This window comes from Paenibacillus castaneae, from assembly GCF_002884445.1.
Taxonomy (GTDB): Bacteria; Bacillota; Bacilli; order Paenibacillales; family Paenibacillaceae; genus Pristimantibacillus; species Pristimantibacillus castaneae.
Genome location: NZ_KZ614144.1, coordinates 5,226,883 through 5,284,553, shown reverse-complemented (window position 1 = coordinate 5,284,553; position 57,671 = coordinate 5,226,883). Strand labels below are relative to the sequence as shown.

The 57,671-nt window shown below is 41.4% G+C and carries 42 protein-coding genes and 1 pseudogene (2 of these 43 only partly in view); 37 read left to right on the top strand and 6 right to left on the bottom strand.

Annotated features, from left to right (window positions below):
- From CEF13_RS23750 to CEF13_RS23730, 6 genes are all read left to right on the top strand, one after another.
- Positions 1-869, top strand: partial view of a DUF5054 domain-containing protein gene (locus CEF13_RS23750; protein ID WP_244917116.1) — the 3' portion only. It extends 196 nt beyond the left edge of the window; only the last 869 of its 1,065 coding nucleotides appear in the window; its start codon lies off the left edge, out of view; its stop codon occupies positions 867-869.
- Positions 841-1,299, top strand: a complete 459-nt coding sequence (locus CEF13_RS29385; protein ID WP_243864745.1) for a hypothetical protein — start codon at positions 841-843, stop codon at positions 1,297-1,299. Before CEF13_RS23750 ends, CEF13_RS29385 begins: the two co-directional genes overlap by 29 nt.
- A 15-nt stretch (positions 1,300-1,314) precedes the next feature.
- Entirely contained in the window at positions 1,315-2,589 is a 1,275-nt protein-coding gene (locus CEF13_RS23745) for a Gfo/Idh/MocA family protein (RefSeq protein ID WP_102714594.1), read from the top strand.
- Positions 2,590-2,688: 99 nt separating this feature from the next.
- Positions 2,689-4,461: a glycoside hydrolase family 35 protein gene (locus tag CEF13_RS23740; protein ID WP_102714592.1), complete on the top strand. Its 1,773-nt coding sequence runs from the start codon at positions 2,689-2,691 to the stop codon at positions 4,459-4,461.
- 157 nt (positions 4,462-4,618) lie between these two features.
- Positions 4,619-6,550, top strand: a complete 1,932-nt coding sequence (locus tag CEF13_RS23735) for a DUF8034 domain-containing protein (protein WP_102714590.1) — start codon at positions 4,619-4,621, stop codon at positions 6,548-6,550.
- 35 nt (positions 6,551-6,585) lie between these two features.
- Positions 6,586-7,488, top strand: coding sequence for an aldo/keto reductase (locus tag CEF13_RS23730; RefSeq protein WP_102714588.1), 903 nt, complete (start codon positions 6,586-6,588; stop codon positions 7,486-7,488).
- A 91-nt stretch (positions 7,489-7,579) separates the two neighbouring features.
- On the opposite strand, the gene CEF13_RS23725 is transcribed toward CEF13_RS23730, so the two are convergent.
- Positions 7,580-9,934: an AraC family transcriptional regulator gene (locus CEF13_RS23725; RefSeq protein ID WP_102714586.1), complete on the bottom strand. Its 2,355-nt coding sequence runs from the start codon at positions 9,932-9,934 to the stop codon at positions 7,580-7,582.
- 260 nt (positions 9,935-10,194) lie between these two features.
- Between CEF13_RS23725 and CEF13_RS23720 the strand changes: the two genes are divergently transcribed.
- The 13 genes and pseudogenes from CEF13_RS23720 to CEF13_RS23660 all read left to right on the top strand — a co-directional run bounded on the left by CEF13_RS23720 (position 10,195) and on the right by CEF13_RS23660 (position 27,493).
- Entirely contained in the window at positions 10,195-11,172 is a 978-nt protein-coding gene (locus tag CEF13_RS23720) for an ABC transporter permease (protein ID WP_243864746.1), read from the top strand.
- Positions 11,173-11,190: 18 nt separating this feature from the next.
- A complete protein-coding gene (locus CEF13_RS23715; protein WP_102714584.1) occupies positions 11,191-12,072 on the top strand; it encodes a carbohydrate ABC transporter permease in 882 nt (293 codons plus the stop codon).
- A gap of 86 nt (positions 12,073-12,158) precedes the next feature.
- Positions 12,159-13,715, top strand: coding sequence for an ABC transporter substrate-binding protein (locus CEF13_RS23710; RefSeq protein WP_102714582.1), 1,557 nt, complete (start codon positions 12,159-12,161; stop codon positions 13,713-13,715).
- Positions 13,716-13,817: 102 nt separating this feature from the next.
- Positions 13,818-15,095 carry a Gfo/Idh/MocA family protein gene (locus tag CEF13_RS23705; RefSeq protein WP_102714580.1) on the top strand — a complete coding sequence of 426 codons (1,278 nt, stop codon included), beginning with the start codon at positions 13,818-13,820 and terminating at the stop codon, positions 15,093-15,095.
- Positions 15,096-15,118: 23 nt separating this feature from the next.
- Positions 15,119-15,436 (top strand): L-rhamnose mutarotase, encoded by a 318-nt coding sequence (locus CEF13_RS23700; RefSeq protein WP_166742904.1) that lies wholly within the window; start codon positions 15,119-15,121, stop codon positions 15,434-15,436.
- 5 nt (positions 15,437-15,441) lie between these two features.
- Positions 15,442-17,043: a glycoside hydrolase family 43 protein gene (locus CEF13_RS23695; RefSeq protein WP_166742905.1), complete on the top strand. Its 1,602-nt coding sequence runs from the start codon at positions 15,442-15,444 to the stop codon at positions 17,041-17,043.
- Positions 17,044-17,338: 295 nt separating this feature from the next.
- On the top strand, positions 17,339-22,381 hold the full coding sequence (locus CEF13_RS23690) for an S-layer homology domain-containing protein (RefSeq protein WP_102714574.1): 5,043 nt from the start codon (positions 17,339-17,341) through the stop codon (positions 22,379-22,381).
- Positions 22,382-22,533: 152 nt separating this feature from the next.
- Positions 22,534-22,695, top strand: a pseudogene (locus CEF13_RS29380) (glycoside hydrolase N-terminal domain-containing protein); the annotation flags it as partial.
- Between the two features lie 386 nt (positions 22,696-23,081).
- Positions 23,082-23,822: an IclR family transcriptional regulator gene (locus CEF13_RS23680; protein ID WP_102714570.1), complete on the top strand. Its 741-nt coding sequence runs from the start codon at positions 23,082-23,084 to the stop codon at positions 23,820-23,822.
- A gap of 20 nt (positions 23,823-23,842) precedes the next feature.
- Positions 23,843-24,616, top strand: a complete 774-nt coding sequence (locus CEF13_RS23675) for an SDR family NAD(P)-dependent oxidoreductase (protein ID WP_102714568.1) — start codon at positions 23,843-23,845, stop codon at positions 24,614-24,616.
- A gap of 35 nt (positions 24,617-24,651) precedes the next feature.
- On the top strand, positions 24,652-25,563 hold the full coding sequence (locus tag CEF13_RS23670; RefSeq protein ID WP_102714566.1) for a fumarylacetoacetate hydrolase family protein: 912 nt from the start codon (positions 24,652-24,654) through the stop codon (positions 25,561-25,563).
- A gap of 5 nt (positions 25,564-25,568) precedes the next feature.
- Positions 25,569-26,411 (top strand): amidohydrolase family protein, encoded by an 843-nt coding sequence (locus CEF13_RS23665; protein WP_102714564.1) that lies wholly within the window; start codon positions 25,569-25,571, stop codon positions 26,409-26,411.
- 155 nt (positions 26,412-26,566) lie between these two features.
- Entirely contained in the window at positions 26,567-27,493 is a 927-nt protein-coding gene (locus CEF13_RS23660) for an NHL repeat-containing protein (RefSeq protein WP_102714562.1), read from the top strand.
- Positions 27,494-27,501: 8 nt separating this feature from the next.
- Here the strand turns inward: CEF13_RS23660 and CEF13_RS23655 are convergent, their stop codons facing one another.
- Positions 27,502-28,314 carry an AraC family transcriptional regulator gene (locus CEF13_RS23655; RefSeq protein ID WP_243864747.1) on the bottom strand — a complete coding sequence of 271 codons (813 nt, stop codon included), beginning with the start codon at positions 28,312-28,314 and terminating at the stop codon, positions 27,502-27,504.
- Positions 28,315-28,463: 149 nt separating this feature from the next.
- On the opposite strand from CEF13_RS23655, the gene CEF13_RS23650 reads away from it, so the two are divergent.
- The 3 genes from CEF13_RS23650 to CEF13_RS23640 all read left to right on the top strand — a co-directional run bounded on the left by CEF13_RS23650 (position 28,464) and on the right by CEF13_RS23640 (position 30,475).
- Positions 28,464-29,207, top strand: coding sequence for a phytanoyl-CoA dioxygenase family protein (locus CEF13_RS23650; RefSeq protein WP_102714558.1), 744 nt, complete (start codon positions 28,464-28,466; stop codon positions 29,205-29,207).
- Between the two features lie 540 nt (positions 29,208-29,747).
- Positions 29,748-30,038, top strand: coding sequence for a MazG nucleotide pyrophosphohydrolase domain-containing protein (locus tag CEF13_RS23645; RefSeq protein WP_102714556.1), 291 nt, complete (start codon positions 29,748-29,750; stop codon positions 30,036-30,038).
- A 272-nt stretch (positions 30,039-30,310) separates the two neighbouring features.
- Positions 30,311-30,475 carry a Spo0E family sporulation regulatory protein-aspartic acid phosphatase gene (locus CEF13_RS23640; protein ID WP_102714554.1) on the top strand — a complete coding sequence of 55 codons (165 nt, stop codon included), beginning with the start codon at positions 30,311-30,313 and terminating at the stop codon, positions 30,473-30,475.
- A 10-nt stretch (positions 30,476-30,485) separates the two neighbouring features.
- Here the strand turns inward: CEF13_RS23640 and CEF13_RS23635 are convergent, their stop codons facing one another.
- Complete coding sequence (locus CEF13_RS23635; protein ID WP_102714552.1) at positions 30,486-31,355, bottom strand: helix-turn-helix transcriptional regulator; 870 nt, start codon at positions 31,353-31,355, stop codon at positions 30,486-30,488.
- A 248-nt stretch (positions 31,356-31,603) separates the two neighbouring features.
- On the opposite strand from CEF13_RS23635, the gene CEF13_RS23630 reads away from it, so the two are divergent.
- The 7 genes from CEF13_RS23630 (at position 31,604) to CEF13_RS23600 (ending at position 40,608) form a co-directional block, all read left to right on the top strand.
- Positions 31,604-33,151, top strand: coding sequence for a hypothetical protein (locus CEF13_RS23630; RefSeq protein ID WP_102714550.1), 1,548 nt, complete (start codon positions 31,604-31,606; stop codon positions 33,149-33,151).
- A gap of 590 nt (positions 33,152-33,741) precedes the next feature.
- Complete coding sequence (locus CEF13_RS23625) at positions 33,742-34,788, top strand: LacI family DNA-binding transcriptional regulator (protein WP_102716528.1); 1,047 nt, start codon at positions 33,742-33,744, stop codon at positions 34,786-34,788.
- Between the two features lie 2 nt (positions 34,789-34,790).
- The gene (locus CEF13_RS23620; protein ID WP_102716527.1) at positions 34,791-36,221 is read left to right on the top strand and encodes an extracellular solute-binding protein; all 1,431 of its coding nucleotides are present in this window, start codon (positions 34,791-34,793) and stop codon (positions 36,219-36,221) included.
- Between the two features lie 91 nt (positions 36,222-36,312).
- Positions 36,313-37,188, top strand: a complete 876-nt coding sequence (locus CEF13_RS23615; protein WP_102714548.1) for an ABC transporter permease subunit — start codon at positions 36,313-36,315, stop codon at positions 37,186-37,188.
- A gap of 3 nt (positions 37,189-37,191) precedes the next feature.
- Positions 37,192-38,064, top strand: coding sequence for a carbohydrate ABC transporter permease (locus tag CEF13_RS23610; protein WP_243864748.1), 873 nt, complete (start codon positions 37,192-37,194; stop codon positions 38,062-38,064).
- Positions 38,045-39,370, top strand: a complete 1,326-nt coding sequence (locus tag CEF13_RS23605; protein WP_102714546.1) for a CehA/McbA family metallohydrolase — start codon at positions 38,045-38,047, stop codon at positions 39,368-39,370. Before CEF13_RS23610 ends, CEF13_RS23605 begins: the two co-directional genes overlap by 20 nt.
- Positions 39,367-40,608 (top strand): MFS transporter, encoded by a 1,242-nt coding sequence (locus tag CEF13_RS23600; RefSeq protein WP_102714544.1) that lies wholly within the window; start codon positions 39,367-39,369, stop codon positions 40,606-40,608. The genes CEF13_RS23605 and CEF13_RS23600 overlap by 4 nt, the downstream gene beginning before the upstream one ends.
- A gap of 91 nt (positions 40,609-40,699) precedes the next feature.
- Here the strand turns inward: CEF13_RS23600 and CEF13_RS23595 are convergent, their stop codons facing one another.
- Positions 40,700-42,292 carry a glucose PTS transporter subunit IIA gene (locus CEF13_RS23595; RefSeq protein ID WP_102714542.1) on the bottom strand — a complete coding sequence of 531 codons (1,593 nt, stop codon included), beginning with the start codon at positions 42,290-42,292 and terminating at the stop codon, positions 40,700-40,702.
- Between the two features lie 249 nt (positions 42,293-42,541).
- Positions 42,542-43,453: an AraC family transcriptional regulator gene (locus CEF13_RS23590; protein WP_102714540.1), complete on the bottom strand. Its 912-nt coding sequence runs from the start codon at positions 43,451-43,453 to the stop codon at positions 42,542-42,544.
- 143 nt (positions 43,454-43,596) lie between these two features.
- Here CEF13_RS23590 and CEF13_RS23585 point away from each other — a divergent pair, with 143 nt between their 5' ends.
- A complete protein-coding gene (locus CEF13_RS23585) occupies positions 43,597-45,720 on the top strand; it encodes a glycoside hydrolase family 3 protein (protein WP_102714538.1) in 2,124 nt (707 codons plus the stop codon).
- 278 nt (positions 45,721-45,998) lie between these two features.
- Here CEF13_RS23585 and CEF13_RS28955 read toward each other — a convergent pair whose 3' ends face one another.
- Positions 45,999-46,142: a hypothetical protein gene (locus CEF13_RS28955; RefSeq protein ID WP_166742906.1), complete on the bottom strand. Its 144-nt coding sequence runs from the start codon at positions 46,140-46,142 to the stop codon at positions 45,999-46,001.
- A gap of 302 nt (positions 46,143-46,444) precedes the next feature.
- Between CEF13_RS28955 and CEF13_RS23580 the strand changes: the two genes are divergently transcribed.
- The 7 genes from CEF13_RS23580 to CEF13_RS23550 form a co-directional block, all read left to right on the top strand.
- Positions 46,445-48,631, top strand: coding sequence for a family 2 glycosyl transferase (locus tag CEF13_RS23580; protein WP_102714536.1), 2,187 nt, complete (start codon positions 46,445-46,447; stop codon positions 48,629-48,631).
- 37 nt (positions 48,632-48,668) lie between these two features.
- Positions 48,669-51,824 carry a hypothetical protein gene (locus tag CEF13_RS23575; protein ID WP_102714534.1) on the top strand — a complete coding sequence of 1,052 codons (3,156 nt, stop codon included), beginning with the start codon at positions 48,669-48,671 and terminating at the stop codon, positions 51,822-51,824.
- Between the two features lie 11 nt (positions 51,825-51,835).
- On the top strand, positions 51,836-52,885 hold the full coding sequence (locus CEF13_RS23570) for a HEAT repeat domain-containing protein (RefSeq protein WP_102714532.1): 1,050 nt from the start codon (positions 51,836-51,838) through the stop codon (positions 52,883-52,885).
- 35 nt (positions 52,886-52,920) lie between these two features.
- Positions 52,921-54,339, top strand: coding sequence for a glycosyltransferase family 2 protein (locus tag CEF13_RS23565; protein ID WP_208414684.1), 1,419 nt, complete (start codon positions 52,921-52,923; stop codon positions 54,337-54,339).
- Positions 54,340-54,503: 164 nt separating this feature from the next.
- A complete protein-coding gene (locus tag CEF13_RS23560; protein ID WP_166742907.1) occupies positions 54,504-55,520 on the top strand; it encodes a response regulator transcription factor in 1,017 nt (338 codons plus the stop codon).
- The gene (locus tag CEF13_RS23555; protein ID WP_102714526.1) at positions 55,521-57,317 is read left to right on the top strand and encodes a sensor histidine kinase; all 1,797 of its coding nucleotides are present in this window, start codon (positions 55,521-55,523) and stop codon (positions 57,315-57,317) included.
- Positions 57,318-57,407: 90 nt separating this feature from the next.
- Positions 57,408-57,671, top strand: partial view of an ABC transporter permease gene (locus CEF13_RS23550; protein WP_102714524.1) — the 5' end (the start) only. Its footprint extends 696 nt past the window's final position; 264 of the gene's 960 nt are visible here — the first part of the coding sequence; its start codon is at positions 57,408-57,410; its stop codon lies beyond the right edge, outside the window.

Genomic DNA, 57,671 nt, shown 5'->3' with positions numbered 1-57,671 from the left:
TGACATGGCATGGACTGCCTTTCACTACTCATACGGAGCTTATGGATCCAGCTTTATTGGAATATGGGTTGTCGATTAGTAAAAAGCTAAATGCTCAATATGGAAAAAATATTATTACCGCCAAAATGACCGATGTCCCAGGGCATACGATCGCCACGATCCCTCATTTGTCAAAATATGGTATTAAATACTTGCATTTGGGCGTGAATCCATCATCCAAAGTGCCTAATGTGCCCGATATTTTTATTTGGAGAAATAAAGATGGATCAGAAGTTATCGTTAGCTATGCAAAAAATTACGGAAATGTTGTGGAAATTGATGGATTTGAAGAAGCGATGGTGTTTGCTCATACTGGCGATAATTTGGGACCACCTTCAGCCGCCGAAATTGAAGCAGAGTTTACGCGGCTTGCCAATCAATTTCCCGGAGCGACAATAGTGGCTTCCACGATGGATGAATTTGCTGAAAAGTTGATCACTTTGAAAGAAATATTTCCTGTCGTTCATGAAGAGATAGGTGATACTTGGATTCATGGCGCAGCTTCAGATCCCTTGAAAATATCACAATACCGAGAATTATTAAGACTTCGAGATAAGTGGATGGCAGAAGGAAGATTTTACGCAGACAGTATAGAATATGTTGAATTTTGCAGTCAACTTTTATTAATTCCGGAGCATACATGGGGAATGGATGAGAAGAAGTTTTTGGCTGACTTCAAAAACTATTCAATACAGGATTTCCAAGCAGCAAGACGGGAAGATAGCGTTTCACAAGATGCTATTTATGACAATTATCGTTACTTGCGACCGTTCGTAATGAATGGTACTTCTTTGGATTTACTTGAATCATCTGCAACATATTCACATTGACTACAAATTCTATAAAAACGAACAGAAAGTCGATGTTGATATAAGCTGGTTCAATAAACAAGCAAATCGGTTGCCGGAAGCAAGCTGGTTTTCATTTGGCTTAAAAGTCGATAATCCGAACTTATGGAAGATGGATAAGCTAGGGCAGCTGCTGTCTCCACTTGAGGTTGTAAAGAACGGGAATCGTAATTTACATGCTGTCAATTCAGGTGTTTACTATGATGGAAGTGATGGGAAAATTCATATAGAAACATTGGATGCTCCTGTAGTTTCCCCTGGTGAGAAGAGGTTACTGCAATTCGATAATAACTTTGCCCCTTTGAACGGCGGCATGCACTTTAATTTGCACAACAATATTTGGGGTACCAACTTCCCAATGCGGTTTGAAGAAAATGCCAAATTTAGATTTTCTATTAAAATAAATCAATAAAGGGGACAGGATGTTATGAAGAAAATTACTGCAGCATTAATCGGAGCTGGACAAAGAGGCGCGGGCGCATATGCACCTTATGCCCTGCAGCATCCAGAAGACATTCAATTCGTTGCCGTTGCTGATAGCGATCCTAACAGAAGGGAACGATTCCAACAAGCACATGGTGTTCTGACTGAGAACTGTTATTCAAGCTGGGAAGATCTACTTGCTGGGCCAAAGCTAGCCGATGCTATTCTCATTTGTACACAGGATAAGATGCATTATGAGCCTGCGCTGAAAGCATTAGAGAAAGGGTACCATGTGCTAATGGAAAAGCCGATGTCACCCGATCCGCGAGAATGTATCGTTATGGGAGAATACGCTAAGAAGTATAATCGAGTGTTTTCGATTTGTCATGTGCTTAGGTATACGGACTTTTTTGCAACGATCAAAAAGATTATTACGGATGGTAAAATTGGCAAACTTATTTCGATTCAACATACGGAAAATGTCGAGCATCGTCATCAAGCGCATAGCTTTGTACGAGGAAACTGGAGGGATTCAGAAGTTTCAAGTCCAATGATTCTTGCCAAAAGCTGCCACGATATGGATATTTTACAGTGGCTTGTAGATGCAGATTGTACTAAAGTTTCATCCTTTGGTTCATTAACCCATTTCCGTAAGGAAAGTGCGCCAAAAGGTGCCCCTATGTATTGTTTGGACGGCTGTCCCATACAGGACACCTGCCCTTATTATGCACCTAAAATGTATATTGAACGAGATGACTGGGTAGGTGAAGTGCTTCGCTCTGTTGTCAGCAATGACACGAGTGACGATGGTGTGCTTCAATCCCTTGAGAAAGGTCCTTATGGAAGATGCGTGTATCATTGCGATAACAATGTGGTTGATCATCAAGTGGTCAACATAGAATTCGCCAATGAAGTGACTGTTGCGTTCACGATGAGTGCCTTTACTTATGAGGGCGGGCGGTCAGTGAAGCTGATGGGGACTCAAGGTCAAATAAGAGGTGATATGGACAAAAACGTTATTGAAGTAACGAACTTCGTTACTAGAATAACAGAGACAATCAATCTGGATACGGACTTGGCAGGGCATGGCGGCGGAGATACAGGCATAATGCGAGATTTTGTCCGGCTTGTACGGAGCGATGGGAAAGAAGAAGGGCTTACAAGTGCAGATATTTCTGTAAAAAGTCATCTGATTGCTTTCGCTGCCGAAAAATCGCGTCTGGAAAGCCAAGTGATTGTTATGGCTGACTATATCAATGAATTAAAAAACGATAAATAAATAAAAAATACTAATAATTAGAAAGCGAGTTTTTAGGCGCATTAGAATTAGACTCTTGGTGCCGTGAAAGCTCTCTTCCAATTTCAAAGGAACTTAACAATGTCTATATTTAGAATAGATGGAAAACAATTCGTGTATAACGGAAAGCCTATTCGTATTTTATCTGGAGCAATCCATTACTTTCGCGTCGTGCCTGAATATTGGGAGGACCGCTTAGTAAAATTAAAAGCTTGCGGTTTGAATACGGTGGAAATTTACGTTCCATGGAATTTTCATGAACCTGTTGAAGGGGAATTTAACTTCGAGTATATGGCGGATATTATACAATTCATTCAGTTGGCGGATAAGCAAGGCTTGTTCGTAATCGTGCGCCCGAGCCCATATATTTGCGGGGAATGGGAATTCGGAGGATTGCCAGCATGGCTACTGAAAGAAGATCATATGCGATTGCGCTGCAGTCATCCTACCTATTTGGCTAAAATCGATGCGTATTACGATGTATTAATCCCTAAATTTTTACCGTATTTATGTACAAACGGCGGACCAATTATTGCGATGCAAATCGAGAATGAGTACGGAAGCTACGGTAACGATAGATCCTACATGGAGCATTTGAAAAATGCCATGATTAACCGCGGGGTAGACGTTCTCTTATTCACATCAGATGGTTATACAGACAGCAACCTGCAAGGGGGGACACTGCTTCCAGATGTTCTAGCTACCGTTAACTTTGGTTCACGGTCGGATGAAGCGTTCGGAAAGCTGCTGGAGTATCAACCGAATAAGCCGCTTGTTTGTATGGAATTTTGGAATGGTTGGTTTGATCATTGGGCAAAAGAGCATCATGTTCGAGCGCCAGAAGATGCGGCGGACGTTCTGGATCAAATGCTGAAAGCTGGCGCATCCGTTAATTTTTATATGTTCCATGGTGGGACAAATTTCGGATTTTATAATGGAGCGAACGATCTAGAAATATACGGATCAACGGTGACCAGTTATGATTACGATGCTTTGTTGAATGAATCTGGTGACATCACGGAAAAGTACATGGCAGTTCGTGAAGTGATTGCGAAGTATGCCGAAGTAGAGAAAATTACATTACCTACCGCTATTGCTAAGAAGCATTTTGGAGAAGTACGCTTGGGGGAACAAGCATGTTTGTTTGATTCTCTCTCTCAGTTGACTACGCCAATCCAAAGCCCTTATCCGGAGGCGATGGAAAGATTCGGGCAGGATTACGGTTTTATTTTGTACACTACTCGCGTTAAAGGACCTGTATCCCAAGTGAAATTAGCCATTCAAGAAGTAAGAGACCGCGCGCTCGTCTTTCTGGATGGGGTTTTTCAAGGCATCGTTGAACGCAAAACGCATAATATAGGACCGGATATATCAGATGGAGATATCGTGCTGGATATTTCAACTGAAGGTGCGGTATTAAGCATACTCGTGGAAAATCAGGGGCGAATCAATTACGGGTTTAAATTAAAGGATCCCAAAGGAATAACAGAAGGCGTTCGCCTTGGTTTGCAATTCCTCTATGACTGGACTATTCATACGCTCCCGTTAAATGATTTAGCGAAGCTCGTATTTAAGGAACAACTTCTCAACGAATCATTTACGCCTACCTTCTATAAAGGAAAATTTCAGGTAGAAGAAATTGGCGATACATTTTTGAAATTGGAAGGCTGGACAAAAGGAGTCGCCTACGTTAACGGATTCAATCTCGGGCGATATTGGGAGATCGGACCGCAAAAAACATTATATATACCAGCTCCACTATTACACGAGGGAGAAAATGAGCTCATTATCTTCGAACTGCAAGGGACGAAAGATCCGAAAGTGATCCTTCAGGATTTCGCCGAACTAGCATAATACAAGCTTTTATTAAAATTTAGAGAAAAAACAAATAAAAGAAGTCGTTATTGTACTTATTTTAGAGAATCGTTGTTATTCATTGTTCTCAATTACACGGGAACTTGTTAAGGTTTTTATGAGAAGAATTAATGAATGCAAGAGGGGAAGAGACATAATGAATTCGAATCAGCTTGATAGAAAGCCTGTCCAAATAAAATCATCTGAGCAAGTGGCACCCCCGCAATGGGCGTTGCAGCAGCAGCAGTTGTTTCGAACTCTTAATCAAGCGGCGCAAGAATTCATTGCACGTTACACACATGCAGATGGCACTTTAATTTGGCGCAGTGATTGGCCAGGTATGGATGGTTCAGATGATCCCTATGAAGGTTTTATGAATTTGGCACTTCTGTATGTTCTAGGCGGAAGTGCTGAATTACATGAGCAATCACGCAAAATATGGGAAGGTATCACTTGGCAATGGACGGAATATGGGCAAATTCATCGAGAGTTTGATCGTTATTATGATTGGATGCATCATGGCGAAGGCTATCTGTATTTGTATTTCCTCGGTTTAGCGGGGCCTGCAACGCCTAAAGATCGCCAGCGTGCTGTGCGTTTTGCCAATATGTACACAGGCGACGATCCAGAAGCTCAAAACTATGATAAAGATAAGAAGCTGATCCGCTCTCCGTTAACGGGTAGTTTAGGTCCGAGGTTTCAGGTAACGGAGGAGGATTGGAGTACGCATCGAGGTATTTTAGACGATTATTTGGCTCCATTCGAAGATATTACAGGTGTAGATTTCGCGAGCGGAAAGTGTCCCTGGTCGGATGATGAAACCTATCAGCAGATTATTCAAAAGATGAACGAGCGCATGAATCGTGGTGATGTTCCACTGAATTTGAATGCGACAAGCCTGCTCGCACACGCGTTTTTACATACGGGAGAGGAACGGTTTCGCGATATTGCGATTACGTATTTAAGTGCTTGGGAGGAAAGAACGCGGGAAAATGGTGGCATCATCCCTGACAATATTGGCTTGTCTGGCGAAATCGGACAATATAATGACGGAAAATGGTGGGGCGGGTATTATGGCTGGCGTTGGCCGCATGGTTTCCTAACGATTATCGAGCCGATAACGAATGCTTGTATGAACGCCGTCTTGCTTACTGGGGATATGAAGAAGTTGCAGCTAGCTAGGGAGCAGTTGGATCGAAATTGGGAGCTGCGTCAATTTCAGGAGGATAAATGGGTCGTTCCGAACAAGCATTTCGATAGCGGCTGGACAGATTATCGTGAAGCCACTCCACATTATCCGGTATTTCTGTGGTTCATGTCGATGGCGGATGAAGATCTTGAACGTGTAGAGCGCATCCCGAAAAATCACGATTGGAACGAGGTCATTGTCCCAAGGATGTCAGGCACCGACAAGAAAACGGGACGGAATACGAAGCATTATATTGGTAATATGCAGCCCTGGTATCAATATATTCGCGGACTTAATCCGGATTATCCGCAGCAAATTTTATCCGCAAACTATGAGCTTATTGGCAATCAGCTTGCCAAAATGCGTTCAGCAGAAGGCGATCCGCATAACTGGTCGCAGCAGTACAGCGAGGGTGACTTCTCTAGCATACATGCATGGCAAGAAATGTGTCCGCTTTATTTCGAAGGACTTGTGCAGTTAACTTTAGGGGCTCCGATGCACAATTCTCACGGTGGATTGCAGCATGGTCGCGTACGGTATTTCGACGTTGGAGCCAAACGACCAGGATTGCCTTCTGGCATCTCCGCTTTGGTGGAGATGCTGACAGCGGATTCGGTAACTCTTCATCTGGTTAATACCAGTTTATTCGATGATCAGGAAATGATCGTTCAAGCAGGAATGTTTGGTGAACATCGATTTCTGCAAGTAGAGATTATGAATCAAAAGGGTGAAGTAATGGACTCTGTAACTGTAGGGGATAGATACCTTCAGATTTTAATGCCAGCGGGAACGGGCATTACTTTGCAAGCTTCGATGGAACGATATGTTCATGCGCCAATCTATGATATGCCTTGGCAAGAGGATCATAAGCCAATGTTGATGCAAGGACGAGTAAAATAAGGCAACTGAAATAAAGATGAAGAGGGGACTATGACATGCAATTTACAACGTTCGGTAATATGGGGCTAAAAGTTTCCAAGCTAGGCTTAGGTGGTGCGCCTCTTGGAGGAGTATATGGTCAAACGGATGAGGCGGAAGTAGAGCGGTTAATTCATGAAGCATTGGATTCGGAAATTAATCTAATCGATACTGCGCCTATTTACGGTGACGGGGAATCAGAGCGAAGAATCGGAAAAGCGTTAGCCGGAGGGCGACGGAACCAAGTCATTCTAGCTTCGAAGGCCGTTCGTTCCGATCGCCAATACGATTATACAAGCACGATTCGGTCTGTAGAAGATAGTTTGCAACGGTTGCAAACGGATTGGATCGATTTACTACAAATTCATGATGTGGAATATCAACCTTGGGAAATGATCATCGAAGAGACGATTCCGGCGCTTCAAAAGCTAAAACAAGACGGGAAAATTCGCTACCTCGGCGTGACGACGCGAAATCTACCGCTTTTGCTGCAGTATATGAAAACTGGATTATTCGATAGTATCCAATTTTATGCCAGGTACATGCTTATTGACCATACGGCCAAAGACGAAGTGTTGCCACTAGCTAAAGAAATGGGTATCGGCGTAATGAACGGTAGCGTACTTGGTATGGGCGTTCTTGCAGATGCACCGGCTCACTTTTTGGAAGAGGAAAGCATGTTAGATGTTGAGCGGAGATTGGAAATGATACGGTTCTTGCGAAAGCCAGAGCCTAAAGGATTGATAGAACCCGCTATGCGTTTTAGCTTAAGCAATCCAGATATTCATGTGACCTTAATGGGGACCTCATCTTTGATCTCTTTGAGGAAAAACCTAGCTTATTGCGATGGGGTTAGTTTTAACGAAGAACATAAACAGGAACTGTACCGTCTATTCGATAAACAAAAGCTTTTCGTTTAATCCATACCATATTTTGGTTTGAAAGCTCTGAGATTTATGAAATACATCAATAACTTAAAGGCAACGAGATCATACTCGTTGCCTTTTTCATTTACTTAATCTTTTCGGATAATCGGTATTCCGTCAGTGACATGCCACAATGTTTTTTAAATATCGTATAGAAATAATTAGTTTCTTCAAATCCGCATTTGTCCAATATATCTTTCGTAGATAAATTACTGCTATCTAGTAAATGTTTAACATGAAACATGCGAACATTCGTAATGTACTCGGAAACGGATTTGTCGGTCATCTCTTTGAATTGTTTCCCCAAGTAGTTACTCGACATTTGCAGTTCATCGGCAATTGATCTTAAGCTTAGGTTTTTGTCTTGGTATTGTTCTTCAATCATTTTGATAACTCGAGCGGAGATGACGTTGTGCTTATTTTGTTTATTATGGTCCATCGTGTTGACGATTTCCGCAAATATATTAGCCATTGATTCCCGAATATCATCCTTCGTTTCAAATAGTTCGATATTCGTCGAGAAACTCTGAATTGCGTTAATCAGTCTAGGATTACTATTATTAATAATGTTTATGAAAGTACTGCGGATCATAAACATGAGGTGCATCATTGAGGAAAGCATATTTTCATAAGTAGCCCCAGAATAGTTCTGGAAAAACTCATCATAGGCTTTCAGCGCTTTATCTTGTTGTCCCAGTTTTAGACAATCAAGCAGTAACTTCACTTTCCCTTCTGGATAAGTGGGGGGTTCCTGTGCGATTGTATTCATGAAAGATGGTGACAAGATGCATCCGTGTCCTACCATCATACGATACAGAGATAGTGAATAGAGTTCCGAATACGACTGGAATAGCAGTTCGTTGGGAGCGATCGGTGAGCTGATCGCGGCAGACAGCGAAAACTTCAAGTATTCAGACACTGCAATTTGAATGGTTTTCGTCAATTTGAAAAAGGCTTCCTCAACGTTTTCTTCTAATGGTTGTTCTTTTAATTCCGCAAGCAACACAATCTTATCCGAATCTAATTCAATGACTTCGTTGTCATATTTCGTCGATGCAATTTGGCTAATGATATTAGCGATTGCAAATTTCAATAAAGCGCGATCTCTTTCATTGTAAGCTTCCAAAAACGATTGATAATGATCCAAACGGAATAAAACAAGCTGGAGAGGTTCGTTCAAATTCACATTTGAGCCATATTCTTTTTGCTTGCTTAGCAAATCTTTGGTGCTTAAAAAAGTAGTACCTTGAAGAATATCCTTTAGCCAACTGTTTTTTAGGGTGTGATGATGATTTCTTTGTTTCTGCTCGAGTTCCTCGGTTTTCATTATCATTTCGCTAAATGCGTCATGCAAAAAATGAATATCCACCGAAGAAGGGTCTTTGCTATAAGGCGCTTTTAACTTCTGGCGCACAGTGTTCATCAACTTGCCAACGGGGGCATAAATAGATCTCGACATAATAAACGAAGAGAGCAACCCCAACAATAAAACGACAATGCAGATGATCAAGGTAGAAAATTTAATAGAATTAACAGGACCCATAAACGAATTGTATGATGTTAGACTAATAAATTTCCAGTTAGGATTTTCGGAAGAAACAAAATTTACATTATAAAGCTCGTTATCTATTTTAGTTTTGAAATTGCCTGTTGGAGTTTGGAAATCTAAAACTTTCTTGATGTATTCCGTGCTCAGCAAATTTTTAGAAAACAAGTTTTTATTGGTGTCACTTACAATTAAACCATCCGAATCGATAACCGTAATTCTATTGCCAGATGTTTCTGATTTGGCATTCAACGAAGTAATAATATTACTTAGATGACTTGCTTTGATGTTGACTACAACAGCTTTATCTGGATGCTTGTCTGAGTCATTCCAATAAGGAACGATGTAAGTATAAACATTCGTATGCTGCGATTCGTCATTCACATTATAACCAATAGGTATTGTTCGAGCTATTGGCATAGAAGAAGGCGAGACCATATCCATATTTTTCATTAGGCTAATAATATTTTGATCGTAGAAATCGCTTGCATTATAAAATCGACTAGTTTCAGTAGAAGTAATCCGATCTAGCGTGAGATTGATCGTGTAAACTGAAAAAACATAATCTTGAAGTAAAGTAAGGTTGTTAAGATTTCGAAACGCATCACCTAGCAAGTACATATCATCTTCTTTTTTGTATAGAAGTATAGACGTATATGGACTAAGGATGAGGGAATCCAAAAACCGTTTAGATATATTCTCCATATAATTAGCGCTATAGCTAATTTGAGATAGCTTTGATGAATCCATACGATTGATAAGTTTCAGGGAAGCTGATGAGTAATTTTGGTATAACAGAAGGCTCAACCCCAATATAAGAACGGTCAACATAATGGTTAATGAAATCAGTAATTTGGCAAACAAACTATTATGAGGCTTAAAGGGGAAAATCATATACACATGTCTCCTGTAATCTCTAGTATATTTCAATCGATCGTACCAATTAATTATAGATATCTAACGTTATTTTTGCTAGAGAAACTCAACATTTTATAGAGAGAGTTATTTTTTTGAGAGCCAGAACGACTAAAATTGGTGGCGAGATTGCATTTTATAGTGTTTATATGGAGGGTACTATTGTACAGTGAAATTGCGTCCAAGAGCAACTAGAATAAGAAAATTGGGGTTTATGAGAGAGGAGAATTAAAACAGAGATGAATAAAGGATCTCGGGTAGAAGTTAGCAGTCATTCTCGTATTGGGAAAAAAATCAAGTCTGTTTTGCCATCGAGGAACGAATGGAAATCCCAACGAGCATTTTATACGATGATGATTCCAGGAATAGTTTTATTGTTTGTTTTTAACTATATTCCAATGTTCGGGGTTATTTTGGCATTCAAAGATTTTAATTTATCAAAAGGCATACTGGGGAGCGATTGGGCAGGGTTTAAAAATTTTGAGTTTTTCTTTAGTTCCCAAGATGCTGTTCGGATTACGTTTAATACGATTTATTACAACGGTATCTTTATTGTAAGCGGATTACTTATTGCTATAATTTTTTCACTTTTACTTAATGATATAAAAAATCGTCATCTATCGGGATTTTATAAAAGCGCTATGTTCCTTCCCTTTCTTATGTCGTGGGTAGTTGCAGGCTATATATCTTATGCATTGTTTAACGTTGATCTTGGAATTATTAATCAATTCTTAAATGCATTAGGTTTTAACTCCGTGAATTGGTACTCGGATGCAGAGAAGTGGAGATACATCCTTCCAATTGCTAACTTATGGAAAACTGTTGGATATCTGAGTGTTATCTTTATCGCTGGATTAGCAGGAATCGATCATTCGTATTACGAAGCGGCTGAAATGGAAGGTGCCGGGAAAATTCGTCAAGCACTGAGTATTTCCATTCCTATGTTAACGCCGATTATCGTGACGTTATTCTTGCTACAGCTTGGCAAAATATTTTATGCTGATTTCGGTCTGTTTTACAATTTGCCCAGAGAAAGTGGCTTATTGTTCAGTACGACCGATGTTATTGATACCTATGTTTTTCGTGCTCTTAGAACAATGGGAGATATCGGAATGTCTTCAGCGATTGGGTTATATCAATCTGTAGTTGGTTTTACTCTTGTCGTTTTATCCAATTGGATCGTTCGCAAGTTCAATAATGAAAACGCATTGTTCTAAAAGGGGAGGAGGTACATCATGATAAAGAAAAGTAGCAACATTTTTTCAGGTCAAATAATAAGTAACATTATTCTAGCCGTTTTCAGTCTCTTTTGTATATTGCCATTGGTGCTCGTGTTTTCGATTTCTTTATCAGATGAGAGATCGATTGCTAGCTCAGGGTATAGCCTCATTCCAGAAAATTTCACTTGGTTCGCCTATGAGTACGTTATGAACTCAGCTGACAGTCTATTTAGAGCTTACGGTGTGACCATATTCGTAACTGTCGTTGGTACAGTGCTTAGTGTAATAGTAACTGCTTTACTCTCTTATCCATTATCACGCAGCGAATTACGTTTTCGTCGACCGGTTCTGTTCTACGTCTTTTTCACGATGTTGTTTAATGGTGGTTTGGTGCCTTGGTACATTCTGATCACACAGTATCTACACATGAAAGACCAGATTTTCGTACTGATCGTGCCGTACTTAGTTTCTGCATGGAATGTGCTCTTAATGCGAAATTTCTTCCGTACTATTCCAGAATCTATTATGGAATCCGCTCGAATTGATGGGGCTGGGGAATGGCGTATTTTTTTCAAAATCGTATCGCCATTATCGTTGCCTTCTTTTGCAACGATTGCATTGCTTAACTCGATAGCTTATTGGAATGATTGGTGGCTTGGTTTGCTGTTTATTGAAAATCGCAATTTGTTCCCGCTTCAGCTCTTACTTCAATCCGTCTTATCTAATCTTGATGCACTTGCAGCATTCTCGGCAGCTCGCAATATTGTCGTAGAACTACCTGGAGAAACAGCAAGAATGGCGTTATGTATATTGGCGATTGGACCGATTATAATTGCTTATCCGTTCCTTCAGCGTTACTTTGTCAAAGGCTTAAGTGTAGGTGCCGTTAAGGAATAAAGTAAACGGTACGTTAGGTTCGGTGATATTGCAGATTATCTGCATTCACATATAGGCTTCATCAATAAAGAGGAGGGTTTTTCAACATGAAAAAAAGAAGATCAATTCGTTCCAAATGGGTATCGCTAGCATTGGTGGGCGCGTTTTCCATCACTGCACTATTATCTGGATGCGGGGCAGATAAACAGAATACGCCATCTCCCACATCCGATCCAAACGCAGCAACATCTGAATCACCTGATTCGCTAGCTCCAGTTGAGCTGAGTTACTATTATGTCGCACCGCCGCAAAAGAACCAACAGGCAATAGAAGATGCGCTGAACGTAATTACAAAGGAAAAAATTAATGCAACTGTCAAATTAAATGCACTTGATTTCGGTAACTATGAACAAAAAATGACAGTTATGATCGCTTCTGGTGAAAAATTCGACCTTGCTTTTACTGCATCTTGGTTTAACAACTATTTTGCTAATGCAGCCAAAGGAGCATTCCTTCCGCTAGACGATCTGATGGATCAGTATGCACCACTTACGAAATCAGGAGTTCCCGCAAAAATATGGGAAGCGGCTAGAGTAAACGGTAATATTTACGGTGTTATTAACTATCAAACAATGGCAGCTGGTCAAGGGATTTCGGTTCAAAAGGAATTAGCGGATAAGTATAACTTCGATTGGAAATCGGTTACTAAGCAATCTGACCTAGAGGTTTATTTGGAAGCAGTGAAAAACGGGGAACCGAATAAGGTACCTCTAGAATACTCAACAGCATCGGATTTATTTAATCTTAACATGCATGGATTCGATGGCATCGGTGATGCCAAATCACCAGGTGTAATATCTTTGGTAGATTCAGATTTGAAAGTTGTGAATCAATATGAGTCCGAGGAATACAAAGGTTTCATTACAATGCTGCATGATTGGTATGAAAAAGGATATTTGCGTAAAGATGCAGCAACGGTTAAGGATGTTTCCTCTGATCGTAAAGTAGCGAAATACGCGGCAGTAATGCCTGCAGGACTAGATTATGATTCGACGAGCCCTTATGATGCTCAAGGTAAATTGAAGTCAATAACTAGTGTGGAGTGGTATGACAAATTAATTACTAAACCGATCGTAACAACTTCATTAGCGTCAGCAACGCTTACTGCAATTTCCAAAACTTCTGAGAATCCGGAACGTGCAATGATGTTTATCGAGCTATTAAATAGTGATCCAGAGGTTTCAAATTTACTAAACTACGGAATTGAAGATGTTAACTATAAGAAGGTTGGCGAAAACAAGATCGAACAAATCAAAGATAGTGGTTATGATCCGGTAGTTCCATGGGTATTCGGTAACAATATGATCGTTTGGCAAAATCAGAACGAGGAACAGAATATGACCACAGTTTGGGATGAATTGAACAAAACAGCTGATGTGTCGCCAATTTTGGGCTTTACTTTCGACGTTGAACCTGTTAAGTCAGAGATTGCTCAAACCCAAGCAGTAATCGACCAATATTTGGCTGCACTTTCTTCAGGTACAGCAGATCCGGAAAAAGTTCTGCCGGAGTTCGTTGCGAAGCTTAAAACAGCTGGATCTGAGAAGATTATTGCTGAAAAACAAAAGCAATTGGATGCTTGGCGTCAAGTAAACGGCAAATAAATATTTGAATAACGTTTTATAGTTGAGGGAGCTTTCCGAATATTACATTCAAAGCCGGAAAGTTCCCTTTTCTATAGACATTTAAGGAGTGGAAAAAAAGAGATGAGGAAAATTACTGCAGTGCTAATTGGGGCCGGACAAAGAGGCGCGGGAGCGTATGCTCCTTTCGCATTGAAATATCCGGAAGAAATGCAATTTGTTGCTGTTGCGGATACCGATCCAAAGCGGAGAGAGTTATTCCAGCAAGAACATCGTATTTCTAAGGAGAATTGTTATGCAAATTGGGAGGAGCTTCTTGCAGGCCCTAAACTAGCGGATGCTATTCTAATTTGTACGCAAGACAAAATGCATTTCGAACCTACGATTAAGGCATTGGAGAAAGGGTACCACGTTCTATTGGAAAAACCGATGTCACCCGATCCGTTAGAATGCATCATTATGGGAGAATATGCCGAGAAATATAATCGTGTATTTTCGATTTGTCACGTGCTTCGCTATACTGATTTTTTCTCGAAAATCAAAGAAATCATTGCGAGTGGTCAAATCGGCAACCTTATTTCGATACAACATACGGAAAACGTGGAGCATCGGCACCAGGCACATAGCTTTGTCCGAGGAAATTGGCGGGATTCGGAAGTATCAAGCCCGATGATTCTAGCGAAAAGCTGTCACGACATGGATATCATTCAATGGCTGGTGGATTCAGATTGTACTAAAGTCTCTTCATTCGGTGCCTTGACTCATTTCAAAAAAGAGAATGCGCCTGAAGGAGCCCCTAAATACTGTTTGGATGGTTGTCCTGTTCAAGATACATGCCCATATTATGCCCCTAAGACGTATCTGGAGCGGGATGACTGGGTAGGAGAAGTGCTCCGTTCCGTTGTTAGCAATGATACAAGCGACGAGGGTGTTCTTCGTCAATTGAAAGATGGGATTTACGGAAGATGTGTGTACCATTGCGATAATAATGTGGTAGATCATCAAGTAGTTAATATGGAATTTGCCAATGAGGTTACCGTGTCCTTTACGATGAGTGCTTTTACTATGGAAGGCGGTCGATCGATGAAGCTGATGGGCTCACTCGGACAGATTCGGGCGAATACGGACAAGAATGTTATCGAAGTAACAAACTTTAGTACTCGCCAGACGGAGACAATCCAATTAGATAATGATTTGGCAGGACATGGTGGCGGAGATAGCGGTATTATGCATGACTTTGTGCGATTGGTGCAAAGCGATGGTAGAGATAAAGCGCTTACTGGGGCAGACGCTTCTATTAAAAGTCATCTTATTGCATTCGCCGCAGAAAAGTCACGCTTGGAAAGCCGTGTCATCCTGATGCCGGATTATATAGAGGAATTGAAAAAAAACGATAAATAAGTCGAAATCGTGAGGTGGTATCCGTGTCTACGACGCGCACAATCGAATGTAAAATAGCTAAGCTATATGCTGATCAAGTTGAACACTATGAGCAGCTACATAATGAAATTCCCGAGCTGAATAAGAAATATATGCAGGAAGCGGGCATTATTTCATTGCGAATTTTTCGGGACGGATTAAGTTTGTTCATGATTGTAGAATCGGATTCCACATTTGAAGTACAAGGTAGATTCGTCGATCCTGTTGTTGAAAGGCGATGGCAACAGCTCACTGGTGCCTGTTTCTCGGAGATGTGGGTAGATGCAAACGAAATATTCACGTTTACGCGAAGGGAGGATTAAGCAGGATGAACATTATTGAAGAAGCTACCTTAAAGAATCCAGTGCTGCCAGGAGACAATCCTGATCCTTCGATTGTGCGCGTCGGCTCGGACTATTATATGGTAACGTCAACGTTTCAGTTTTTCCCTGGTGTGCAAGTTCTTCACTCTCGGGATTTGGTTCATTGGAAAGCGATCGGTCATGTCATCACTCGTAAGAGTCAACTAGATTTGACTGGAATGCCAGATTCATTCGGTGTATTCGCGCCAGACATCTCTTATTATGATGGGAAATTTTGGGTCGTCGTGCCGTATTATCACGGGCAACCAAGATGTACGAATCTATTATTTACCGCGGACCGTCCAGAAGGACCGTATAGCGAAGCGATAGAGTTGAACCATCATTTTATCGATCCGTCTATCTTCAACGACGATAACGGAAAACGCTACTTGGCATTCGGTGGCGGTTGGGTGCATGAAATGGCGCGGGATGGTTCGCGACTGATCGGAGAAGCGAAGCAAGTATGGCCAGGAACGGGCGGTTCCGCCCCAGAAGCACCTCATCTAGTAAAAAGAAATGGTTGGTACTATCTCATGCTAGCGGAAGGAGGCACTTTCTTCGAGCATAAGGAAACGCTAGCGCGAAGTCGATCGATTTGGGGACCTTACGTACCATGTCCGCACAATCCAGTACTTACTCAGAAGGATCCAGAGAAACGCATTCAAAAAGCGGGTCATGGAAAATTGGTACAGGATGAATCAGGAAATTGGTGGATGTATCATCTCGGCGGTCGTCCTCTTACGCCGGGTGGTTTCTGTCCACTCGGCCGAGAAACGTTCCTACAGCCAGTTCATTGGACAGAAGATGATTGGTTCGTTGTCGGAGACGAGGGAGTTCCGATGGATGAGATTACTATTCCGTACATGGAGAACATGGACGTACCGAACTTCGAATCGGTAGATACATTTTCTGGGCCGGAATTATTACCAGAATGGGAATGGGTACGTCATCCAGTAGATGATGGATTCCGATTGACGCCAGAAGGACTTCAGATTTCCTGTAAACCGTTCATCCCCTATGGTCTTCAATCTACGCTTATCTTAACCCGGCGCTGGAATCATTTCGGCTTCGAAGTGACGACGAAGCTAGTATTTGATTCGAAGAGCCGGGGAGAAGAAGCGGGATTAACTTTGTACCGTGATTCCGACGCATTTCTATTTTTCTCCATACGGAACGGAATCGGGCAAACTGCAGGGCAGACCTTCGATGTGAGTCGCTTACACGAAAACCAGGAGAGCGACGGACTTTACCTGGAGGTTGATTATTACGTTGCTGTCGGCAAAAAAAATCTCGCGCGGGTATTGCTCCCTGCGGAAGCAGCCTCGGCGGTCTGGCTCAAAGCGCAATTACACTCAAAAATGGAAATCTTTACCTTCTCGTATTCTCTAGATGGGGCAACTTATACGGATATCGGAATTGAATTATCTGCGGAATATCTATATCCCGAACGCCATACGCGATTTTTATGCTTTACGGCTCCTCGTGTTGGTGTGTATGCGAAGGGCGTTAGAGGACACGAGGAAGGGTATGCGACATTTGAAACGTTTGATTATAAGGGGTTAACTTAGTACATGTTTACCACATAAAATCAACAAATCAGAGAAAAAGCAACTATTTAGATAAGATCTCTGAGAAATACAGAGATCTTGTTACTTTTTGGACTATTAATTATTTCAGTGCACAGTAGTCTAGAATGGTAGTCGAATTTACAGATTTCAAATGTAAATGAGGGGGGATCTCAATATTTATTATTTTGTAAGCGGTTTTATTAATCCTGTAGCTGCTTGATCAGCTAAGACTTATGCAGAGGCCAAAAACCAGATTTGTAAATGTTTATTTGATGAACGACTGGAGGAAGATGAAATGGTTAAAAAGCATTTAAGCGTTTTGATTGTTCTGAGTATGTTAATTACGACATTTTTAGGCTCGGGAATAAATGTACAGGCTTCAAGCATGACGGAAGGCAAAATACAAGCACAATTTTTTGTTGCACCAACAGGTAGCGACACGAATGATGGGTCATACGACCATCCATTCGCTACGATGCAAGCGGCTAGGGATGCTGTTCGCTTAATTAATAGCGATATGACAGGAGATATTTATGTATTTATAGCTGCTGGTAGCTATTATGTTGACGAGACGATCGCATTCAATGAAAGCGATTCGGGAACAAATGGCTTTGACATTATCTATAGAAATTTAGATGAATTAGGAAGCGTGCAATTTATCGGCGGCAATAAAGTGACATCGGCATGGGAGCCAGTAACCCGTACAGACGCGGATGAAGATTTACCTGCTGTAGCAGCGGGAAGTGTATACAAAACGAATGTGGGAACAGAAGTAAACTTCAATACTCTATATGTGAATGATGCTCGTGCAACGATGGCACGCACGAAAAACAAAAAGGCTGATCCTAGATTTCCAGCTTCGTCCACAGAATATATGAGATCAGCTGGCGGTGGAATATCTTCATTAGTGTATCATGCGGGTGATTTGGATGCGGAATCATTAGCTGGCTTAGAAAATGCACAGACGCGCGGCGACTTAGACGCACAAGTATATATGTGGGACGGGGGATACTGGGATTGGATGACAGATACGATTCCGGTAGCTAGCATTGATGCTTCATCACGTACATTGACCTACAAAACAGTACCGGGAGAACCACATAAATATCGTCCAAAATATGCAACAGGCAATAACGCGAGATACTTTTTACAAGGGAATTTAGGGTTTTTGGATCAACCGGGCGAATATTATTATAACAAAAAAACGGGATATCTTTATTACTATCCGCTAGCTGACTCGGGAAATATAGAAGATCAAAATATCGTCATCCCAGCTGTGGAAAAAATTATAGATATCAAGGGTGCATCTCGTACAAGCATGGTATCACATATTACATTCAGTGGTTTGACATTTAAAGATACGAATTTCCCTGACTATTATGCCTACGGTTGGAACTGGGGAGATGCTGGCGTTGGCTTAGGGTACTACCCACCAGAAGCAGCAGGCAGCACACAACCGTCATATGCCGAACAATCTGAACGAGTAGAGTTTCAGGTTGGCGTCATTACGTTGTCCAACACGAATAACATCACGATATCCAAAACACATATAAAAAATGCGGGCATGTTTGGGATCGAACTTTATTTAGCTAACCAGTATACGACAATTAAAGACAGCCTTATCGAACATACTGGACATGGCGGTGTTAATATTGAAGGAGGTTATCCCGGCACCGGCGGAGATGCAAGCGGAGATGGCTATAGCAGAGATAATACGGTTACCAATTCGATTATTCATGATATCGGTCAGTTAGTCGGTCAAACTGCTGGTGTTACAATCAATAATGCAGGTTATAACACGCTCTCACATCTGGAAATTTACAACACGCCAAGAAGAGGCATATTTATTACAGGCGGTTATAGTCGTAATCCTAACGTTGCCTTTCCGAATGGGGATAAAAATTATAATATTATGACTGATTTATATGCCCATCATAACAATTTCTCATATATCTACTTGCACAATAGTCAACAGGATGGCGGAGATGATGGCGCATTTTTCTCTATGAATTCATATAGAGGTTCAGGTCAATCCAAACCTAACTATATCAATCAGATGGTTATCGACACTGTAGGAGCTAATCCTAGTATGACGGACTTCGCACCAAACGGTATCAATTTGGATGTAGGAGCTTCTGGGTTTGAACTCAGTAATCTGAAAGTCATCAATCCACAAAACTTTAATGTGGAATTGAATACGATCTATCAGTATGGAGACAACATAAAGCTAACGAACACCAATATTGATTATGGTTCTCTTGTAAGCCAAATTGGCAGTTTTGATGATTCTTTAATGGAGTATGATCGAATTGGCGTTACGAAGGATTTCCCAAGCGCCTATTTGCCAGCGGGCCATATTATGAGTGAACCAGATAATATTTATTTCAAAGAAGATTTTGAACATGACATTGATTTTTCGAAATGGTCATATACGGGTACTGCACCAGTGCTGACAACTGAATGGATGTCAGAGGGTGTTCTTGATGGTAAGCAAGGCTTGAAAGTTGATAGCAACAAAGCAGCAGGTGCGAAACCAGTGCTGTACAGAAGCTTTGCGGATGCTCTTAATAAAATCGTTACCGTAAAAATGTTTGACAGACAAAATAAAAATCTAGCTTCTTACGATTCTGGGGTTCAAAATTCCTCAAATGTTAAATCACTGGTAAGAGCAGATGACGGTACTCATATTCTTGGTCTAGGCATAGATGTGGGTGTGGATAGCAACTATTACGTAATGTCTAATGATGGCGCTGTAACAGCATCGGCTGTTCCTCGCACATATGGTTGGCATGAATTGAAATGGGATTATACGAGCGGTACGGACGTGAAGCTGTACATTGACGAGGTATTGGTTTCTACTAATACTACTTTGACCAGTTTCAATAAAATTTCAATCGGTTCTGACGATGGTTTCGGCATTAGTTATTACGACCAGCTGTATATTTATGGTGGGGAAGAAGCATCTGATCCTGGCTCAGTATCCACACCTACTGCACCAGATTATAATTCATCTAATGACAACGTGGTACAGTTGGATGAAAGTTTTGAAGATGGTGTAACACCGGACTTCATTTCTAATAATAGATCGACAATGAGCGTTATTGACGATCCAAACGATCCGAATAATAAAATTTTAGAAAGTATTAATGCAGATGGATCGAATTTCTATGAAATGGGTGCGTTATGGAATAACTATATCTTTAATTTAAAGTGGAAGTTTGGCGGATGGGGCACAGAAGATATACTTGGACAAGCATATGATAATTTCACGATCTATGTAATGGCCGCAGCTATCAATGGAACAACAGCAAATAATCCTGCAGCCTATCAAGTGATCTACAGAAGAAATAAAAATGGAACTACTGGGTTTCCAGCAGGAACTTCATATTTTGAAGTGAATAAGCATACTTCTTCAAGTGATATCTCGCTCGGGAGGAGTGCAGTGCCAGTAGGATTCGTTGCAACGGACTGGCATGATTTTCAAATTCAGACGTACGGCGGTAAAGTTGGGTTTGTTGTAGACGGATCCACATTATTGACTGTAAACGATGGAACGTACACCTATGGGGGGGTAGGTTTTGGGGGAATTAATTCAACGGTTTACATGGACGATTTCAAAATTACTTCAAATCCGACCTACGTAAATTATGGAGCTAATTTCAATTTGGGTAATGCAACATTATCCGGTAATTTTAATCCAAATTGGTATTTGTATGAAGCATCTATCGACGATGTTTTACAGCCGGTCACTTTGGTTAGACCTGAGCCGATATTGGCTGGATCAAGTACAAAGGTGGAGCTCAATGGTGATAATATTACGGAGCAATTTACCGATTATACAACACCAATAGAACTGTCTAACTTAATTTATGGAAGAAACACATTAGTATTATCGGAAATTACGTCAGCAGGCACGAAATCTTATACTATTAATATCGAGAAAACGTATACGATTTCGTCGATTGAAACTATCGATTCTCTGACTACTGAACTAGGAACGGCTCCCGTATTACCTACTTCAGCCGATGTTACTTTTGAGGATGGAAGCAGTAAAACGGTAAGTATTAAATGGGATCATGTGAAGTCAGCACAGTATAAACAGTCCGGAACGTTCACAGTAAGTGGACAATTGGTTGGCGTAAATGAAACAGTTAGTGCAACTGTGAACGTTGTAGGACTCGAGTCTATTGGTGAACTTGAAGCTGTTTTCACAACTGCAGGTACAGCACCAACGTTAGCAGAAACGATTAGCACACAATTTACTGATGGATCTCAAGATTTAGCGTTAACGTTTGCTGAATTCAATCCAGCTATGTACGCCAAGGCAGGTACAATCATTGCGGTTGCAACTATTGACCAGTATCAGGTTGATGTTTTGCAAAAAGTTATCGTGCAATCAGATCCTTCAACATCAGACGACTTGATAGCACCAACTTGGCCGGAAAATGCTGCGGTAACAGCTTCGAAAATCACGAAGAATAGCTTAACTTTGAGCTGGACTGCTGCACTTGATGCTGTCGGTGTGACTGCGTATAAAGTCACTTGGGATAGTGGCAAGGTCATAGTTGATGGAGATGTGAATTTCATTGATATCTCGGGATTGAATGCTGGAACGAAATACACGTTCAAAATCGAGGCGAGTGATGCCGCGGGCAATTGGAGCACAGATGGTCCAGTTGTAAGCGTGAATACCGACGGAAGCGGTTCGTCTGGTGGAGATCCGAGTACGGGTACTCCGGGAGATGGAGGTAATGCTCCAGATCCAGGAGATACAAGCGGGAATGGCGGAGAGCCATCTACTGATATCGTATTAAGAGATGTTTCTGGTCACTGGGCGAAAGCGTCTATCGAAGAAGCGATAAAGCTTGGATTCATTACAGGCTATACAGACGGTACGTTCAGACCAAATGCACAAACGACACGCAGCGAATTTGCGACTATGTTGAGCCGTGCGTTGAAGTTGGAAGGGGAAGGTGAGGAATTAACCTTTGCCGATCTTGATCAGATACCAGCATGGGCTAGACCTTACATTGCTCGTACGACAGCTGCTGGGATTTTACAAGGTTATGAAGATCATTCATTCCGATCGGATCGTAACATTACTCGTGCTGAAATGGCGGTAATGATTGTTCGTGCGTTGGGATACAAGGTTGATTCGAATGCGCAGACAACTTTTGCTGATACCGACACCATTCCCGCGTGGGCAAAACCTTATGTAGCTGCTGCCTATGAAGCAGGTCTCATTAAAGGTCGAGGAAATAACCTCTTCGCACCGAATGAGAACGCGACAAGAGCGGAAGCTGTAACGATGATCTTGGCGTTGCTGAAATACGAATAGATCACAACTGAACACTATCAACACAACTAGGTTAATTACGAGTGGGAGGAAGGTATAATGCCTTCCTCTTATCTTTTTATCAAATGGATTTCTAATAACAGATTTGTAACAGTGTATTAATAAGTTAATAAATTTTTTATGCGAGGTGTACAATGACGAACAATAATCGCAACAAGCCTGCCGAACAGCATAATCTATCTTTTCACGAGCCGATTGATCGTTGGGACGAGGCTCTTCCATTGGGGAATGGCTTATTGGGTTGTCTAGTTTGGGGAAATGGTGAGCCAATCCGTCTTAGTATGGATCGTGCCGATCTATGGGATACGAGATTAGCTCCTGAAGCAGGCAGAGGTGCTTGTTGGACTCGACCATGCATGCTTAATGAATATTGCAGGAAATCTCATGTATCGCGGCGAGAAGGTTCGAGTGATGCATTTGGCAGAGCTGTTATATGAAGGAATGATAGCAGGTGTGTCAACTGGCATCGAATGCTAGTACGGTCTAAGGGCGAGGTCAGTATCAGTAAGAAGGATGCTGGCTTTTTTCATATTACTTAAAAAGCGGACAGAGGCTGGAATCCACCCTTGCACGAGGGATACTGCCTTTTTATGAAAATCGGGATTGCTAAATCAACAGTAGAAAGGTAAAATTGATTTGTATACAAAACTAGGTTTTCTATAATGTTCAAAAGGATGATCATATGGACAAAAAATATTGGGTACCTGCATTGGAGAAAGCAGATGGGGTTTTACGACTTATATCAGAAGAGTCCTATAAGCATCGCTTAATTGATCTGTCCAATCAGCTCGGCATTCATAAGAGCTCTTTATACTCCATATTGCATACTATGGAAGCACTTAATTGGGTTAATAGAGATGCTAATGATACATATGCCATCGGCTCCGCTACGGGGAGATGGGGCCATTCTTACTCACAGGGCCAGGATATAATCGCGTCTTTCCATCGTGAAGCAACCATTACTAGAGATCGCCTGCAAGAGACGATTCAGTTGGCCAGACTAGAAGGGAATGAAGTGTTATATCTAGCAAAAGTGGAAGCCCCTACTATGGTCAGGCTGGCTTCTGGTCCTGGCATGAAGTTCCCTGCTCATGTGACTGCGCTCGGGAAAGTACTGTTGTCGTTCGTGGATGATACAGAGCTAGATTCATTGTACCCGATTCAACAGTTAATGAGTGCCACAGAGTATTCCTTGAAAACAAAGGCGGATTTGGTTAGGCAGCTCCGAATCATTCGTGATGAAGGGATTGCTTTCGACGAGCAGGAAGTCATCGTGGGGTTCAGCTGTGTTTCAGCCCCGATCTTATCTCGATCAGGTGAAGCTATCGCAGCAGTGAGTTGCTCCATGCCACAGCATATCTGGGAGAAGAAGAAGGATGTTGCGATGGATGAAATTCGTCAATTGGCGGGTCGTTTATCCTAATTTCAAGGAGGGAATCATCAATGAGATTGGAGAATAAAGTTATCCTCATTACAGGCTCTGGTTCAGGTATTGGGAGAAGCACTGCGTTGTTGTTCGGTCGCGAAGGAGCAACTGTAATCGTGAACGATCTGAATGAAGCTAACGGAATAGAGACATTGAACGATATTCAAGCTGCCGGAGGAAAAGGTCACTTTGTCCGTGCAGACGTGACAGATCCCGAATCTGTAATGCAGATGGTAGATCAAATTATTGAGAAATACGGTCATATTGATGTACTTTTCAATAATGCGGGAATTAGCGGCGTAGGAGCTTTACATGAAGTCGAGCCCGATGCATGGGACCGAGTTATTCGGGTCAATATTCGCGGTGTATACTTAACATCCAAATATGTGCTTCCGCACATGATGAAACGCAGATCTGGCAATATCATTAATATGTCCTCCTGCGTTGCAGAAATTGGACTTGCCAGAAGGGCATCTTATTCAGCAACGAAGGGAGCGGTATTGGCGCTGACGAAGTCCATGCAAGTGGATTACGCGGCATATAATATTCGGGTAAATGCTCTTTTGCCAGGTACGATACTAACTCCATTCGTTGAGAATTACTTAAAAACTTCTTATGATGACCCAGAAACTGCAATTGCGTCTATTAAGAAACGCCAGCTTGGCGAGGAGCTTGGCCTACCTGAGGATGTTGCCCAAGCTGCATTATTCCTTGCTTCAGATGAATCGAAATTTATGATGGGTTCTCCTCTCTATATCGATGGAGGCGCTACTTTTGGAAAAAATGCTTAAAAAATAATAGATCGCAAAGGGAAGGGGATTTTACAATGAAATTATTAACATTTGTTAACAATGGTGAATATCAACTAGGAATCAAAACAGAAAAAGGTATTTTGGATGTTGCAAGCGCCTTAATGGATATGGCTATGCCAAATGGAGAATCCGTACCGATGACCGTTCATGAAGTGATTAACGGTGGTGAGGCAGCAGTTGAAGCACTTGCTCAATTCACATCACAAGCACTAGAGAAATATGGTGACGAGTGTTCATATTTGCTGGATGAAGAGAAGCTGACGCTCGGTCCTTGCGTGACTCACCCGAATAAAATTATTTGTGTCGGACTTAACTATCGTAAGCATGCGGAGGAAACGAATGCAGCTATCCCTCAGTATCCGATTCTGTTCAATAAGTTCAACAATACGTTGACTGGTCATGGCGACGATATTCCACTGCCAAAAGTATCACAGAAAGTCGATTATGAGGCAGAGCTCGTCATCGTTATCGGTAAAACTGCAAAGTATGTTACGAAAGAGGACGCGCTTAGCCATGTGTTTGGTTATTGCAGCGTGAACGATTTGTCTGCACGGGACTTGCAAATGCGGACACAGCAATGGCTGTTAGGTAAGTCATGTGATAAATTCTCTCCACTTGGACCATACCTAGTTTCGGCGGATGAACTTGGAAACCCGAATGATCTGGATATTAAATGCACGGTCAACGGAGAAGTACGCCAGCATTCTAATACATCGGACATGATCTTCCATTGTGACGAGATCGTAAGCTATATATCACAACATATGACACTTGTACCTGGCGACATTATTCTGACTGGAACACCTGAAGGCGTCGTTCTCGGTTATCCAGAAGATAAACAGGTCTACTTAAAGGATGGTGACATCGTTACGATTGAGATTGAGAAGCTGGGCAAGCTGACAAACCGACTTGTAAGCGAGGTTTGAGAAACATGAGAATTGATGCGCATCAGCACTATTGGCAATTAAGTCGCAACGATTATGGATGGCTTACACCGGAATCTCCTACACTGTACCGGGATTATATGCCTAATGATCTTGAACAATTATTGAAAGGCCATGGAATAACAAAAACGATTGTAGTTCAAGCTGCTGCAACTGTTGAGGAAACAGAATTTCTTCTAAGTTTGTGCGAGACGCATCATTCCATTGCTGGTGTAGTAGGTTGGTTGGATTTTGAACAGGACAATTTTGTGGAAACCTTTGAACGGTTACGTGAAAATCGTTATTTTATTGGTGTTCGTATTATGCTTCAAAGTATAGATGCTTCGAATTATTTGCAGCGTCCTCAAGTTATTCATCATTTACGATGGTTGGAGAAATCGGGATTCCCTGTAGATTTATTGTTTCATTCTGTTCAATTCCCTGCTATATTAAAATTGCTCGAGCTTGTGCCAAATTTAAATGCGGTCGTTGACCATATTGGTAAGCCACAAATTTCGCAGCAAGAAGTATCGCCCTGGCAAGAGTGGATTACAGAAGTCGCCGAATATCCGCAGATGTATTGTAAACTATCAGGGATGGTTACCGAAGGGAATATCGCGGACTGGGTAGAATCTGATTTCAGTTTTTATGTCAAACATGTCGTAAAAGCTTTCGGATTGAAGCGAGTTATATTCGGTAGTGATTGGCCAGTTTGTCTCCTAGCAGCAAGCTATGATCAGACGGTTAGCGTTTTGCTTAATAATTTGCCTGATGAGCTTACAAAGCAACAATTAAACGATGTTTTTGGCAATAATGCGATTCACTTTTATCAATTGGAGACTATTTTATAAAACCTTATACAACACAATAGCTATATTTCGAAGCAAGAAATATAGCATCCAATTGTTTATCCTTAGTTCTTTTCGACTCACACGTTCTTTTTGACAATCTAATTTCCATTAATATCATCGTTTTGGTATTGGGGAATGTGGAATGGGGCCAACCAATGTATAATCAATTGAAATTAGGTAATACCGCACGTAGTTATAATCTTGTTCCAGGCTGGGCTAAACTTCCTGCTGACTTGGACTTCGGATATACACATGGAATTATCGTTGATCGTGAGGATAATGTTTATGTGTTTCACACAGGAAAACCTTCGATATTCAAATTTAATCAAAATGGACAATTTCTAAAAGCATGGGGCGAAGAGTTTGAGGGAGGTGCACATGGTTTTTATCTGAATAAAGAGCAAGATGGGGAATATCTCTATGTCACAGATACCACACGATGTAATATTGTGAAAATGGATTTAGACGGCAAGCACTTGCTTACATTGGAAACTCCAGATCGCACAGATATTTATAATGAAGAATTGAAATTTGTACCAACTGATGTAGCTGTTTCTGCAAATGGCGATATTTATGTAGCTGATGGTTACGGTCAAAGCTGGATTCATCAGTATACAGCAACCGGCGAATATATCCGTTCTTGGGGCGGAAAAGGAACAGCATTGGGGCAATTGAACTGCCCACATGGCATTTCCATTGATATACGAAGCGGGGAAGAAGAGATTTACGTAGCGGATCGCGGCAATCATCGGATTCAAGTATTCACTTTGCAAGGTGATTTTAAAAGAGTAATCGTTGACGATTTGGATATGCCTTGCAGTTTTTATTTTCAAGGCGATGAAGTTTACATCCCTGACTTGGACAGCCGTATTACGATCTTGGACAAGAACGATCGATTGATCTGTCATTTGGGTGAAGACCAGCAGGCTTATAAACAAGCGGGCTGGCCTAATTTACCGAAGTCCTATTATCGTGATAATAAATTCAGCTCACCTCATGGTATTTGTGTGGATTCCCAAGGCTCTGTGTATGTAGCAGAATGGATTGTTGATGGTCGTGTAACGAAGCTTCAAATAGAATAGGAGTAAGGTCAATTACGTAAGCCACTCCAGGACAGTTGCCTTATTTCAGTTGCCGTTTTTCCCGTATGTTGCTTAACTAGTCTTGCAAGGTGGTGAGACGTTTTAAAGCCGCAGCGATGGGCGATTTCTGAAATAGTCAATCCAGTACTAGTTATCAGTTCTATGGCTTTATTGACCCGATACTCCCACAAATAGCGAATCGGAGTCGATTGAACATTTGACTTAAATATTCGCAGTAGATGCTCAGGTGAAAGGCAGGCTTGTATGGCCAGCATCTCAAGAGTGATCTCGCCTGAGTAATGTTCATTGATCCACATTAAAGTGGAATATATGGCTGGGTGCTTTTCCTTTTGGAAAAGCACTCTTTTTGATTCAATCGGAAACAAATGAATAGCAGTAAGTCCCAAGCTTAGCATGGCAGAATCGTCATTGGGGACATGGCGCTGAACGTCGAGCATAAGATCGGTTAGGTGGTTCATCTCCTTCGTTAGCGCAATACATTCAGGTAACTGGTATAAGGCTTCACGAGTTTCATCGGTTAGCTCGGTTACATGGACGGATATCCAACGATGCCACGATTGTTCAGTTTTGGAGAAGATGAAGGTCTCTTCGTGTCCAGGCTTTAGGAGGATCAGCTGACCTGGTAGCACATCGATCTGTCGCTGATCGATCGTCATGCTCATTTCTCCAGTATAGAGCATGACGAGCTGCAAATCTTGCTGGATTCGGGGACCAAATCTTCCTCCAGGAGGGTAGACAATAGAACCAGCAGTGGCATATTGTAAGGCATCGAAAGGGATATTTAATTTATCATTAGGCATGAGCAGTTCTCCAGTCGGCATCGTATAAGATAATTTACATAATATCAATTGTAGATACAATAATGAAAGTTACAGACATTGTCAAGTCATCGCCATCGAAGTATTCTTTTAATAGAGAATAAATTGTTATCGCCAAAGGAGAATGCATAATGAATGGAATTTATACGAAGCCACTCACACCTTTAACGGAGTCACAGATTGAATTCTTCAGAGAACAAGGATATATCCTATTCAAGAAGGGGATGACCGAAGACCTTATTGATGCCTTTAATGGACACATCTATGATATCCGAAATCAAGATCCAATGCCAGAGTGGGCGTCTTGCGACATTAATAAAAGATATTCCGTTAGACTATTCAATCCCCACAAGCATGATAGCTTTTCTAGGCAGTTGATGAAGAATGCAATTGTTCGAGGAGCGCTTGCTCAATTGATGGGTAAGGAAGCGGTATGCGTACAAAGCATGTACTTCTATAAGGAACCAGGCTCTCCAGGACAAGCAGCCCATCAGGATTACTACTATATAAAAAATGATCCAATGACCATGATTGCTGCTTGGACAGCTATGGAAGAAGTGATTGATGTCGAGAATGGCTGCCTATGGGTAATGCCTGGTACGCATAAATTGGGACTATTACCACATGGTGCTGTTAAGAATCTAGAGGAGCATGAGTCACACACTGAAGAGACGGAAGGTGTCGATACTTCAAGACAAATTCCAGTTCCAATGGAGAAGGGGGACATTCTGTTATTCAGTGAACTACTGATCCACTCATCTACTAAGAACCGGAGTGTTGACCGTTGGCGACGCTCATACGTTTGCCATTACATTCGCGAAGATTCCAACGTACTCCACCGCGAGGACCTCCGTCAGAAGTTTTGGTTGTATTAATCTTGAAACAAATAGCCTGCGTATGTGTGCTTATGGCTGATTAGGTCGATTATTAAAGAAGCTTCCATGCCGTGTATCCGTATACGTCTGCTAGCTATACAACAGCAGTCTTTAGCAATGATGGAGAGCATAATACTATTTTTCTCCATTAGGCATAGTGGATGAAGTACAAAACAAAATACAATCTTGGCAATAGAAGCTATGATGCTGAAGAATGAATATGGTTTGACTCATAGCTTAATAGTGCTCAAGTAGAATTCAAGAAAGAGAGGCCCATGCAATTGCGCATGGGCCTACTCGATTTAGTTATATGTATTCTCAAACATTCATTTTATATGTCTATACTCACTTGGGGTTATACCCATATTTAAGGACCTTTACAAAGCATTATGATGACACTATACATCTAATTCTGTAAAAGATAAACTAAACGTAATTCAGTATATAAATGAAATTGGTAGTTTGGCAAAAATGTTTGACAAAATTTCTTAGCAATACAAGGGATTGACGCCCTACAAACAAACGCAAGGAGCGGGGAAATTGAATACATCAGAATTTCAACAATATGTGAGCGAATACAGTAAAACCAAAGGGTTCGATACGAGTACGATTGAACAAAGAACGCTATATTTGATGACGGAAGTTGGAGAGTTGGCGAAGGAAGTATTATCTGTATCCTTCCATCCTGATGCAGAGAAGAAAGAAAATTTGGGGCACGAGATGTATGATGTTGTCTGGAATATTTTTGATCTAGCCAATAAGTTGGGCATTGATCTTGATCAGGCATTTAAGCAAAAGATGGAGATTAATGATAAGAGGAGTTGGAAATAGGCGGAGTATGCATGCCTGCCTGTACGATAATGTCGTATGCTCCGATTTATAGACGGTACTTTCGTTGGTTTAAGAGGCAGGGGGTTGGTTACCCCCTCCTTCTCCATTTTGGGCGTACAAGCCCACAATTCACTTCCCTAGTTACCTCAATCTACCTCAATCCAAACCTCCTAAAAAATTTATTTTCATTTCAATTATTGCTGAATCGCAACGTATTACGTTTCGATGCTTTGTTATTCTTTATGTATATTTAACCAATAGGGAGGCAATGTATGGAGCCGTTATCCGATGAACAGCGAATTGTTGAGCTGAGATGGAAATTAATGAACCTATCCCGTAATCCGAACCTTATTAATGATAATGAAGTACTTGAATTGTGTATTCAAATCGACCAGTTAGTTGTAGAAATGAGTAGGAAGAGGCGGAATGAGCAGTGAGACATATGGGTTAATCACCGACATACATTTGGGCCAAGCTTGCGATTTCTGCTTTCATCTTATCCCGTAAGCTTTGAGGAGATAGTACCTCGGCCCATGTTCGCTGCTGAAATAACCAGAATAATAAACTTTCTTCATTAGAGACCGTTACTTTGTAAATTTCCTGCTCTCCGTCTTTTCGTATAAATTCATGAACGGGAAATTTAGATTTCAAATAGTTAGATAGGAAAGGTTTTACTTTAATAGTCGCAGTTATGATGGAATCTCCTGTATGCATCATAAAAGAATAATTCGAATGCTTTCCTGCTTCAAAAAAATGAATGCCATCAAGCGGTTTCGTGAACTTAGACTTTTTAATTTTGTATTTATTAATACGATCTATTCTGTAATTCCGTATTGGGCGTTGTTCAGCATCTATATCCTTATAGGCAACACAATAAAAGAAACCCTCGTCATACGTGATAGACAGAGGCGCGATGGGAAACGATTTTGTCTCCAGTGAAGATCTGGTATAGGTGATCTCAATAATAGTATGGTTTAAGATGCAGCTATACAAATCCCGAATGCATTTTAATACAGATTTCTCAATCATAGGGCGATAATTTAACTCGTAGGAACTAGTTATTTTCTTGACTTGCATTCTCTCGGCCACGTGTAATCTATTAAAAATATATTGTGTCAGATGATCCAAGTCTTGCTTGGGCAAGCTTCGTGATCCGTACAGCATAGTTAGAAGAGTAAAACAGTAAAATACTTGGTCGTTGTCTTGTACCATTTTGTACAACTTGGATGGTTTGTCATATTCAATAAGAGGTCCATTTGGTCCAATAGCCTGAATAATAAAACGAATATCCTTTTTAATCGTTTCAATATGTTTCAATATGTTTCCCGTATTTATGAGCTAATTCTACGGAACTAATTTCACCATCTTTACGGAGCAGTTCATAAATCTCAATAATTCGAGTTAGGGAGTTCACTTCTTGTTTATCCATAATATTCATCCTCATGTAAAATTATAGGCTATACTAGTTTTATACTATCACAAATGGATAACTAGAGATGGGCGGCGTATGGCCTAGGAAATGAATTTATTTTAATCTAATCTTTTCAATTTCAGGAGGATGTTACATGAGACTTAGTCCTAACCAATTAGAAAAAATGAATGCTTATGTGGGATGCGGACCGCACTTGGATGCTGATATATTGATTATGGGAAATGAAGAAGGAACGGGCGGTTATCCGACTCATATTGAAACCAATGCTGTTGCTAGATTTCGGTTGTATGGGAAAGAGGAAACTACCGTATCTGCTTTACTTGATAGCATGGCTCAAGATAAAGAAATTCTTTGTCAGGACGATCTTTATCCCAATGAACAATATGAGTGCAGCGTGAACGGTAATTGGAAAGAAGGCTTTTGGGAGAAGAGCGCGAGAAGCGGCGGCGAGAAAATTAAGCGATACATGAAGAATTATTTCGGGTACGATCCAGAGAAGTCCAAAGAGAAGCCTTCCTTGTTTAACACGTATACAGCCCGTTTATGCTTAACTTTAGAAGGCATTAAGAATGATCCCCATTTTCCAATCGAAACTTTTCTAAGATCTGATGAAACCAAAACGAATGAGATTAATGAATATGCGGACAACCAGCTATATACTTCTAGACCAGGAGGGAGCTTATCGACAGCCTTAATGGATTGGAGACCATTGCCTCGTCCTAATGAGGGAGTTTGGCCGCCAGAATATCATTCATTATTCGAAAGCGAGAGTGAATATCTTCGCGCCTATCGTTTTAATAAATCAGCGACCGATAAAGCGAGGGAATATGTGAATAAAAGGCTGGATTATTTAAAATCAGTTATTGTTCATAGTCGGGCGAATACATTAATTACGATAGGGCAAGTAGATAACAAGATCAATATGCTGAGGCGTATGTTTCCGGAGCAAGAATTGGTGATCGAGCGAATTCCAATTAGCAAAAGATCATATACGACCAAAGTTCTTCTGCCGAATCGAACATTACATATATATATTCTTTCTTTTTTTAAGTTTTTCCCCATTGAAGATCTACTGTACGTGGCCAAACAGCATCTCGTTCCTGATTTTTTTGATCGTGAACGTCCGACTATGGAGACTCAATCCATATGTTCGACTGTTCTTTCTCCTAGTCCCCAAAAGATCAAAAAAAAGCTGAGCTCACGAAAACAAACCAACAGTGAGCAGACTGACGGACTTGAGGAACGTCGATTTCTAGTGGAGCTGGCTAAACAAATGAAAGTTTTGGAACCTGATATTCAGCATACATCTGCATACCGTGACAATAGAGCGGATTACAATTATATGTTTATGTGGTTTGGTGATAAGCAATGGGGTAATCCGAAGTGCAAAGCGGAGATTCATGTTAATTTCAAACCGGAAGTGGAAGTAGAATTGAGTTGGAGAATACGACCGGATCAATATGAGCAGCCTTTAAGAGCGAATCTAATCCATGCTGCGGAAAGCATCGGTAACGAGCTTTCAAAGTTGGGCTTCAAGAGAAACACATCTGCGAAATTGTATATTGAGTTTCACAAGGTTTTGCAGAGAAAACAAGATGAAGAGCTGCTGAACATTAGCGCTGCGGAATTGCGAAGCGCTATGAACTTAGCTAGAGAAATAATGACTGCTACATTCGGATGAACAGAGAAACATGCTGATGGAAAGTGATGGTAGAAACCAGTGGGAAAACAGAGTGCAGCAGGCAAAACGACAATTTTTCAATTATCAATTAGTAGATACTCCTGAAAGAGGTAACTGGTTAATACGCCGAAAGGTATGGATAAGTTTGAAAAGCTGCGAAAAAACGGTGAAATAGATATATAGATTTATATAATATAAAGCTTCGCTTGCTCAAAATTCTGTAACAAACAAACCCTATGCCGTGCAGGCATTGGGTTTGTTTGCGTATATTTGCTAAACCCGTCTATTATCACCTCCAATTAATACTGCCTTGATAGTCCTCTTCACGGTGAACTCCTATTCCCTACAAAAAATACAATTGAAAAACGCAGATTTACAGAAATACTACAATTCGATAATATCCATCTTACAAAACCGGTTTAATATGAAATCAATTGGAATATTCCTTTACATAAAGAGATGGAGAGTGATAAGGAGAAGAAAAATAAGGGGAAAACAAGATAATTAGTTAAACCGGTTTAATGAAATATGAGAGATTAGGGTATGAATATATTTCTGCAGATGCAGGAGATAAGAGAGGCTCTATTCCTATGGCTACTATCGATGATGTCGCGAGAGAGGCGGGCGTTTCAAAAGGCACCGTCTCCAACGTATTCAGCAAAAAAAGACCGATTAGCAAAGAAGTTACCGAGCGGGTATTAGAGGTGGCCAAAGCGCTCAATTACAAGCCTAATTATTGGGCTCGAAGCTTGGCAAACAAGTCGACTCGCATTATCGGGCTCAATATTCAGGGGGAAAAATTCAAGTTCAGCCAGTTCCATTTATCTCTACTAAACGGAGTTCTCAGTGTTTGTTATGAACATGGATATAGGCTGCTCGTTAATACTCTATCGCAATCTTATCTTAATCAAGTGGAGCAAATGGTCACTGACCCCATCGACGGTGAAATCCTGCTAGATCCAGAGATCGATGATCAGCGAATCATAGAACGATTAGCTGATGGATTGCCGGTTGTCTTAATCGGCAGACCATCCCCAGAATATGAGAATCGCATCTCGTACGTGGATAATGACAACGTGGGAATGACGGAGCAGATTACCCAGTACCTATTAGATCTAGGTCACCGGAATTTCTTGTTCCTTAATGCACCGAAGCACAGAACGGTTGCAGTTGACCGGGCGCGTGGGTTTCTAAATGCTGTACAGGAAGCAGAGCTGCCTCAGTCGTCGCATCTTATCGTATTCAAACCAGACATGGACAATTCCTCGCTGGATTTCGGGTATGAAACGACACTTCAAGCGATTAGAGACAATCATGAGATCACGGCAATTATCGCAGATACGGATACAATGGCACTGGGCGCATACAAAGCAGCGGAAACATTAGGAATTGATATTCCCAGTCAACTGTCAGTCTTCGCGTTCAGCGACGATTCGGTATTCTCACCGGAGTTCACACCTCCGCTCACTGGCGTTCGCCTTTATGCTGAACGCTTAGGTAGAGAAGCTGCGTCCATGTTAATCGAACAAATGACAGAAGACGTCAAGAGTATCAAAAGAACAATCGTACCGACCGAAATGATTATCCGCAGCTCATGTGCAAACCATAATACTATTCTTGGAGGGATTATTTCGTGAATATGCAGAAGAACGCAGTTATAGCTATGATTTTAGCCGGAACCACCTTATTGTCCGCTTGTGGCACCAATAACAGTGGTGTTGCGAATAACTCACCAGCCCCTTCGGCAATTACGTCCGGAACAGAGGCAAGTGCTGATGGCGGGAAACTCGAGATTCTGAGCGGTAATGTCGGTGGAAAGACACCAGAGGGCAATGCGGAGTTCGAGAAAGAGCTCAGCAAAAAAACGGGTCTGGACGTAAAGCTGGATAAGCCGGCAAGCGACTTTGACCAGAAGGTGTTAACTGCGCTTAGCTCAGGAGCCAAGTACGACTTGATCGAGGTTAGCGACTTGGCCAAGCTGGATGCATTCATCAAACAAGGCGTCGTGACGGATCTGTCGGATTTCGTACAAAACTCCAAGGTGCTTTCGGACCCTGCAGTCATCCCAACTGGTGAATGGGATCAAGTTAAAGGACCGGATGGAAAAATTTATGGTGTTTTCTCGAAGTTCCAGGGGGCGACGATGCCTATTGTGCGCAAAGACTGGTTAGAAAAGCTGAATCTGCAGGAGCCAAAGACGCTAGATGAGCTGTACACTGTCTTGAAGGCGTTCAAGGAAGGCGATCCGGATGGAGATGGAAAAGCGAATACTTACGGTTTGAGCACTTCGGGACTATACGATATCCAAGGCATTATGAGCGCGGCTGGTCTGAAGTATAGGTACGTCATGCAGGACGGCAAGCGGACGATTCCTTATGCTACCGATGCTGCAATCCCGATGTATGAATGGTTTGCCAAGCTCGTGAAGGAAGGCATTATGGACCCTAACTTCATTACGAACGACACAGCCAAGATGCGTAATCTGTTCCTGACCGATCGCGTTGGTATGGTCACATATTGGGATGCATGGGTAGGAATGTTCAACAATCTTAAGAAAACAGAAGATCCAAACACGACCTTCCAAGCGGAGGGAATGCTCAGCATCCAAGCTGAGGATGGCACGATTCTTATGCGCCGCGGAGATCCGGATTTCTGGATTATTCCGGCGAACGCACCACATCCAGAAGCCGCTAAGAAGTTCCTTGAGTTCTGGAACACGCAAGAAGGGATTACGTTAGGGAGCTTGGGCGTCCAAGATTATGACTATACGTTAGAAAACGGCACATACAGTCTTACAGAAACCGGGAAAATTGCAAACATGGACCATGGCGTTCCTTATTGGTACAACTCGACGGTTAAATCGCCATTCCCTGCGCTGCCTGGCGTTGAAGATGCAATGGCGTTGTCCAAACAACATGCGACACTGGAGCTTTCCTTATCCACTTGGCCGGATGCTGAGAAAATCGTGACAAACTACGCACTCAAAGCTATGTCAGGTCAGATGGCGGCGAAAGACGCAGTCGCCAAAATGCAGAAAGAATTGAAAAGCGCGAACCTAATCGACGAGTAATTCGATAATTGTTTAGTCGGCGGGCGAGGAATCTGTTCCTCGCTTCTTCACCGACTATCGGAATTCAGCTCAAGGAGGAAGCGAAACGAAAATGAGAACAATCAAGAAAAACGCCATGTTCTACATCATGATGGTTCCGATCGTCGTTTATTTCGTAATTTTCGCGTATTACCCGCTCGTGAAAGGGTTGCAGACCAGCTTCCAGGACTACAAACTCATGGGTGACCGGCCATATATCGGCTTCGACAATTATGATCTGGTTATTCATGATCCGAGCTTCTGGGACGCGCTATGGAATACGCTGTATATCGGCGGAGGGATTCTCATCGTCGGTTTTATCGCCCCGTTGCTTATTGCGCTCTCTTTGAATGAAGTTATGAAGAGTTGGTTCAAGAAGACTGCACAAATGTTGCTGTACGTTCCGCATTTGTTATCTTGGGTCGTTATCGGAGGGATTTGCATTTTCCTTCTATCCCCGGATACTGGGCTAGTTAATATGCTGTTGATGAAAATATTCGGAATGAATCCAATCAATTTCATGGCGGATGAGTCCTGGGCGAGAAGCGTTATGATTGGATCGGCCGTGTGGAAAGACATGGGTTACAACTGTATTTTGTTTCTGGCCGGTATTGCAGCGATCAACCCATCGTTATACGAAGCCGCGCGAATGGACGGGGCGACCCGGTGGGAGCAAGTTCGTTACGTAACGCTGCCGCAGTTGATGAACACGATGAAAGTTATTTTCCTGCTCAATACGCTCGGGATTTTCCGGATTTTTGACCAGATTTTCGTCATGCGCAATCCGGCGATCGCTTCCAAGGTCGACGTTCTTATGATGTATACGTTCCAGAAGGGAATTATGGAAATTCGTTTCGGCCCTGCGGCCGCTGCCAGCTTCTTCGTTGTCTTATTCACTCTGCTGCTCACGGTTATGGTTAGAAAAATAACTCGTTTTGACGAGGTGTAATGTATGGGAATTGAACGATTAGAAAGAATGGGTTGGAAAAACAAGATATTTGACTTCTTGAATGCAGTGTTCCTGCTGCTGCTAATGCTAACGATGATTGTTCCTTTTATTAACGTTATTGCGCTCGCTTTCTCATCAGGGATGGCGTCCATGCAGCCTGATATTATTCTTTTTCCGAAAGATTTCAGCACGGAAGGCTTTACGACGGTATGGAAAAGCTTAAACCTTTGGCGACCTTTCATGAACAGCGTAATTGTTACCGTCACTGGTACGTTCTTTCATGTCTTATTGACCAGCCTAGCGGGGTTTGTGCTTATTCAGCCCCACTTGCCAGGCAAGAAGATCATCATCTCTTTCATCTTGCTGACGATGATGATTCCACAAGATGCGATCATGATTCCGCTTTACTTAGTGAATAAAGATTTGCATCTCATTAATACACTAAGCTCTCTTGTTTTATCGGGCATGGTCTCCGGTTTCTCGATCTTGCTTATGCGCAATTATTTTTTAGGTGTCCCTTATGAGATGTCCGAGTCCGCACAGATTGACGGCGCAGGAATGTTTCGCATCTTCGCGACGATGTACATTCGTGTAGCGAAGTCGGGACTTGCTACGATTACTTTATTCGAATTTGTAAGCCGTTGGAACATGTTGACGGCTCCTGTATTGTTCATCAATGATAGTTCCAAAATCACGCTTCAGGTCGCACTTAAGTCGATGATCACGGAAGCGAGTGCCACTTCAAGCAATTTTCTAGTCACTACAAACGTTCGGATGGCCGGAATTCTGATTTCGATTATCCCGTTGATAGCGATCTACCCTTTCGTTCAGAAATATTTCATGAAGGGGCTTATGCTTGGCGCTAACAAAGAATAGAGAGGGCGAAGACATCATGGAGAGTATCTCAACGTTGTCCTTGAATAGATGGATTGCTAAGGAAGAAGAAAAGACTTATATCGAAGTACCTTTCGCCGTTGAAGGCCGGATCGAACGAATAGAGGTGCAGTATACGTACGAACGTTCAGATGGTACAACTGTAATCGATATTGGACTCCGCTCGCCGGACCGAATCGTAGGCTGGAGCGGGGGAGCAAGGAATTCGTTCTTCGTCGGACTGGGGAAAGCGACACCGGGCTACTTGGCCGGTCTTATTCCGGCAGGTGAATGGAATGTCCTGTTAGGTGCATATCGTGTGCCGGAAGGGGGATGCATGGTGCAAATCAACTTGAAGCTTGTCCACAATCATCCTCGATGGATGAAGGGCGATTTGCATATGCACGGTGTTCACAGCGACGGTTCCTACTCGATCGCAGATGCGATTCAGTCTGGAAAGGACAAAGGGCTTGAATTTATGGCCTTTACAGATCACAATAACGCTTCACAGAACTTGTCTACCTTGGCTGCCGACGATCAGCTTGTGCTCATCCCCGGGGTAGAACTAACGAGTTACAAGGGACATGCTAATTTACTCGGGCAGTTGGATGCACTGGACGACTTCCGCATTTTGACACCGGAACAGGCGGCGTCCACTTTACAAAGAGCGGCGGATAAGGGCGCATTCGTCTCGTTGAATCATCCGTTCGACTCGGATTGTCCTTGGGAGCTAGGCTTTGATGTCCCATATGATGCGATTGAAGTGTGGAATGGGCCGTGGCGTCCGCTTAATGAGACAGCTGTCCGTTGGTGGCAAGAGCAGCTAGTATCTGGACGCAAGCTCGTTGCGATCGGAGGGAGCGACACGCACAAGCCTAATCCTTATGTTGCACATGGAACACCAACGACTTATGTTCGCGCTGAAGCGGAATCGAAGGAGGAGATCCTTCGAGCGATCAGGCAAGGGCGCGTGGTGCTTTCGTTTAATACAGACGAGACATTCATCGATCTGTCCATCGAGGAGGCTGGCGTGGGAGATACGATGATCGTGGACGAAGAGAAGGAATATGAAATAGCGGTGAAAATAAGCGGTGCTGCGGGAGATAAAGTGCAGCTATGGTCTGATCGCGGTTTGGAGCGGGAATGGATCGTAGCTAACGAAGGTGTGTATTCCTTCCCTGTTGAGGCGGATCGCTTGTTCTACCGTGCGGAGTCGAACCGTTATCTGGCGCATTTGGGCGTAACGATAACTTCTTGCCTGACCAATCCGATCTATATCCACAGATTGAGGGCGGAGGCACCGGTTTGAACTTGCAAGAAACTACGGACACCCACGTAAGTGTCCGTACCAAATTACCTAAGCCGGCAAAGATGTTATTATCCGTGAACGGGTTGAACGGATTAGGGATGAACCTGTCGAGCTTATTCATTAATGTGTATTGGTACAAGCTGACGCAAGATATGTCAGTCACATTGCTATTTACCTTGGTCTCTTACGTGGCATGGCTGCCAGCTTTTGCACTTGCGGGATGGTTCAGCAAGCGGTTTTCCCGCAAGAGCGCAATCGTAATCGGGACGATAACGCAGCTCGCGTTCTATGGGGTGATCCTCTTTTACGGTGAGCAGTCGGCTTATTGGATACCCCAGCTGGGCGTGCTCTACGGTGTCGGGGCGGGCTTTTATTGGCTCGGCATCAACGTATTGACGGTCAAACTGACTTCTCCGTCGATCCGGGATTGGTTTAACGGGGCGAATGGGATGATCGGTTCTATCACAGGCATGCTGGGCCCGTTGCTAGCGGGTTGGACAGTGTCTGCTACACCTGATCGAATCGGTTATCCGCTCGTATTCGGCGCGGCATTCCTCTGCTTTCTGTTATCTATGTTGGCCTCCTTTCAGCTTCCTGATGAAACATCGCGGGAACCCTTCCAAGTGCGCAGCATGCTGGGGATACTGAGACAGGCTAAATGGCGACGTCTGACATTTGCGTTCGTGGCGCTGGCATTCCGCGAAGGTGTACTATCCGCTGCGATCGGCTTATGGGTATTTGTATCGACGCAAAACGAAGGAACAACTGGACAATTTGCCTTTCTGACTACCTTGTTGTCTGTAGTCAGCTTTTATGTAGTGGGTCGATTCGCTCAGGAGCATCACCATCGAGGATTGCTCGCTGCTGGCACGGTTTTGTTCAGCTTGTCCATGGTTGGCATTTCCATTCATATGAATCAGAGCACACTGCTGCTTTATTGGATTATGGATTCGATTAGTAGGCCGATCTTCGACACACCTTTCAATACTCTAACTTACAACTATGTCAGCCGGTTTGACCTGGGTGGCAAAATTAGCACGGAGCTCGTCGTTTGGCGAGAAATCGCCCTTAGTGTAGGTCGTATTTCAAGTGTCGGCATGCTGGTCATGTTATATAAATGGACGGATCCTGCTTTGACGTTAGGTTTGTTCTTGGGCTTGATTTTCCTTGTAGGGCTGCTGCCTCTCCTGCTCGTTTGGAAGGTTGCAGCTGCAAGCAATTCAGCTGCTAGCAATTAACAAAAATGAATTCCACAAAAAAACCCGCGATCATATCTCGCGGGTTTTTACGTCTGACGTTAGACTAATCTCAGTTGGCGTCTTAAATAGGCTATACAATTACTGTGAGCAGCTCTTCCTTTACTTTTATTGTGTCGCTTTTTGAAATTTTAACATCAAGGTATTGATTTGAATTAGTGATGACAACAGGAGTTGTTAATGGATATCCAGCTGCTTTAATTTTTTCCATATCAAACATAAGGAGCAAATCCCCTTGTCGTACTGTATCCCCCTGATTGACAAGGGCTGTAAAATGTTCGCCGTTCAATTTTATCGTGTCAATGCCGATGAATATTAAAACTTCTGCGCCACCCTCAGATGTGACTCCAATAGCGTGTTTTGTTGGAAACAAAGTTGTTACAACTCCATCTACTGGTGAGAACACTTCACCTTTTTCGGGTTCAATAGTCACACCCTTTCCAACTGTTTCTGTTGCAAAAAGTGAATCACTGAAATGGCTTAACGGAATTATTTTTCCGCTTAGTGGACTTGTAATTGTTTCTTTTATGACACTAATTAAGCTTGTTTCATATTTTACCATTAAAGGGTTTTTATTTTTATCTTCATATCCGAATGTATAGGTGAGGATAAGTCCTAACACTAAAGCAATCATCGTACCAATTAAATAATAGGCCATAGGTGTAAACGCAGGGATGGATAAAAAACTGGGGAGAGAAAAAACAGACATTTTCACTCCAAGCGCTCCATTAATGGCTCCCCCAACAGCTCCAGCCACTGCTACATAAATCATCGTTTTTCTATACCGTAAAAGGATTCCATAATTGATGATTTCGGTTGTACCTGCCAAAGCACCAGGTATAATTCCTGAGCTAGCGAGAGTTTTTAAGTCCTTATCTTTCGTTTTTAATAAAACGCCAAGCGCCATCCCAATTTGAGCAAATGGTGCTGCTGCTGCCATCCCGATAATTGGATCAGGTCCAAATGCAAGATTTGCAATGGCAATGGGGATAACTGCCCAGTGAAGACCCAAAAGAGTAAGGAAGGTCCAAGCAGCTCCGAGCACGGCTCCTGTCAAAAGTCCGCTTTTTGAACTTAAAAACTCGATACCCACTCCGATTCCTTCTCCGGCATACACACCTATAGGACCGAAAATAAGCACGGTTAACGGTACAATCAAAACTAACGAAATCAATGGATTGATAAACATTTGAATGTCTTTATAAATAATCTTTTTTAAGAATCTATCTAATACTGCATAAATAGAAATGGCAATGAAAATCGGGAAGACGGTAGAAGAATAGCTCATTAATACAACTGGAATCCCCACAAAATCTATCTTTCCCGCTCCATCAGTCATTAATTTCGTGAAATGGGGTTCCAAAAGCGCAGCCCCAATGGTACCGCCTACATATGCATTCGCACCGAGTTTAATCGATAGAGTAATACCAAGAAAAACAGGAAGGAAATAGAACACGGCATGTCCAGCGGCAGATAAAATGGCATATGTACCGCTTTCCGTAGACAACCATCCTAGCATCGTTAATACAGCTAATAAGGCCGATAACAAGCCTGACCCTGCTAGTACACCTAAAATAGGAGCAAAACTTCCTCCGATTACACCTAAAATTTTGTTCATCACTGACTCTTTTTTTTCCTCATTGTTAGCTGCATGTTGATCATCCATGTTGTAAGCTCCTTTATTCTTTAATTCTTGTATAAAGAAATAAATGAATATTATTCCATATTAATCCGGGGTATTCGTCGAAAACCATGTTTATTATTAAATCATTTTGTTTTCCATGCGCATCGCACGCTAAAAAAATAACTTTTTAAATTTATCTTATTTTAACCATTATTACAAACATTTATTTGGTGATAATAAAAAGTACGTGATTTCAATTGCGGTTTCTTCAATAGCAATCGGGTGCGCTCATTATAAATTTTTATATTCTTTTTGTGATTTTTTTGGAGAAAGGTTGTATTCCTTTTTGAACAGTCGATAGAAGCTGGAATAATCAGAAAAACCACATTTTAAGGCAATTTTCTCTATGGATATCTGATTTTGTTTAATCAAAGTTATAGCGTAGGATAGACGCTTTAATGACACATAACGATAAAAAGGCAGGTTCATGTTTTTTTTGAAATAATGAGAAAAATAGTACTTATTTAAGTGGAAATAATTAGATACATTGTCCAAACTTAAATCGGGCTTAGTCAAATTTGATTCAATGTATTCTAGTATCGCAACGAACCTTTGGTCTAATTCATTTTTGTTGCTAAGGTTTGGCATACTACTTGTAGGATCGAAGATGTCTTGAAGCACTTGAAAAAACAAATAATTTATTGAAAAGGGGTAATTGTTCTCGCCAATAGTTATTTTCTGAATGATATCTTGAAGTAAAGAAAGTATATGCTGAAAGTTTTTTGAATGCAGATGCAGCACGTAAGAGCCCTGCGTCTTTTGATAAACAATATTCTCTTTCATAGTTGGTGAACTAGATATAAAGTCATTCATCAAACACTCATTAACACTAACAATTATTCGCTCATAGTTATCGAAATTTTTAACAACAGCTTGATGAACGGCATATGGAGGGATAACAACAACATCTCCTCTTCGGAGGGAATAAGTATGGCCTTCACAAAAAAATTCACACTCCCCGTCCAAGAATACAAGAATCTCCGTAACATCGTGCCTGTGTAATCGGAATAAATTTTCGACTTGGGAAAAATGATCGGATGATTCGTGATTTTCCAAAAGCCAATCATGGGATGGATTATTTTTGCCAAAGTAATTAATTTCAAAACCATTACTTATGACTGGAATAAGAACAGATGGATTCATATCGGATTTTCCTCTCAAACAGCAATATTTACAATATTTTTAGCAATATGCGTAAGTTATTTTTGAATTTTTGTTGTTATTATAACAGTATTATAGATTTATTTCGAGGATTAGCGGAAGACTAAGTTTAGGAGGGGTTAATAATGGAATCAAACATTAAACAACCGAATTTAGAAGTTAGATCCAAAAATATGATTGAGATTGATGGATTGAAATTTAAAGATTTGAATAACAATGGCAAGCTGGACCCCTATAAAGATTGGCGTTTGAGTCCGCAAGAACGTGCGGAAAATTTGGTTTCATTGATGAATATCGATGAAAAGGTCGGCATGCTGCTTATTAATACACGTGGGATGGGGCTCTCTCAAAAAGATAAGAGTAAGACGAGTCACAATGGTGTGCTGGATGAAGGCATTGTTGAAAAGGGTGAAAGTATTTTTGCGATTACGAAAGTAATGGGAACAACACATACGATTGAAAAAATGAATATACGGCATTTCATCTTGAGAGACAACTGGAGTCCAGCCCAAATGGCAGAGTGGGTAAATACAATGAACGAAGTATGTGAGGGAACACGTCTTGGAATCCCTTGCTTAATAGCATCTAATTCAAGAAACGAAAATACAGAATTTATTTTTGGCATGAATGACGCAGCTGGAATTTTTTCCACTTGGCCAGGAACTTTAGGACTTGCAGCAGCAGCTAAGGGTGATATTAAAAATGGCGGGGATGCATCACTTATTAGCCAATTTGCCCAAATTGCTCATGATGAGTGGGACGCTACAGGTATAAGAAAAGGATATATGTACATGGCTGATACCGCTACAGATCCTAGATGGCAGCGGACGTATGGTACGTTTGGTGAAGATCCAGCAATCATTTCTGATATTATCGGTCGGATTATCGACGGTTTCCAAGGGGATAGCATAGGAAAACACAGTATTGCAATGACAACGAAGCATTTCCCGGGCGGAGGAGCAAGGGAAAATGGATTTGATCCTCATTATAAAGAAGGAAAGTGGAATTTATATCCAACACCAGGAAGCTTGGAGATGTATCACTTGCCACCATTTCAGGCAGCGGTAGACCATGGAACCTCATCCATTATGCCGTATTATTCAATGCCTAGTATCAAGAAAAGTGTGGTTCAACAGTTCGAGGGTGAAGACATACCTTACGAAGAGGTTGGTTTTACATTTAACCATTATTTCTTAAATCATATCCTAAGAGAAAAACTAGGGTTCAAAGGCTATGTAAATAGCGATAGCGGCATCACTAGCAAAATGAGCTGGGGCGTTGAAGAGCTGAGCGAGGCTGAACGTTTTGCAAAAGCAATCAATGCGGGTACTGATTTGGTTGCTGATACAAATGATATTGAAAATCTTAAAATAGCTATCAACAATGGATGGATAACTGAGAAACGTATCGATCAAGCCAATGTACGACTGCTTACAGAAATGTTTGCTTTAGGTCTGTTCGATGATCGCACCTATGTTTCAACAGATTTAGCTGCCTCAACCGTTAGTAATCCCGCTAATTGGGAAGCTGCTTATCAAGCACATAAAAAATCAGTAACATTGCTTAAAAATCAAAATCAGACATTGCCTTTATCCACTGAAAAAATGGCTGGTAAGAAGATTTATGTAGAAGTTTTTCACAAGGAAACAAAACGGGCAGCTTCTTACACCGAAAAAGCAAGAAAGGAATGTCAAGAGCTCGAACAGTTTACTTTAACCGATAACTATGAAGAGGCTGACGTAGCTATTTTGTTCTTAAATCCACAATCTGGAGCTTATTTCTCTGCCACGCCGGGACTTTTAGAGCTTGAACTATGTGAGAATAAAACGGTAACAGCATTGGATGGTTCATCGTATGAAGAAACGACCTTGACTGGAATGGATCATCTGAGAGAAGTTGCAGAAAGCATTCATAGCCGTGGAGGTAAAGTAATTGTGAGTGTAAATATCACATTGCCGTGGATTGTTGGTAATGTTGAGCCTTTGGCAGATGTATTGGTCGCTGGTTACGACACATTCTATAAGGCACAGCTAGAGGTTATGGCGGGCAATAGCCAATTTGTTGGTGTTTTGCCATTGACGCTGCCAGCGAGTGAAGCAGTCATTGCCGTTGATGAAACTGGAAATTGTGTGTCAAGAAATGATGTACCGGGCTATGACAAGGACAAATATATGCCTGAAGGGCTAGAATATGCTTATAAGGATAGCGATGGAAATATCTACAAGCTAGGTCATGGACTAACCTATTAATAACAAAAAAGAGCTGTTCATTCTAACAATTTCTTATAACGAGCTTTCAAGTGTACTAAGGAAGAGAAAGCCCATAGAATGGGCTTTCTCTTAAATGCTATTTGGCGAATAGAGGCTGCTCAATTAATAGGCGTTTCTTTCATTGCGGCCGAACATGCCACAACTACAAGCGATGATTACTAAAAGAATGAATAGCACTAAAATCGTACGTAAATTATTTTCCATTATTCCATTACCTCCTTACTTCTTAAATACTCAATGAAGTTTTTGATATCATATTAACCGAAGAAGTGGCAACTACGAGCGATAATGACCAACAAAATGAACAATACTAGAATAGTACCAATATTGTTATTAATACCGCCAACATTGTTATAGTTACCTCCAACATTGTTATTAGTGCCGCCAACGCATCCCGACATCAAGCATTCACCTCCCTGCCCTTTGACTACTATGTAGATTATGTGTTGATAGAGCATAATGATTGGATGTTTGTTCTAGTATGATACTAGCCCTCATTTTGAGAGGATAGGCAGAGGGATACTAGTGGTCACCGTTACCTTCTTCTATTAAAACTGCAGATAATCTGTTCAATAGCACCAAAAGCCCATTCTATGGGCTTTTTTTTGTTAGCTTTAATCTATATCTATTGATAAAAATGTTAAATTAAGGAATGGACAGTGAAGAGATTTAAGAACTATAATGAGTCGCGGAGGGATAAAAAATGAATTTTAGAAGTGATAAATTTTTCCTTAGACTATTTATGTTAATTATATTGTTATTTATATCTCTTTCTGTCATTTTTATCTTACTTAATAAAAATAATAAACTGGAAAATGTTTCAACAGTGAATAAGAATACATCGGAGTATATAAGCAAGGTTGATAAGGATTCCTTCTACGTTCTGGAGAGTGGCATATGGAAAAAGATGTTTATAAAAGGTGTCAATTTGGGCGCAGGAAAACCAGGAGCTTTCCCCGGTGAAGTTGCGATTACATATGACGAGTATTATAGGTGGTTCGGTTATATTTCTGAAATGAATGCGAATACGATTAGAGTTTACACGATACAGCGGCCTCAATTTTACAACGCTCTGAAAGATTTCAATCAAGCAGCTGAAAAGAATGGCAAGAAGCCTATCTATATGATTCATGGGGTTTGGATTAATGAAACCGATATAGCGACCATTGATGATGCCTATGGCAATAATGACAAGATAATGAACGATATGATTGCTACGGTTAACGATACGATTGATATTGTACATGGCAATCATTATTTACCCGTTAATAAAGGATATGCAGATGGTACGTATACGTCTGATATTTCACAGTATGTGATGGGGTGGATCGTAGGCATAGAATGGGACCCTTCTTTTGTAGTAAGTACGAATGAGAATAACCCGGAACGCAATCATTATGACGGCAAATATCTTTTTACAGCAGATGCCTCGCCTTTTGAAAGCTTTCTCTCTGAAGTCGGGGACAGCCTAATTGATTATGAAATGACTAAATATAAGCTGCAAAGCCCGATTGCATTCTCAAATTGGGTAACAACAGACCCGTTAGCGCATCCAAACGAGCCGTATAAAAATGAGGATCTTGTAGAAGTGAATGTAGAGCATATTAAATGGCATGACAGCTATAAAGCGGGGATGTTCGCATCGTACCATGTTTATCCCTACTATCCCGATACCTTCAGCTATCAGACAGATTATATTAACTACAAGGATCAGAATGGCGATGCAGATCCCTATTTAGCTTATTTGGAAGAAATCAAAAAATTTCATTCGATGCCTGTCCTCATCTCTGAATTTGGCATTCCAGCTTCACGAGGCAAAGCGCATGAAAATAAAATAACAGGCTTCAATCAAGGCTTTATAGATGAAAGCACGCAGGGGGATATGCTGCTGAAAATGATGAATGACATTCATTTTGCTAATCTTGCAGGCGGGTTGGTTTTCTCTTGGCAGGATGAGTGGTTTAAAAGAACCTGGAACAATAATGACCTTGATCTGCCGGATTCCCGTCCATTCTGGCTTAATGCGCAAACGAATGAGCAGCATTTCGGCTTGTTGGCGCTGGATCCTGGAGCTGAGAAAAGCATCAGCTATATAGATGGCGAGACCGATGAGTGGAGGATGGATAAGCCCCTTTATGCTGACGATCAGACGAAGCTGTACGTGAAGAGCGACGAAGGATATGTCTATCTCATGATCGACGCCTCCAATTATGATTTTGACAAGGATACTTTATTAATTCCTATAGATACGATAGACGGCCAAGGAAATAGCGGGTATCCGCAATATGGAACGACGTTTAGCAAGGATGCGGATTTTGTCATTAAAATTCATGGACGGGATGATTCCCGCATCCTAGTTGACGCCTATTACGATAATTATTATTTCAGATATGCGGTTCAAACCAATCTTATTGATACGAAGCCGTCCTTTCAGCAAAAAAATAGCGGGATTTTTAACCCAATTATGCTTGCATTGAATAAAAATTTGGTTGTCCCTCAGCAAAAGCTGACCGTTCCCTTTACCGGATACGAGACAGGGCAGCTCAAATTTGGCATATCGAATCCGGAAATTCCTGATTATAATTCGCTAAGTGATTTTTATTTCCATAATGGAAAACTTGAAATAAAAATTCCTTGGCAGCTGTTGAATGTGATGGACCCCTCTGCGAAATATGTCATAGATGATATGTATGCTCGCGGGAAAATATCCAAACTGAAAGTAAATGGGTTCAGCTTTGGGGTAGCAAACATAAAAGGCGGCCGTACAAATGATACACAAAATGTAAAAATGACGGAATATGATTGGAAGGAATGGGAGCAGCCAACCTTTCATGAAAGACTGAAACCGTCCTATTATATATTGCAAAAAGGGTTTTTAGGTATAAATTGATCCGCATACGTTCGACATGCAGAATGAGGAATAAATCATGAAGAAGAATCGTATAAAAATTCGTTATTTCATAGTAGTAGCTGTATTAATCGCTGCGGCAGCACCTTTTATACTATGGGGATTAAGTCCATCAAGAAATCTGGATATTGTTGTATTAAACAAAACCTTCCCGCTTGCGTCATCTGAAGCCGGCAAAGCAGCTGAGCTGGATTATAGTAAGCAGCGCGGTCTCTTTTGGCTTATGGACTATCATCGAATCCATAATCCTCTAACGGATAAAGCGTATGATCTGGTTAAAGATTATTATGGAAACTTCCTCTCCCAAGGGAAATTAACGAATAAAGCTTTAGATCGATTAACAAATGTACCTGACATGATCTATATTTCGGATGCATATGGTACGGGCAATTCCAAAGTGAATGGGATTGAAGCAGAAGGAATCTCAGGCTTGACTGTGGATGAGGTTAGTTTAATTGCTACTAGTTACGCCAAAGGTACAACAGTCATCGGCGAATATAATATAGCGGGTGATCCTACAAGTTTAACGGTATCCAAGGAGCTGGAAGCCATTTTTGGTGTTGGCTACTCGGGCTGGGCAGGCAAGTTTTTCTCTGACTTATCTTCTACAGAAGATGTTCCCAACTGGATCCGAACGATATATGAGCAGCAATACGGGAAGAAGTGGCAATTAACAGGTGCTGGGATTGTCATTGCCGGCAATAATCGAATCATTGTTTTGCAGCGTGAAAAGGATTTTGCAGGGCAATCGATACAGCTTTCTATGACTAAGGATAATGCGGAGCATTACCATACTAAGAAAGTTAATTATTATAACTGGTTTGAGATTGTTAACCCCGCAGATGATCAATCGGTCATCGCATGGTATGACTTGAATCTGACAGCAGCAGGAAATGAACAAATGAAACTACTAGGGCTGAGCAGCAAATTTCCTGCAATAATAGCCAATAAATCGGGTAGTAAAAGCTCCTATTATTTCGCTGGTGATTTTACCGATTATAGAGAGCCTGGAAAGATCAAACGGTTTATAGGCGCTGCTGCTCTATATCGAATATTCAGCGTAGATAGCGAAGGAGATAATTCTTATTTTTATTGGAATTTTTATGTGCCGTTTATGTCGAAGGTATTAAAAGAAGTTAAGCCATTAGATGAAACGGTGAGCTTTAAGGCTAAAACGGCTGCTGCTCCAGACGGCACTCAGCTGGTGTCGAAGATAACGGATAAGAGCTTATCTGTTTATCGTAATGGTGCTTGGAACAGCCTATTTATAAAGGGCGTTAATATAGGCACTTCGTTACCAGGCATTCCTGAAGGAAGCTTTCCGGATGAAACGACCCTATACAACGGATGGCTTGAACAAATTGGTCTCATGAATGCCAATGCGATAAGAGTATATACATTAATGCCATCCGGTTTTTACCGAGCGTTGGATATTTATAACTCGAATCATCCGAATAAGCAGCTATACCTATTTCAGAATATATCACCCGGCAGTGAACCGCCTTTAGGAAATTATTTAGATAAGGACTATATCGCTGCGTACAAAAAAGCGGCAGAGGATACCATTGATGCTATTCATGGTAATACCACAATTCAAATAAAGGACGGGCAGCATTCTGATTTATACATGAATGATGTTTCAGGCTATATACTTGGATATTTTGTTGATCCGGGATTAAGCCCGGCACACGTTGCAGTTACGGATAATGCTAATCCTGCTTATAAATATAAGGGCGATTATGTAAGGTCCGGAGCAGGCGCTACGCCATCGGAGTCGTGGTTGGCATCTGTTGCCGATCAAATCTATCAATATGAACAAAAACAATATCAAATGCAGCATCCAGCAGCTATTGTCAGCATTCCTGAGCTTGATACTTTACAACATGATCAATCCAATCCGGACAGCATGGATGATGCGGTTTCCATAGACTTGAATCATATTGATATTACCAATAAGGTGATTAGCGGCTTTTTTGGCGCTTACAACATCTATCCTGATCATCCTGGATTTATGGCTGGTGAATCGAATACTGCAAAGCCCGCATATGCAGGCTACAAAGAATACATGGATAAGTTTATGAAAACACAGAGTAAATATCCTGTATTCATTAGCGAGTTTGGGCTTTCGACAAGTATGGGATCATCGCAAGCAGCTGCTGCTGGCTATCATGACGGCCAAAATAGCGAAACCGAGCAAGGGGAAGGCATTGCTGCCATGATGACTATAATTAAGGACAGCGGCAGTATAGGCGGGCTTATTTATGAATGGACGGATGAATGGGGGAAGAGCAGTCGGTTCACTTCATCGCTGATGATTCCTTATAACCACGGGAGCCAATGGCATAATCGGATTGATCCAGCTCAAAATTATGGCATCCTAGCGCTAGAAGTTCCAACACCAAAGGAGTATGCGATGTCTTTGCGAGCATCGGGTCCTTTGTCAACAATAGCCTATTCAGCTAATGAAGCCTATTTCTATATCACCGCGACATTTGATCAAATGCCTGATTTAAACAAAAAAAATATTATGATTTATTTGGACACGGTCGACAGAAAAAATGGCGAATATATGTTAGCGCCTGATGTAAATGAAAACTGGTCAGGTGCGGAGTTTAAGGTGAGCATACAAAGTGCAAATAAAGCCGATTTACTTGTTATACCTCAGTATAATGCAGCCAAAGGATCTTACTTCACTTCTGTATCCTCCTCTGGAATTTATGAAAAAATGCTGAGAAAGCTTTCGCCAGCCTATAAAACCAGCTCAAATAAAATCGTTCCTGCCCAATATGAGGATGGCTCAGCCTTAGTTCCTGGCCGATTCGACGATAGCATTAATCAATTTTATATTGAAGGCAATACGTTGAATATAAGGATTCCTTGGGCAAGATTGAATTTCACAGACCCATCCAGCTTGCTGGTGCTAAATGATGATAAGAGCAAGGGAGTAAGGGAAAATACAAAAGATGCTCTTACCGTTAGAATGACGGATGGCATCGTGCCCTCACTAGTTATTATGGATAAATCAACTCAAGCTGTAGAGTATCATTTTCCAGAAAGCGTTACAGCTTCAGGCTATAGAACGTTTACGTGGAACACCTGGACGGTACCTGAGTATGTGTCGCGCAATAAAAAGAGCTACGATCGGATTAAACAACTTTTTGCTGAATCGTTGTAATCGGAGGATTTATGACAAAAGAAGCATTCTATTTATTGATGATTTCGGCCTTGTTATTTTCATTTTTTCTCATTGCTATTATCGGCAGCTGGTTTTTTCAATATTTCAGTGATGTAAAAACAAAGAAATTAGAAGATCAGTTGGATAAATTACTTTATTGTTATTTTCATACTGAAAATGAGAATACACGAAGTATGGTTCAAAAAATAGTTAAAATCATTGGAAACCGCACTGGAAGAAAAGAAATATTAATAAATAGGCTCATCCGCTGCGGTGATGATTTTATTGAAACTCATCACGCTTCGTTAATGAACTTATACGAAATAGTTGGCATTAAAGCTTATTTGCAAACAGCGCTTGCCTCGAACAATGTTCATATGAAGTCATTAACATGCCGTTATATTGGGGAATTACAACTTGAAAATATGGAAGCTGATATGATTGCACTTATATCTAACCAAAATAATGACATCACCTATAATGTCATGCTTGCCCTTGCAAAGCTTGGCGATATGAAAGGGCTAGTCCATATATTCACGAATGATGCTGAGCATATTTACTTATCGCACAGAGCTATTATCGAAATTATTTCCGCCTTCAAAGGATCGAAGGAAGAGTTGTTCAAGAGGACGATTGATTTGTGTGATGATTATATGAAAGGGATTTTAATCAAAGCTATCGCAGAGGATAAGATTGAAAGCTTGAACCCGTACTATATGACGTATTTGAACAGTGAAGATAAGAACCTTAGGATAGCGTCCATACGAGCATTAAGTGAGCTGAATAATGAGGATGATGAATCCTATATAAGAAGTAAGCTTGATGATAAGGATTGGGAGGTCAGAGCGGCAGCAGCGAAAGGCCTTGAAAAGCTTGGAACCAGCCAAAGCTTCGCAGCTCTTGGCAAAACGACAGGCGACAGTGTGTGGTGGGTAAGACATAATGCTGCTAGCGCTCTTATTCTCATACCGGGTGGAAAGGAATTCGCTTCTCGTATCATTAACGGTGAAGATAAGTTTGCGCGGGAAGCGGTCATCAGTCTTATCGAAAAGAACACCTAATCTAACTGTGAAAAACAAGGATGGTTTTCGAATCAATGTATATGCTTAGAATGTTTATTATTTACTTTAGCGAGTTTTGTATGCTCTATACCATCGGAATAAATCTATTTTATAATGGGCAGATGCTGATTGCTTCTTTCGATATGTTTAGTTATTTCAAGAAAATGAAAGCATCAGATTATCGAAGATATGTCGAATCCAAAAATATGATTCCTATATCGATTATCGTGCCTGCATATAACGAAGAGAAAACAATAGTGGATAATATTAAATCATTGCTAGCATTAAATTATTTTGAATATGAAATTATTATTGTCAATGACGGCTCTATTGATGGTACAAAAGAGAAAATCATACAAGAGTTTGATTTGAAAATGGTAAATCAGCCGATCATGCAGAGCTTGTCTACGAATGAAGTAGTCGGCATTTATCGGAATAATCAATATGAGCGGTTAATATTTGTTGATAAAGTAAACGGAGGCAAAGCTGACGCGCTTAATGCAGGCATTAATATATCGGTATATCCGATCTTTGCATGCATTGATGCAGACTCCATTTTGGAGAATGATGCACTTATAAAGCTTGCCATGCTATTTGTTGAGCATCCCGAAACGATAGCTGTCGGGGGAATTGTTAGAATTGCGAATGGTTCTATCATTAAAGACGGAAAATTGATTGAAATGAATATCCCCAAAAGCAATATGGCTAAATTTCAAATTGTTGAATATTTCCGAGCATTTCTTACGGGGCGTACAAGCTTCAGCAAGCTGAATTCGGTCCTCATTATTTCGGGTGCATTCGGTGCGTTTAATAAAAGGGCTGTTATCGACTGCGGCGGCTATAAAGTGAATACGATCGGCGAGGATATGGATATTATCGTAAGACTGCATAAAACGATGAAAGACCAAAAGAAAAAATATAAAATACAGTTTTTGGCCGACCCCATATGCTGGACACAAGCTCCTGAATCTATGAAGGATCTAAGAGGCCAGCGAAGAAGATGGCAAATTGGCTTATTCGATACTTTAATTAGTTATAGAAGGATGTTGTTTAATCCTAAGTACGGTACGATCGGTATGCTGACGCTGCCTAATTATTGGATATTTGAATTAATTGGGCCAATTGTTGAGGCTATGGGTTATATATTTATTCCGCTCGCTTATCTGTTTGGATTATTGGCATTCAAAAGCTTTATTCTTTTCTTCGTTATCGCTTTTTTATTGGGAACTACCTTATCACTGGGAAGTATTTTACTGGAGCAGACTACATTCCGTAAATATCGCTCATTTAAGGAAACGATGCTGTTGATCGTATTCGGCATAATAGAAAATCTCGGATATCGGCAGCTCACCGTTCTTTTCCGTGTTGAAGGCATTTTTAATTTCAGAAAAGGCCGTCATTCATGGGGGAGGATGAATAGAAAGCAATTTATTTCAAAGGAAGAAAAGCTATAATGAAAAGAGGCTTTGCATGAGTTCACTGAACTGTAGCGAAGCCTCTTTTTTGCATAATTACAACCTCCACTATCATCGTTTTAAGTTTTTCTCCAGAAACATACATGTTAAATACATTAGTCCTAAGCTATTATATAGGGAGAATTTGATCTGGAGGTATGAGAATGCATATATTAATCGTTGATGATGAAATGATTATTCGTAATGGCTTAAAAAATATGATGTTGTCATACAGCAGACCTTTTGCCAGTATCCGTGTGGCAGAGAACGGTGAGCAGGCGCTTGGCCTTATTGCAGATTATCCTCCCCATATCATTATTACGGATATTCGGATGCCGAAGATGGATGGTCTAGAATTTTGTAGGCGCATACATGAATCGTATAAATATATTAAAGTCGTTGTCATTTCAGGCTTTGCAGAATTCGAATATGCGCAGCAATGCATGGCATACGGCGTTAAGGAGTATATGCTGAAACCCGTTATTAAGCTGGATATTCATGAAATGCTGAATCGAATACTGCCAGCTATGGAGAAAGGAGTCATCACCCCAACCCAGCTGGAGAAATGGCTGGATGAAATGACGGAGCATATTTGGCAGCTGCGTCTGCAGGATTTGGACCAATGCTTGGATGAGTGGCTACGTTACTGCGAGGAAAGAACGGTTCATCCTTTTCAGCTAAGGGAGCTATTAGTGGACTCCTTCCAAGCTGTGCTTGATCGATTAAAGGTGAAAGGCCACACATATACAGGCTTGGCTGCGGATATAGAGGAGAAATCTGTTGGAGAGATCCACGAGCGGTTTCGCCATATGGTTCGTTCCGTAGCGGACGAGCTCACGTTGCGCAGAGGCGGCTTTAAAGATGTGATGGCGGAGGTTCGGGCTTATATGGAGCAGAATATAGCAAGGGAAGTGACGCTTGAGGAGGTCGCTAATCTGGTAGGCCTGACTCCGAACTATTTCAGTTTATATTTTAAGAAAACAACAGGAGTTACCTTTATTCATTATCGCATGACAAAGCGGATAGAAGCAGCTGAGCAGCTGCTGGCGCAGCCTCACTACCGTATCGTAGATGTTGCGCATGAGACTGGTTATGAGGATTATTCCCATTTCGCCAAAACATTTCGGAAAGTGAAAGGGATCACACCGACTGAATTTCGCAGCAGATTGGGGATCAAATAAATGATAAAGCGTCGAAAGGGGCTTTTCTTCCGTTTATACACCTGCTTTATTATTGTTATTCTTGTGCCTTTGTTTGTGCTCGGCTTGACCACCTTTTATGGAGCGTCCGACAAGCTTCGCGACCAAGCGGAGGCGAACATGGCCCAGATTGTCAATATTACATCTCATCACATGGAGCAATATATTCGCAGCTATGAGAATTCGTCTTTATCTCTGCTTACTAATTTGGACATTAAAGAATATCTCGATATGGCACCAGAGTCTAATTATAAAAATTACTATTATACATCAAGGATCAAAGAGTATGCTTTCGAGCCTATATTAATTCGCCATCCTGATGTAATAACCGCGCTATACATTATCGACAAAGATGGCCGCGCTGTCATGGTAAATAAGGGAGAATCTTTCGATTTCACTACCCAAGCATCAAAAGCATATTTCGACAATCTTTTCTCCACTATTCCGAATAACGGAAAGCTTGTCATATTGAATGATAGTATTACTTCCGGGCAGGAGGGTCATTCCATCACCTTGGCTCGAAAAATTAGAGGGCTTCGCTCAATGGAGTATAAAGGGATTCTCGCGATGGAGATCAGGAGTGCAGATTTGTCTTCCCTATGGAAAGGAATTGAATTGGGGCCTCGAAGCTCTTTTACAATAGAGGACAATCAAGGGAAAATCATTTATCATAATGATCCAAGTAAAATTGGTCAACAGCTATCCACCAAGCTGAGGAAAGATGCAGGGGAAGACCGAGTGGAGTCGTTCGTAAATATGGAGGACGGCAAGGAGATGTTTACGGTTGCGCTTCATTCATCGTATACGGATTGGGATCTGAGAATTTCAATTCCAATGGATGATTTGCGTGAGCCGATTATCGGAATCCGTACCAATATGATATGGATTGGCGCCGTTACATTAGCCCTGGCGCTACTGCTCGCGTACCGTTTCAGTTATTCCATTACAACCCCTATTCAAAATTTAAGGCGCGGCATGAAGAAGGTGGAGAAAGGCGACTGGACGCGAATTCCGATTATTGGCAAGCAGGATGAAGTGGACGAGCTTATTGTGAGCTACAATTCTATGGTCTATAAGCTCTCTGATTTGGTCGAGCAAGTATATACAGCAGAAAGTACCAAGCGCGAGGCCGAGCTGGAATGGCAGAAAGCAGAGCTGCAGGCGCTACAACTGCAAATTAATCCTCATTTTCTGTACAATACGCTGGAGACGATCGTATGCTTTCCTGCCGTTCAGGATTCCTCTGAGGTGTCCGAAATCGTGAAAAATATGGCTTATATGCTGAGATATGCGGTTCAAACCAGTTTAGAGGAAGTTACAGTCGTTAATGAATTAAAGCATGTATTGAATTATATGGCCATACTGAAACATCGATTAGGCAAGGAATTTGAATTTGATGTGGAAATTCCACCTGATTTTTTGTTGAAGAAGATGGTAAGGCTTACCTTGCAGCCGCTGATCGAGAATGTATTTCAACATGCGTTCTTCGAGGGAATTGAAGAGAAGCACCGTATTCAGATCGAGGCGCAGGAGACAGACTCCGTCTTTATTGTCACCGTAAGCGATAACGGTTCTGGGATGAGTGATACGACACTGCTTAAATTACGAAGCCGATTAGTGAACAAGCGCTTAACCGAAGTGAAGGAAGGCAAAGGAGGCATCGGCCTCATCAATGTGCATCGCCGTATTCAGCTCTTATTCGGTGAAGCCTACGGACTGGAAGTGGATAGCGAGTTGGGAGAGGGAACGGTCATTCGAATGATAATGCCTAAATCGTAAAAAAAGCCATAACGACAAATATGATGCCATCGTAGAACAAAGCTCTGTAGTGTAGGATTAGCGTACAAACTATATGAGGAGTTGACTCCGATGGCAAAAACCGAAACCTCACTGTCAGAGCAGGGAATAATAGTATTCCGGAATGGAAAGGAACGTTGGGCGAATTTAAAAAAGTATAAAGCATTATATTTGCTGTCCATTCCGGGCATTATTTATTTCTTGCTGTTTAAGTACATTCCGCTCCTTGGCTCCGTTATGGCCTTCCAGGATTACAATATTTTCAAAGGGTACTTTGGAAGCGCATGGGTTGGTCTTGACCATTTTCAAAGAATGTTTCAGTATCCTGACTTTATT

Excerpts from the sequence above, each read along its gene's own strand:
- CEF13_RS23730 (WP_102714588.1), top strand. The coding sequence starts at position 6,586 with ATGCAATTTACAACGTTCGGTAATATGGGGCTAAAAGTTTCCAAGCTA.
- CEF13_RS23640 (WP_102714554.1), top strand. The coding sequence starts at position 30,311 with ATGGAGCCGTTATCCGATGAACAGCGAATTGTTGAGCTGAGATGGAAA.
- CEF13_RS23565 (WP_208414684.1), top strand. The coding sequence starts at position 52,921 with ATGTATATGCTTAGAATGTTTATTATTTACTTTAGCGAGTTTTGTATG.
- CEF13_RS23630 (WP_102714550.1), top strand. The coding sequence starts at position 31,604 with ATGAGACTTAGTCCTAACCAATTAGAAAAAATGAATGCTTATGTGGGA.
- CEF13_RS23680 (WP_102714570.1), top strand. The coding sequence starts at position 23,082 with ATGGACAAAAAATATTGGGTACCTGCATTGGAGAAAGCAGATGGGGTT.
- CEF13_RS23720 (WP_243864746.1), top strand. The coding sequence starts at position 10,195 with ATGAATAAAGGATCTCGGGTAGAAGTTAGCAGTCATTCTCGTATTGGG.
- CEF13_RS23580 (WP_102714536.1), top strand. The coding sequence starts at position 46,445 with ATGAATTTTAGAAGTGATAAATTTTTCCTTAGACTATTTATGTTAATT.
- CEF13_RS23725 (WP_102714586.1), bottom strand. The coding sequence starts at position 9,934 with ATGATTTTCCCCTTTAAGCCTCATAATAGTTTGTTTGCCAAATTACTG.
- CEF13_RS28955 (WP_166742906.1), bottom strand. The coding sequence starts at position 46,142 with ATGTCGGGATGCGTTGGCGGCACTAATAACAATGTTGGAGGTAACTAT.
- CEF13_RS23590 (WP_102714540.1), bottom strand. The coding sequence starts at position 43,453 with ATGAATCCATCTGTTCTTATTCCAGTCATAAGTAATGGTTTTGAAATT.
- CEF13_RS23690 (WP_102714574.1), top strand. The coding sequence starts at position 17,339 with ATGGTTAAAAAGCATTTAAGCGTTTTGATTGTTCTGAGTATGTTAATT.
- CEF13_RS23625 (WP_102716528.1), top strand. The coding sequence starts at position 33,742 with ATGGCTACTATCGATGATGTCGCGAGAGAGGCGGGCGTTTCAAAAGGC.
- CEF13_RS23670 (WP_102714566.1), top strand. The coding sequence starts at position 24,652 with ATGAAATTATTAACATTTGTTAACAATGGTGAATATCAACTAGGAATC.
- CEF13_RS23575 (WP_102714534.1), top strand. The coding sequence starts at position 48,669 with ATGAAGAAGAATCGTATAAAAATTCGTTATTTCATAGTAGTAGCTGTA.
- CEF13_RS23660 (WP_102714562.1), top strand. The coding sequence starts at position 26,567 with ATGTATAATCAATTGAAATTAGGTAATACCGCACGTAGTTATAATCTT.
- CEF13_RS23705 (WP_102714580.1), top strand. The coding sequence starts at position 13,818 with ATGAGGAAAATTACTGCAGTGCTAATTGGGGCCGGACAAAGAGGCGCG.
- CEF13_RS23695 (WP_166742905.1), top strand. The coding sequence starts at position 15,442 with ATGAACATTATTGAAGAAGCTACCTTAAAGAATCCAGTGCTGCCAGGA.
- CEF13_RS23610 (WP_243864748.1), top strand. The coding sequence starts at position 37,192 with ATGGGAATTGAACGATTAGAAAGAATGGGTTGGAAAAACAAGATATTT.
- CEF13_RS23555 (WP_102714526.1), top strand. The coding sequence starts at position 55,521 with ATGATAAAGCGTCGAAAGGGGCTTTTCTTCCGTTTATACACCTGCTTT.
- CEF13_RS23650 (WP_102714558.1), top strand. The coding sequence starts at position 28,464 with ATGAATGGAATTTATACGAAGCCACTCACACCTTTAACGGAGTCACAG.
- CEF13_RS23595 (WP_102714542.1), bottom strand. The coding sequence starts at position 42,292 with ATGGATGATCAACATGCAGCTAACAATGAGGAAAAAAAAGAGTCAGTG.
- CEF13_RS23620 (WP_102716527.1), top strand. The coding sequence starts at position 34,791 with ATGCAGAAGAACGCAGTTATAGCTATGATTTTAGCCGGAACCACCTTA.
- CEF13_RS23615 (WP_102714548.1), top strand. The coding sequence starts at position 36,313 with ATGAGAACAATCAAGAAAAACGCCATGTTCTACATCATGATGGTTCCG.
- CEF13_RS23745 (WP_102714594.1), top strand. The coding sequence starts at position 1,315 with ATGAAGAAAATTACTGCAGCATTAATCGGAGCTGGACAAAGAGGCGCG.
- CEF13_RS23655 (WP_243864747.1), bottom strand. The coding sequence starts at position 28,314 with ATGCCTAATGATAAATTAAATATCCCTTTCGATGCCTTACAATATGCC.
- CEF13_RS23585 (WP_102714538.1), top strand. The coding sequence starts at position 43,597 with ATGGAATCAAACATTAAACAACCGAATTTAGAAGTTAGATCCAAAAAT.
- CEF13_RS23560 (WP_166742907.1), top strand. The coding sequence starts at position 54,504 with ATGCATATATTAATCGTTGATGATGAAATGATTATTCGTAATGGCTTA.
- CEF13_RS23710 (WP_102714582.1), top strand. The coding sequence starts at position 12,159 with ATGAAAAAAAGAAGATCAATTCGTTCCAAATGGGTATCGCTAGCATTG.
- CEF13_RS23715 (WP_102714584.1), top strand. The coding sequence starts at position 11,191 with ATGATAAAGAAAAGTAGCAACATTTTTTCAGGTCAAATAATAAGTAAC.
- CEF13_RS23740 (WP_102714592.1), top strand. The coding sequence starts at position 2,689 with ATGTCTATATTTAGAATAGATGGAAAACAATTCGTGTATAACGGAAAG.
- CEF13_RS23665 (WP_102714564.1), top strand. The coding sequence starts at position 25,569 with ATGAGAATTGATGCGCATCAGCACTATTGGCAATTAAGTCGCAACGAT.
- CEF13_RS23735 (WP_102714590.1), top strand. The coding sequence starts at position 4,619 with ATGAATTCGAATCAGCTTGATAGAAAGCCTGTCCAAATAAAATCATCT.
- CEF13_RS23570 (WP_102714532.1), top strand. The coding sequence starts at position 51,836 with ATGACAAAAGAAGCATTCTATTTATTGATGATTTCGGCCTTGTTATTT.
- CEF13_RS23675 (WP_102714568.1), top strand. The coding sequence starts at position 23,843 with ATGAGATTGGAGAATAAAGTTATCCTCATTACAGGCTCTGGTTCAGGT.